The sequence below is a fragment of the Nostoc sp. PCC 9305 genome, from assembly GCF_963920915.1.
Lineage (GTDB): Bacteria > Cyanobacteriota > Cyanobacteriia > Cyanobacteriales > Nostocaceae > Nostoc.
In genome coordinates this window covers 57672-115342 of record NZ_CAWUDN010000008.1, presented here as the reverse complement: position 1 = coordinate 115342, position 57671 = coordinate 57672, and the positions used below count along the sequence as shown (strand labels likewise).

At 41.8% G+C, this 57671-nt stretch carries 53 protein-coding genes and 2 pseudogenes (1 of these 55 only partly in view); 26 read left to right on the top strand and 29 right to left on the bottom strand.

Going from position 1 to position 57671, the window contains the following annotated elements:
* Both ACM0OX_RS05255 and ACM0OX_RS05250 read left to right on the top strand, forming a co-directional pair.
* Positions 1-260 carry the 3' end of a proline--tRNA ligase gene (locus tag ACM0OX_RS05255; RefSeq protein WP_414513617.1) on the top strand. 1561 nt of this gene lie to the left of the window's left edge, so the window shows 260 of its 1821 coding nt (coding positions 1562-1821); its start codon lies off the left edge, out of view; its stop codon occupies positions 258-260.
* A gap of 268 nt (positions 261-528) precedes the next feature.
* Positions 529-1140: a GerMN domain-containing protein gene (locus ACM0OX_RS05250; protein ID WP_414513615.1), complete on the top strand. Its 612-nt coding sequence runs from the start codon at positions 529-531 to the stop codon at positions 1138-1140.
* A 64-nt stretch (positions 1141-1204) separates the two neighbouring features.
* Here ACM0OX_RS05250 and ACM0OX_RS05245 read toward each other — a convergent pair whose 3' ends face one another.
* The 3 genes from ACM0OX_RS05245 to efp form a co-directional block, all read right to left on the bottom strand.
* Positions 1205-1552 (bottom strand): ArsR/SmtB family transcription factor, encoded by a 348-nt coding sequence (locus tag ACM0OX_RS05245; protein ID WP_104909018.1) that lies wholly within the window; start codon positions 1550-1552, stop codon positions 1205-1207.
* A gap of 62 nt (positions 1553-1614) precedes the next feature.
* Positions 1615-2172, bottom strand: a complete 558-nt coding sequence (gene accB / locus ACM0OX_RS05240; protein WP_289794917.1) for an acetyl-CoA carboxylase biotin carboxyl carrier protein — start codon at positions 2170-2172, stop codon at positions 1615-1617.
* Positions 2173-2279: 107 nt separating this feature from the next.
* Entirely contained in the window at positions 2280-2837 is a 558-nt protein-coding gene (efp, locus tag ACM0OX_RS05235) for an elongation factor P (protein WP_194042039.1), read from the bottom strand.
* A gap of 211 nt (positions 2838-3048) precedes the next feature.
* Between efp and ACM0OX_RS05230 the strand changes: the two genes are divergently transcribed.
* Positions 3049-4155 carry a peptidylprolyl isomerase gene (locus ACM0OX_RS05230; RefSeq protein ID WP_414513612.1) on the top strand — a complete coding sequence of 369 codons (1107 nt, stop codon included), beginning with the start codon at positions 3049-3051 and terminating at the stop codon, positions 4153-4155.
* 45 nt (positions 4156-4200) lie between these two features.
* On the opposite strand, the gene ACM0OX_RS05225 is transcribed toward ACM0OX_RS05230, so the two are convergent.
* Positions 4201-4788 carry a Uma2 family endonuclease gene (locus ACM0OX_RS05225; protein ID WP_414513610.1) on the bottom strand — a complete coding sequence of 196 codons (588 nt, stop codon included), beginning with the start codon at positions 4786-4788 and terminating at the stop codon, positions 4201-4203.
* Between the two features lie 89 nt (positions 4789-4877).
* Between ACM0OX_RS05225 and thiL the strand changes: the two genes are divergently transcribed.
* A complete protein-coding gene (gene thiL, locus ACM0OX_RS05220) occupies positions 4878-5900 on the top strand; it encodes a thiamine-phosphate kinase (RefSeq protein WP_414513608.1) in 1023 nt (340 codons plus the stop codon).
* A 55-nt stretch (positions 5901-5955) separates the two neighbouring features.
* On the opposite strand, the gene ACM0OX_RS05215 is transcribed toward thiL, so the two are convergent.
* Entirely contained in the window at positions 5956-6969 is a 1014-nt protein-coding gene (locus tag ACM0OX_RS05215; protein WP_292718562.1) for a type I glyceraldehyde-3-phosphate dehydrogenase, read from the bottom strand.
* A 116-nt stretch (positions 6970-7085) separates the two neighbouring features.
* The gene (gene nadD, locus ACM0OX_RS05210; RefSeq protein WP_414513605.1) at positions 7086-7712 is read right to left on the bottom strand and encodes a nicotinate (nicotinamide) nucleotide adenylyltransferase; all 627 of its coding nucleotides are present in this window, start codon (positions 7710-7712) and stop codon (positions 7086-7088) included.
* A 403-nt stretch (positions 7713-8115) separates the two neighbouring features.
* Here nadD and murC point away from each other — a divergent pair, with 403 nt between their 5' ends.
* From murC to ACM0OX_RS05190, 4 genes are all read left to right on the top strand, one after another.
* A complete protein-coding gene (gene murC, locus ACM0OX_RS05205; protein WP_414513604.1) occupies positions 8116-9579 on the top strand; it encodes a UDP-N-acetylmuramate--L-alanine ligase in 1464 nt (487 codons plus the stop codon).
* Between the two features lie 124 nt (positions 9580-9703).
* Positions 9704-10705: a UDP-N-acetylmuramate dehydrogenase gene (gene murB, locus ACM0OX_RS05200; RefSeq protein WP_414513602.1), complete on the top strand. Its 1002-nt coding sequence runs from the start codon at positions 9704-9706 to the stop codon at positions 10703-10705.
* A 178-nt stretch (positions 10706-10883) separates the two neighbouring features.
* Positions 10884-11231, top strand: a complete 348-nt coding sequence (locus ACM0OX_RS05195; RefSeq protein WP_099100025.1) for a YbaB/EbfC family nucleoid-associated protein — start codon at positions 10884-10886, stop codon at positions 11229-11231.
* A 76-nt stretch (positions 11232-11307) separates the two neighbouring features.
* Positions 11308-11787, top strand: a complete 480-nt coding sequence (locus ACM0OX_RS05190; RefSeq protein ID WP_414513645.1) for a low molecular weight protein-tyrosine-phosphatase — start codon at positions 11308-11310, stop codon at positions 11785-11787.
* A gap of 101 nt (positions 11788-11888) precedes the next feature.
* Here the strand turns inward: ACM0OX_RS05190 and ACM0OX_RS05185 are convergent, their stop codons facing one another.
* Complete coding sequence (locus ACM0OX_RS05185; protein WP_194040237.1) at positions 11889-12572, bottom strand: response regulator transcription factor; 684 nt, start codon at positions 12570-12572, stop codon at positions 11889-11891.
* Between the two features lie 642 nt (positions 12573-13214).
* Between ACM0OX_RS05185 and smpB the strand changes: the two genes are divergently transcribed.
* Positions 13215-13682 carry an SsrA-binding protein SmpB gene (gene smpB / locus ACM0OX_RS05180; protein WP_094349892.1) on the top strand — a complete coding sequence of 156 codons (468 nt, stop codon included), beginning with the start codon at positions 13215-13217 and terminating at the stop codon, positions 13680-13682.
* Positions 13683-13865: 183 nt separating this feature from the next.
* Complete coding sequence (locus ACM0OX_RS05175; protein WP_414513599.1) at positions 13866-14150, top strand: WGxxGxxG family protein; 285 nt, start codon at positions 13866-13868, stop codon at positions 14148-14150.
* A 55-nt stretch (positions 14151-14205) separates the two neighbouring features.
* Here ACM0OX_RS05175 and ACM0OX_RS05170 read toward each other — a convergent pair whose 3' ends face one another.
* Complete coding sequence (locus ACM0OX_RS05170; protein ID WP_414513597.1) at positions 14206-15624, bottom strand: IctB family putative bicarbonate transporter; 1419 nt, start codon at positions 15622-15624, stop codon at positions 14206-14208.
* A 329-nt stretch (positions 15625-15953) separates the two neighbouring features.
* Positions 15954-17507: a histidine kinase dimerization/phospho-acceptor domain-containing protein gene (locus ACM0OX_RS05165; RefSeq protein ID WP_414513643.1), complete on the bottom strand. Its 1554-nt coding sequence runs from the start codon at positions 17505-17507 to the stop codon at positions 15954-15956.
* A gap of 729 nt (positions 17508-18236) precedes the next feature.
* Between ACM0OX_RS05165 and ACM0OX_RS05160 the strand changes: the two genes are divergently transcribed.
* The 5 genes from ACM0OX_RS05160 (at position 18237) to ACM0OX_RS05140 (ending at position 25454) form a co-directional block, all read left to right on the top strand.
* Entirely contained in the window at positions 18237-19430 is a 1194-nt protein-coding gene (locus ACM0OX_RS05160) for a DegT/DnrJ/EryC1/StrS family aminotransferase (protein ID WP_414513596.1), read from the top strand.
* Between the two features lie 125 nt (positions 19431-19555).
* Positions 19556-20449 (top strand): cyanoexosortase B, encoded by an 894-nt coding sequence (gene crtB / locus ACM0OX_RS05155; RefSeq protein ID WP_414513594.1) that lies wholly within the window; start codon positions 19556-19558, stop codon positions 20447-20449.
* Positions 20450-20713: 264 nt separating this feature from the next.
* Positions 20714-21436: a cyanoexosortase B system-associated protein gene (locus ACM0OX_RS05150; RefSeq protein WP_414513593.1), complete on the top strand. Its 723-nt coding sequence runs from the start codon at positions 20714-20716 to the stop codon at positions 21434-21436.
* Positions 21437-21669: 233 nt separating this feature from the next.
* The gene (locus ACM0OX_RS05145; RefSeq protein WP_414513592.1) at positions 21670-23028 is read left to right on the top strand and encodes a polysaccharide biosynthesis/export family protein; all 1359 of its coding nucleotides are present in this window, start codon (positions 21670-21672) and stop codon (positions 23026-23028) included.
* A gap of 251 nt (positions 23029-23279) precedes the next feature.
* Entirely contained in the window at positions 23280-25454 is a 2175-nt protein-coding gene (locus tag ACM0OX_RS05140) for a GumC family protein (protein WP_414513588.1), read from the top strand.
* A gap of 138 nt (positions 25455-25592) precedes the next feature.
* Here the strand turns inward: ACM0OX_RS05140 and ACM0OX_RS05135 are convergent, their stop codons facing one another.
* Positions 25593-26264, bottom strand: a complete 672-nt coding sequence (locus ACM0OX_RS05135) for a rhomboid family intramembrane serine protease (RefSeq protein ID WP_335179527.1) — start codon at positions 26262-26264, stop codon at positions 25593-25595.
* A gap of 126 nt (positions 26265-26390) precedes the next feature.
* Positions 26391-27110, bottom strand: a complete 720-nt coding sequence (locus ACM0OX_RS05130; protein WP_414513586.1) for a rhomboid family intramembrane serine protease — start codon at positions 27108-27110, stop codon at positions 26391-26393.
* Between the two features lie 251 nt (positions 27111-27361).
* Between ACM0OX_RS05130 and ACM0OX_RS05125 the strand changes: the two genes are divergently transcribed.
* Positions 27362-27976 (top strand): tetratricopeptide repeat protein, encoded by a 615-nt coding sequence (locus ACM0OX_RS05125; RefSeq protein ID WP_414513585.1) that lies wholly within the window; start codon positions 27362-27364, stop codon positions 27974-27976.
* 85 nt (positions 27977-28061) lie between these two features.
* Here the strand turns inward: ACM0OX_RS05125 and ACM0OX_RS05120 are convergent, their stop codons facing one another.
* From ACM0OX_RS05120 to ACM0OX_RS05110, 3 genes and pseudogenes are all read right to left on the bottom strand, one after another.
* Complete coding sequence (locus tag ACM0OX_RS05120) at positions 28062-28280, bottom strand: hypothetical protein (protein WP_414513583.1); 219 nt, start codon at positions 28278-28280, stop codon at positions 28062-28064.
* Positions 28281-28337: 57 nt separating this feature from the next.
* Positions 28338-28439: pseudogene (locus ACM0OX_RS05115) on the bottom strand (IS1 family transposase); the annotation flags it as partial.
* Between the two features lie 233 nt (positions 28440-28672).
* Positions 28673-29254 carry a Uma2 family endonuclease gene (locus ACM0OX_RS05110; protein WP_414513582.1) on the bottom strand — a complete coding sequence of 194 codons (582 nt, stop codon included), beginning with the start codon at positions 29252-29254 and terminating at the stop codon, positions 28673-28675.
* Positions 29255-29600: 346 nt separating this feature from the next.
* On the opposite strand from ACM0OX_RS05110, the gene ACM0OX_RS05105 reads away from it, so the two are divergent.
* From ACM0OX_RS05105 to ACM0OX_RS05095, 3 genes are all read left to right on the top strand, one after another.
* Entirely contained in the window at positions 29601-30113 is a 513-nt protein-coding gene (locus ACM0OX_RS05105) for a hypothetical protein (protein ID WP_414513580.1), read from the top strand.
* Between the two features lie 63 nt (positions 30114-30176).
* Positions 30177-30605, top strand: coding sequence for a hypothetical protein (locus tag ACM0OX_RS05100; protein ID WP_414513579.1), 429 nt, complete (start codon positions 30177-30179; stop codon positions 30603-30605).
* A gap of 36 nt (positions 30606-30641) precedes the next feature.
* Complete coding sequence (locus tag ACM0OX_RS05095) at positions 30642-32117, top strand: ATP-binding cassette domain-containing protein (protein ID WP_414513577.1); 1476 nt, start codon at positions 30642-30644, stop codon at positions 32115-32117.
* 89 nt (positions 32118-32206) lie between these two features.
* On the opposite strand, the gene ACM0OX_RS05090 is transcribed toward ACM0OX_RS05095, so the two are convergent.
* From ACM0OX_RS05090 to uvrB, 4 genes are all read right to left on the bottom strand, one after another.
* Positions 32207-32767: a Uma2 family endonuclease gene (locus ACM0OX_RS05090; protein WP_414513575.1), complete on the bottom strand. Its 561-nt coding sequence runs from the start codon at positions 32765-32767 to the stop codon at positions 32207-32209.
* A 97-nt stretch (positions 32768-32864) separates the two neighbouring features.
* Positions 32865-33134 carry a hypothetical protein gene (locus tag ACM0OX_RS05085; protein ID WP_414513574.1) on the bottom strand — a complete coding sequence of 90 codons (270 nt, stop codon included), beginning with the start codon at positions 33132-33134 and terminating at the stop codon, positions 32865-32867.
* Positions 33131-33361 carry a hypothetical protein gene (locus tag ACM0OX_RS05080; RefSeq protein ID WP_414513572.1) on the bottom strand — a complete coding sequence of 77 codons (231 nt, stop codon included), beginning with the start codon at positions 33359-33361 and terminating at the stop codon, positions 33131-33133. Before ACM0OX_RS05080 ends, ACM0OX_RS05085 begins: the two co-directional genes overlap by 4 nt.
* Before the next feature lie 103 nt (positions 33362-33464).
* Positions 33465-35462: an excinuclease ABC subunit UvrB gene (uvrB, locus tag ACM0OX_RS05075; RefSeq protein WP_414513571.1), complete on the bottom strand. Its 1998-nt coding sequence runs from the start codon at positions 35460-35462 to the stop codon at positions 33465-33467.
* A 254-nt stretch (positions 35463-35716) separates the two neighbouring features.
* On the opposite strand from uvrB, the gene ACM0OX_RS05070 reads away from it, so the two are divergent.
* The 3 genes from ACM0OX_RS05070 (at position 35717) to ACM0OX_RS05060 (ending at position 37815) form a co-directional block, all read left to right on the top strand.
* A complete protein-coding gene (locus ACM0OX_RS05070; RefSeq protein ID WP_414513569.1) occupies positions 35717-36181 on the top strand; it encodes a hypothetical protein in 465 nt (154 codons plus the stop codon).
* 349 nt (positions 36182-36530) lie between these two features.
* Positions 36531-36713 carry a CsbD family protein gene (locus ACM0OX_RS05065; RefSeq protein WP_069070399.1) on the top strand — a complete coding sequence of 61 codons (183 nt, stop codon included), beginning with the start codon at positions 36531-36533 and terminating at the stop codon, positions 36711-36713.
* A gap of 463 nt (positions 36714-37176) precedes the next feature.
* Positions 37177-37815 (top strand): histidine phosphatase family protein, encoded by a 639-nt coding sequence (locus ACM0OX_RS05060; protein WP_414513567.1) that lies wholly within the window; start codon positions 37177-37179, stop codon positions 37813-37815.
* A 40-nt stretch (positions 37816-37855) separates the two neighbouring features.
* Here ACM0OX_RS05060 and ACM0OX_RS05055 read toward each other — a convergent pair whose 3' ends face one another.
* Complete coding sequence (locus ACM0OX_RS05055; RefSeq protein ID WP_414513566.1) at positions 37856-39082, bottom strand: cytochrome P450; 1227 nt, start codon at positions 39080-39082, stop codon at positions 37856-37858.
* Between the two features lie 211 nt (positions 39083-39293).
* Here ACM0OX_RS05055 and ACM0OX_RS05050 point away from each other — a divergent pair, with 211 nt between their 5' ends.
* The gene (locus tag ACM0OX_RS05050; protein ID WP_414513564.1) at positions 39294-40421 is read left to right on the top strand and encodes a succinylglutamate desuccinylase/aspartoacylase family protein; all 1128 of its coding nucleotides are present in this window, start codon (positions 39294-39296) and stop codon (positions 40419-40421) included.
* Between the two features lie 80 nt (positions 40422-40501).
* Here the strand turns inward: ACM0OX_RS05050 and ACM0OX_RS05045 are convergent, their stop codons facing one another.
* Positions 40502-41584 (bottom strand): ATP-dependent 6-phosphofructokinase, encoded by a 1083-nt coding sequence (locus ACM0OX_RS05045; RefSeq protein WP_414513642.1) that lies wholly within the window; start codon positions 41582-41584, stop codon positions 40502-40504.
* Between the two features lie 429 nt (positions 41585-42013).
* On the opposite strand from ACM0OX_RS05045, the gene era reads away from it, so the two are divergent.
* Together era and ACM0OX_RS05035 are read left to right on the top strand one after the other, a co-directional pair.
* Positions 42014-42988, top strand: coding sequence for a GTPase Era (gene era, locus ACM0OX_RS05040; protein ID WP_414513562.1), 975 nt, complete (start codon positions 42014-42016; stop codon positions 42986-42988).
* A 289-nt stretch (positions 42989-43277) separates the two neighbouring features.
* Complete coding sequence (locus ACM0OX_RS05035; protein WP_292733041.1) at positions 43278-43955, top strand: response regulator; 678 nt, start codon at positions 43278-43280, stop codon at positions 43953-43955.
* Positions 43956-44664: 709 nt separating this feature from the next.
* Here the strand turns inward: ACM0OX_RS05035 and ACM0OX_RS05030 are convergent.
* The 5 genes and pseudogenes from ACM0OX_RS05030 to ACM0OX_RS05010 form a co-directional block, all read right to left on the bottom strand.
* Entirely contained in the window at positions 44665-45405 is a 741-nt protein-coding gene (locus ACM0OX_RS05030) for a DUF3891 family protein (RefSeq protein ID WP_414513640.1), read from the bottom strand.
* Positions 45406-45729: 324 nt separating this feature from the next.
* Positions 45730-46422, bottom strand: a complete 693-nt coding sequence (locus ACM0OX_RS05025) for a manganese catalase family protein (protein WP_414513560.1) — start codon at positions 46420-46422, stop codon at positions 45730-45732.
* Between the two features lie 165 nt (positions 46423-46587).
* A pseudogene (locus ACM0OX_RS05020) lies at positions 46588-46888 on the bottom strand (GlsB/YeaQ/YmgE family stress response membrane protein).
* A gap of 691 nt (positions 46889-47579) precedes the next feature.
* Positions 47580-48962, bottom strand: coding sequence for an oxygen-independent coproporphyrinogen III oxidase (hemN, locus tag ACM0OX_RS05015; protein ID WP_414513558.1), 1383 nt, complete (start codon positions 48960-48962; stop codon positions 47580-47582).
* A 172-nt stretch (positions 48963-49134) separates the two neighbouring features.
* Entirely contained in the window at positions 49135-49851 is a 717-nt protein-coding gene (locus tag ACM0OX_RS05010) for a heme oxygenase (biliverdin-producing) (protein WP_334843628.1), read from the bottom strand.
* Positions 49852-50641: 790 nt separating this feature from the next.
* Between ACM0OX_RS05010 and ACM0OX_RS05005 the strand changes: the two genes are divergently transcribed.
* The gene (locus tag ACM0OX_RS05005) at positions 50642-52876 is read left to right on the top strand and encodes a DUF1796 family putative cysteine peptidase (RefSeq protein WP_414513556.1); all 2235 of its coding nucleotides are present in this window, start codon (positions 50642-50644) and stop codon (positions 52874-52876) included.
* Positions 52877-52913: 37 nt separating this feature from the next.
* Here ACM0OX_RS05005 and ACM0OX_RS05000 read toward each other — a convergent pair whose 3' ends face one another.
* The 4 genes from ACM0OX_RS05000 to ACM0OX_RS04985 all read right to left on the bottom strand — a co-directional run bounded on the left by ACM0OX_RS05000 (position 52914) and on the right by ACM0OX_RS04985 (position 57466).
* Positions 52914-53174, bottom strand: coding sequence for a hypothetical protein (locus ACM0OX_RS05000; protein ID WP_414513555.1), 261 nt, complete (start codon positions 53172-53174; stop codon positions 52914-52916).
* Positions 53175-53242: 68 nt separating this feature from the next.
* Positions 53243-54721, bottom strand: a complete 1479-nt coding sequence (locus ACM0OX_RS04995) for an amidase (protein ID WP_414513553.1) — start codon at positions 54719-54721, stop codon at positions 53243-53245.
* A 112-nt stretch (positions 54722-54833) separates the two neighbouring features.
* A complete protein-coding gene (locus tag ACM0OX_RS04990; RefSeq protein ID WP_414513551.1) occupies positions 54834-56336 on the bottom strand; it encodes an acyl-CoA synthetase in 1503 nt (500 codons plus the stop codon).
* Between the two features lie 149 nt (positions 56337-56485).
* Positions 56486-57466, bottom strand: a complete 981-nt coding sequence (locus ACM0OX_RS04985; protein ID WP_414513550.1) for a magnesium transporter CorA family protein — start codon at positions 57464-57466, stop codon at positions 56486-56488.
* Positions 57467-57671 lie beyond the last annotated feature (205 nt).

Sequence of the window (57671 nt, the reverse complement as noted above, 5' to 3'; positions counted from 1 at the left end):
AAAAACTTTATACAGAACTCAATCAAGCGGGAATTGAAACTCTACTAGATGACCGCGACGAACGGGCGGGAGTCAAATTTAAAGATGCGGACTTGATTGGCATACCTTATCGAATTGTAACCGGACGCGCGATCGCTAATGGCAAAGTTGAAGTTGTAGAAAGAGCCACCCGCAAATCGCAAGAAATAGTCATTGATGAAGTGACAACAACACTCAAACAGTGGATTACAGAAGCAATAGGGCATAGAGACTTGGGATAAGGGAAGAGGTGACAGGTTATAGGGAATAATCTGTACCCTGTAACCTGTAACCTATTCCCTGCTTTACTCCCGACTCTCAAAAATTTACATAATTTGGCAGGTGACGGATTAGAAATAAAAATTCTAGAATGGATTAGGCACTTGCAGAATTAAAAGCCATCAAGTCTCCTCGAGATTGTGGGAAACTCTCTACTTATAAGTATCGTCTTTAACCAGGCTGCTCCTCACATAACTACCATATCAGCCCTCAGTTAGGAAGGTTTTGAACATGAAAGACCAACAAGGATCTAATCGTATTTCTTCAGGCGTAATTGCAGCCGTGTCAGCAGCGGTTGTAGCGGTGGGTGGCGGTGTAGCTTGGTTTACCACACAATCCAGCAATACTCCCACACCATCAAACCCTTCTGGCCGCATTGAACAGCCAGCACAGCCATCAACTAGGCAGCCAGCTAATGAGCAAACCCCCAACGTTTATTGGCTAAGATCAAACAACAAAAATCTTACTTTGGTTCCCCAGCCTATTAAAGTCGCTTCTATTCGACCCAACCAGCCTTTAGAAGCAGCTTTCCAAAGTTTGTTAGCAGGCCCAACAGAAGGGACAGATTCGACAACCATCCCTAAAGGAACCAAGCTATTGGGCCTGAAGACAGAAAATAATGAGGTTCACGTTAATTTATCTGAAGATTTTACCAGCGGTGGTGGTAGCACCTCAATGATGGGTCGTGTGGGACAAGTTGTTTACACTGCCACAACTTTAAATCCCAAAGCCAAAGTCTATATTGACGTGAACGGCAAACCGCTAGATGTTTTAGGCGGTGAGGGTGTAGAGTTACAACAACCGCTAACTCGCGAACAGTTTCAGAAAGATTATCCGCTTTAAAAAAGTTAGGAGTTAGAAGTTAGGAGTTTTAATTCATAACTCATAACTCATAACTTTCTTCAACTTACCGTTTGCTATTTAACACGCGAAAATTACGGGCTTGCTGCTCCAACCTTGTGGCGAGGCGATCGCAAACCCGATTACACAAATCAAAAATCATTTGATCTTCCACCCGGTAATAGGCGCAAGTTCCTTCACTGCGGCGGCTAAGGATACCTGCTTGCCACATTACCTTCAGGTGTTTTGACACATTTGCCTGAGAAGTCTGTGTTGCCTCTACCAACTCTTGCACGCATTTTTCTTCATCCCGTAATAAGTGTAGCAGCCGTAGGCGCATTGGCTCACTTAACAGGCTGAAGTATTCAGCTACTTGTTGCACCACTTCTGGTGGTAAAGGCAACGTTTGTTTCATCAGGGTTGACCCGCAAGAAAAGAAAATTTTAACAATGACTCACATCATATATACATTAATACTTAATCGGGGTTAATTCGCATCAAAGGTTGACCATATTCTACAGCGTCGCCATTTTGGAGGAGAATTTCCATCACCTGTCCAGAGACTTCGGCTTCGATTTCATTCATCAGCTTCATGGCTTCAATGATACAGACTGTTTGACCCTTGCGGACGCGATCGCCCACTTCCACAAATGCCGCTTCCCCAGGCGCAGGAGCGCGATAAAACGTTCCTACCATTGGGGAAGGCACTTCTACTAATCTTTGGTCAATGGTTGAGGGAGGATTTACTGATAACTGCATTTGTGTGCTAGTTCCAGTATTCTCAAACACGCGAGATGTGGACACCTCTGTTACCTGACTTCCGCTCATCTGGTTTCCCCCAGATGAACCCGATGTCAAGCCTGAACCTACCACACCGCCTAAAGTCCCTTGACCTAACGACAACATCTGATTGCTAATGCTCACAGCCTTACGGACTGTTAGCTCAAAATCATCGCTTTTGAGTATGACTTCTGCAATATCTGTTTGTGCGATAGTTGCCAGTAGTTGGCGGATTTCATTAAAGTCCAATGGCACAGTTTTTATTACCTCGACCTATCCGTAAATTAGCATTTTAAGTGTGCAGGGAATTAATCCCTATGTAGGGATTTAAATCGAGACTTGCATCTCCGTAGAGATGAAAGTTATTCCCTGCTGATATATTTATCTTCCTGGGTATCAACTTTGATGCGTTCTCCTTGAGAAATAAACAAAGGAACCATCACAACTGCACCAGTTTCTAGAGTTGCTGGTTTTGAGCCACCTGTGGCAGTGTCACCTTTTAAACCTGGATCTGTTTGGACAATTTCCAGAACAACAGACTTAGGTAACTCTACTCCCAAAACCTGTTCGCCCCACTTAATAACTTCAGCTTCCATACCTTCCTTCAGGTACTTGACGCGATCGCCAATTTGTTCGCGAGTCAATCTGCCTTCTTCGTAGGTTTCCATATCCATAAAGACAAACTCATCGCCTTCTTTATAGGTATGCTGCATCGTGCTTTTTTCTAGAGTGGCTTGTGGCACTGTTTCCCCTGCGCGGAACGTTTTTTCCATAACGCTCCCACTCTGGACATTTTTTAGCTTAGTTCGTACAAAGGCAGAACCCTTACCTGGCTTGACGTGTAGGAATTCAAGCACTCGCCATACAGACCCATCCAATACAATTGAAACACCGGGTCGAAAGTCGTTACTGGAGATCATGAAACTTTCAAATTTTGGAAGACAATCGGCATTTATTGTACCCTTCTAGGGTCGTCATTGGGCATTTATCATTAGTTAGTTGTCATTTGTCATTAGTCACTTGTACTGAGCGAAGTCGAAGTATTTGTCATTTATCCTCCGCCCTTAACGTGGGAAGATTATTGATGGGTTACGTCCAGTCAACAATTTAATGCTGCATTTGAGTTATCCCATGCTTAACTTATTAAAATCCTGGCTGAAGAACAGCCTAATGGCAATACTGCTGGTAACAATATTTTTAGGCATAACTACAGCTGGGTGGACTCCCTCCAGTAGCGCCGCACTGCCAGCCGGCAATGCAATTACCGACGGAAAGGCTTTGTTGCGGTATGCACTCCCGATAGATAACAAACCTGTACGGCAACTACAAGGCAGTTTAGAGGACATCTCTGCCCAACTGCGGGCGAATCGGCGTTGGGGTGCTATTTCCAAAGACATCAGCCAAGCATCCCGCATTCTCGATAAACCTTCCCAAATCTTAACAAGCGTTCCCGCAGAACGCCAACCCCAAGCCGAAGCTTGGATTACCGAGTTGAAATCCGGGGTGGGTAAATTACAGGAATTGGCGAACAGCAAAGATAAAGAACAAATTCTCCAAGAGAGAGGCAAACTTCTGAATCTTGTGACTCAGCTAGAAGAGTCAATGGTGAAACAATTCCCCTTTGAAGTACCTGCTGAGTACAGCAACCTGCCACAACTTAAAGGGCGTGCCACTGTAGAAATTAAAACCAACAAAGGCGATTTGTCTCTTGTCGTAGACGGTTACAGCGCCCCTGTGACTGCTGGTAATTTTGTAGATTTGGTACAGAGGGGTTTTTATAATGGCTTAGAATTTACCCGTTCTGAAGAATCTTACTTTCTCCAAACTGGAGATCCTGCTGGGAAAGATGTGGGTTTCATTGATCCAACAACGGGCAAATATCGTGCTATTCCCTTAGAAGTCTTAGTTCAAGGAGATAAAGCACCTACTTATGGCATTACTCTAGAAGAAGCTGGTCGTTACGTTGATATGCCAGTTCTACCTTTTTCTGCCTTTGGTGCAGTAGTGATGGCTCGTCCTGAAAGTGAAGTAAATGGTGGTTCATCACAATTTTTCTTCTTTTTGTTTGAACCAGAACTCACCCCTGCCGGACGCAACCTCTTGGATGGTCGTTATGCCGTTTTTGGCTATCTTACCGAAGGCAGAGAAGTTTTGGATAAACTGAAAGCTGGTGACAAAATCGAATCAGCAAAAGTGGTTCAGGGGATAGAAAATCTGGTTGAACCGCAAGCTGCATAAGAAGACACAGGGGACAGGAGAAGAATAATTCTTGTACAGACGCGATTAATCGCGTCTCCCCTGATTCAGATTTCCGGCGGTGAACACCCGATCGACTGCGATCGCTAATTCTGGAAAAGTCTGTGATACAATTTGCTCAGTGGCTGTAAAAACTGTTTCTTCGTAAAATCCATCTTCCAGTAGTAACACCGAAATTTTTGCTTTTAGTGAGTCTACAATCCAATATTCAGGAACCTCTAAGGCCGCATATTCTGAGCGTTTATAACGATAATCCCGTTTCACCGACTCTGGACTAACCACCTCGACAATTAGTAACGGTGGTGACTCAAATACTGCTGAAGCATTCAACAATTCTCTAGCTTGCTCCAGTGTCACTACACACAAATCAGTCAACCTAGATTTATTTCTACCTGTTCTCACCCCACTTTCTCGAAAACACAGCCAAGGTGAGCTACAACGTTTGATTTCTGCATCTAGTAATTGCTCAAGAAATTTGGCAATCAGAAAATGTTCAACAGTAGGTGGGTTCATTAGCTCTAGCTTGCCATCCACCAGTTCATAATGAAAATCGCTACCATCATCATAGGTTAAGTACTCCTCAAATGTGATGCTGGTTACTGGTGTTGTTACCATTCCAACTGACTCCTAGACGATACCCTTATCTTAAACAGTAAAGTAAATCATCAGTTTTCTTCGTAATTTTGCAACACGGAAAACCGATTGTGAACAGTGATTTATCTTCTCAACAGGTAAAAGACATTGGCGAACAAGGTCTTTTAGAAAGATTACAGCGTTTCTGTCCTCCAGAAATTATCGGCGATGATGCCGCAGTGCTTGAAACTGCACCAGGGAAATCTTTGGTAGTTACTACAGATGTACTGGTTGATGGCGTACATTTTAGCAACCTCACCACTTCCCCAGAAGATGCTGGTTGGCGAGCTGCTGCTGCCAATTTATCAGATTTAGCAGCAATGGGTGCTTCTCCATTGGGAATCACTGTCGGGTTGGGACTACCCTGTGAACTTAGGGTGAGTTGGGTAGAACGCTTGTACCAGGGAATGACAGAATGCCTGCAAAAATACAATACCCCGATTGTTGGGGGTGATGTCGTGCGATCGCCTGTTACTACTCTGGCAATTACCGCTTTTGGTCAAGTTAACCCTAGTCAAATTATCCGCCGTTCTGCTGCTGTTGTGGGAGATGCGATCGTCGTTACAGGCGTTCATGGAGCCTCCCACGCAGGCTTAGAACTGCTCTTACATCCCGAATTAGGGCAAAACCTCAACAACGAAGAAAAGACGGCTCTAATCCGCGCACACCAACGCCCACAACCACGATTAGATGTCTTACCAATCCTCTGGAAAATCTTAACTCCTAACTCCCAACTCTTCATTGCTGGTATGGATAGCAGCGATGGTTTGGCAGATGCGATTATCCAAATTTGCCGCGCCAGTGGCGTTGGCGCTGTTTTAGAACACAGACAAATTCCCGTACCAAAAACTTTTAATCATTGGTTGCCATCAGAGCAAGCGTTAAAATATGCTCTATATGGTGGCGAAGACTTTGAATTAGTACTGTGTTTACCACAAGAATTAGCATTAGCCTTAGTGCAACATCTTGGAGAAGGTGCTGCGATCGCAGGCAGGATTACAGCCGGATCGATAGTAATATTGCACGACGAGCAAAAAAAATTCCCTGACCAAGTTCTAAATCTTAGCCAGGGATTTCAACATTTTGGTCAATAGTCTGTTTGTGATTTTTCTAATGACTAATGACCAATGACCAATGACTAATAATAAATTATTGCCATTTTTCAGCTACCAATTCTGCCAAATCCAAGACTCGTTGGCTGTAACCCCACTCGTTGTCATACCACGCCATAACTTTTACTAAGTCATTACCCAAGACCAAAGTCAAATTGGCATCGACAATCGAAGAAGCATCACTACCTTGATAATCAGAGGATACCAATTCTAGTTCGCTGTAGTCCAAAATCCCTTTAAGTGGGCCTTCGGCAGCATCTTTGAGAGCTTGGTTAACTTCTTCAGTAATAGTACGCTTCTCAACCTGAACTACGAAATCTACCATTGAGACGTTCGGGGTTGGTACGCGTAAGGCAACACCATTTAGCTTGCCTTTGAGGTCTGGGATAACCAGCGCCACTGCTTTTGCTGCGCCAGTAGAAGTGGGTACAATGTTTATCGCTGCGGCCCTCGCCCGTCGCAAATCCCGGTGAGAAGCGTCTAGCAAGCGCTGATCGCCTGTATAGCTGTGGGTGGTGGTCATCGTACCTTTGATGATGCCGAACTTATCGTTCAACACCTTGGCGATTGGTGCCAAGCAGTTGGTAGTACAGCTAGCGTTACTGATAATGTGGTGTTTGTTGTGGTCATAGTCATGATGATTCACACCAACCACAAAAGTGCCATCCTCGTTTTTACCAGGAGCGGTAATCAGAACTTTCTTGGCTCCAGCATTTACGTGTTTGAGCGCTCCTTCTTTGCTAGTAAATACCCCGGTTGCTTCGATAATTAGGTCAATTCCCCAATCTTTCCAGGGCAAGTTTTCGGGGTTGCGATCGGATACGCACTTGATGGTCTTACCGTTGACGATGATAGAGTTATCGTCAGCACTAATCTCAGCACCTTTGATCTTGCCTAGCATTGAGTCATACTTCAGCAGGTGAGCATTGGTTCTAGGGTCTGAAGTGTCATTAATAGCGACAAGATCGATCCGACTATTCTCTCTACCCACCCAGCAACGCGCAAAGTTACGTCCAATCCGCCCGAAACCGTTGATTGCAACTCTAATCACAGTGTCTTGCCCTCTGTATTTATGCTTATATGTTGATATCGTTGACCCCAATCATATCGCAAAGGGGGGGGGCACTTTTAACCATAAAGTGTTAGATCAATAAAAAAACACATAATTTATTCAGATTTGTAAGAGTAGAGATTGTTGTTAGTGATATATGATCTGACCGATTCCGGGACTAAATAACGGATTGACTGGCCTTCGCGGCAAAATTTGCGAATTAGACTTGACGAAACTCCTACTAAAGGTATATTCAAGAGTTGCCAGTGAACGATCGCAGACTGCTCTTTGAGTTGTTGCTCCACTTGCTTGCAGATTAATTTGCTTTGAGTTATAGTCTCACCACCTAGCTGTCGGGGTGCGATTAACCAATCACACATTTGTGCTAATTCGTGTCCCCGGTACCAACCGGGTAAGGTTTGGAAAGTATCCAAGCCCACAATCCAGTACCAGTGAGTATTTGGGTAACAAGCAGATAAGTCAATCAGGGTGTTAATGGCATAAGAAATCCCAGAGCGATTAGTCTCCACTAGTGAGACAGTAAATGCTGGGTTATCTATTATTGCTAATTGCAGCATTTGCAGACGATGCTCAAACAAAGCTGCTTCTTTGTGAGGAGGATTTAGGGTTGGTACCCAAATTACCTTTTCAAGGGAGACTTGATGCAAAGCTGTCTCGGCTACGAGCATGTGTCCCCAATGAATTGGATCGAATGTGCCACCAAAAACTGCTAGTTGTTGCATCCAGATAAGCCTGGGTTTTATGCAATTGAAAAATAGTTTCATTACCAATGTACTATTGTACTCAATTCACGCCTAGACTTGATGCAATTTAAAATTAGTTTCACTAAACAATGTATTATGTAGCCAATTCCAGTAAGGTAGCCAAAAATATGTATTTGACATTACAAGAATTTCTTTCCCGATGCAGCCAAAATTTTCAGAATAATCTTAAGAACAGTTCAGAAATAGCAAAAACCTCTAACCAAGGTAAAATCATTCTCAACCAGGAAAACCAGAGCAGAAACATCATTTGGGCATCAAACATGAACATGATACAGGAGTAGTTACGGTAAAAATCAAATTCCTGTTATGATACGCGTGTCATTTGTGATTATGGTGTGGTGTGGTGTAAGAGGAGCAATAAATGACTAATTCTGTAGATTTTAGTGGTAGACCATTTCATTTCATTGGCATCGGTGGCATAGGTATGTCTGCTCTGGCATACGTTCTTGCAAAGCGTCAATTTCCAGTATCAGGTTCGGATCTTCGTCCTAACCACATTACGCACAAGTTGGAATCTATCGGCGCTCATATTTTTGGTAAACAAGAGGCCAGCAATCTCGAATTCTTTCACCCTCAGGTATTGGCTAATCCAGTAGTATTAAATTCACAAGAACAATTATCTGCTGATACTAAGTCAAAACTGCCTCAAGTCATTTGTTCAACAGCAATTAACACTAATAATTTAGAATACAAAGCAGCACTGGAATTAGGTTGTCCAGTTTTACATCGTTCAGATGTACTAGCAGCTTTAATTGCCGATTACTACAGCATTGCAGTGGCAGGAACACACGGCAAAACTACAACCAGTAGCATGATTGGCTATATGCTTCTGGAAGCAGGTCTAGACCCAACGATTTTGGTCGGTGGCGAAGTCAATGCATGGTCCGGTAATGCTCGATTGGGACAAAGCCAATATTTAGTAGCCGAAGCAGATGAATCAGATGGTTCTCTGGTAAAACACGCTCCCGAAATTGGGATCATCACCAATATTGAACTCGATCACCCTGACCATTACGATACATTAGAAGAAGTTATTGACATCTTCCAGACATTTGCGAAGGGTTGTAAAACGTTAATAGGTAGCATTGACTGTGCGACAGTGCGCGATCGCTTGCAACCCACAATCAGCTACAGCTTACACTCAGATACCGACGCTGATTACACCGTCACCAATATTGATTATCGTGCTGATGGTACCACGGCTTTGGTTTGGGAAAGAGGCAAAGCTTTGGGCGTGTTGACGTTGCGTTTGCTCAGTCGGCACAATCTCAGCAATGCCCTAGCCGCAGTGGCTGTTGGTCGCGTTTTGGGCTTAGAATTTGGAGCAATTGCCAAAGGTATCGCCACTTTTGAAGGAGCAAGACGACGCTTTGAGTTCCGAGGTGAAGTCAATGGCATTACCTTCATTGATGACTATGCTCACCACCCTAGCGAGATTCGTGTTACTCTCGCCGCAGCACGTTTACAGGCAAGACCGGGGCAAAGAGTGGTTGCCATCTTCCAACCCCATCGCTATAGCCGTACACTCACTTTTTTAGAAGAATTTGCCGAGTCTTTTACCCATGCTGATTTGGTGGTGCTGACTGATATTTACAGTGCAGGCGAACCTAATTTAGGGCAAATTAGTGGTGAACGTCTAACAGCGGAAATTGCTAAACAGCATTCGCAGGTAGTTTATCAACCAACTTTACCCGCAGTCTGTGAATACTTGCTAGAAACACTACGCCCAGGAGACTTGGCACTGTTTTTAGGGGCTGGAAATTTGAACCAGGTGATTCCTGAAATAATTACGACACTTTGTGAGCCGGCTAAAGCCACATCCTAAGTGGAGACTTTGCGAGGTTTTATTTCCGAGCAAAGCGCCCCTCTAGCAACGGTTTCATCTGTGAATTCGATTACCGTATCTTTGCGGTAAATTAATGTAAAAATTTTACCAAAACAAAGTAAAGATGACCATTTCCCAGGCAGCTGGAAAAGTCTGCACAGTTTCTGCTTTGAATACAAAGAAACAGCAAACAGCTAATTCAGTGGAGAGCGAAGTAATTTACTTACCCAGTACTGATTGTGCGATTAAGTCCCAGGCTTCTTTGTCAGCTTTTACTTCCTATAGAGTTGGGGGAGCAGCTGATTTATACGTTGCCCCCCGAAACTTAGAAGCACTGCAAGCAAGTCTTAAATACGCAAAAGAACGTAATTTAAAAGTGACAACACTGGGAGCAGGTTCTAACTTGCTGGTAAGCGATGGTGGTATATCAGGTTTAGTCATTGCTACTCGTCATCTCCGCTTCAACCACTTTGATCCCCAAACCGGTCAATTAACCGTTGCTGCTGGAGAATCAATTCCCAGCTTGGCATGGGCGGCAGCAGAATTAGGGTGGCAAGGATTGGAGTGGGCTGTTGGTATCCCCGGAACAGCAGGAGGTGCCGTGGTGATGAACGCAGGGGCACACAATAGCTGTATCGCAGATATGTTAGTTAGTGCCGAGGTACTTTCACCCGATGGGACGCTGGAAACTCTTACCCCGGAACAGTTAGGTTATAGCTACCGGACTTCATTATTGCAAGGTGGCGATCGCATAGTCACCCAAGCCACCCTACAACTAGCGCCAGGTGCAGACCCAGCAAAAGTTGTGGCAATTACCAAAGAACACAAAAAGCATCGGTTAAGCACTCAACCATACAACTTTCCCAGTTGTGGCAGTGTGTTTCGTAATCCCAAACCTTACAGTGCTGGCTGGTTAATTGAACAAACTGGTCTGAAAGGCTACCAAATTGGTGGAGCACAAGTAGCACTACTACATGCTAATTTTATCGTTAATCGTGGTGGAGCAAAAGCTAGTGATATCTTCTGTCTCATTCGCCACATCCAACATCAAGTACAAGAACGTTGGTCTATTAATTTAGAGCCAGAAGTCAAAATGCTCGGAGAGTTTCAAGGTGCTTGTGGATAAAGAATGGGGAATGGGGAATTAGGAGATGAGGTAAAAGAATTAATACCCAATGTCCAATACCCTACTCCCTACTCCCAACCTATAATGCATTAATTATTGGTAAAAAAAGAGTCAAATTACTTACCGCATCTATAATTGAATTTGATTTGTTATTCAACGCACACGCGTACAAATAATTATGACAGGAAAAGGACAGGGATTCGGCTTTGGCTTAGGAAAAATGAAAGAATTAGCCGAAGCTTTTAAGAAAGCGCAGCAAGTTCAAGAAGGCGCAAAGCGACTCCAAGAAGAATTGGAGCAAATGGAGATTCAAGGAGAATCTGGCGGTGGTCTGGTGAAGGTAATTGTCAGTGGGAACCAAGAACCCAAGCGAGTGGAAATTTCTCCAGATGCTTTAGCAGAAGGTGCAGAAGTACTTTCCGATCTCGTAACAGTGGCAATGAAAGAAGCTTACAACAAGTCCACAGCAACAATGCGGGAACGTATGGAAGAATTAACCAGTGGGTTGGAGTTACCTGGATTTTAGTCATTAGTCATTAGTCATTAGTCATTAGACAAAGGACAAATGACAAATGACTATTGACAAAGGACAAAGTATATCTATGCCTTACAAGTTGCTGTTTGTCTGCTTAGGTAACATCTGCCGATCGCCATCGGCAGAAAACGTCATGAATCATCTAATTGAGCAGGCTGGCTTGAGCGAACATATCCTCTGTGACTCTGCTGGTACATCTAGCTATCACGTTGGTAGTCCACCTGACAGACGCATGAGTGCTGCGGCTGCTACTAAGTTGGGAATTAAACTGCGTGGTCAAGCACGCCAGTTTCAAAAGTCAGACTTTCAAGACTTTGATTTGATTTTGGCTATGGATCGAGAAAATTATGAGAACATCCTCACTCTCGATGGAACTAAGCAATATCAGCACAAAGTTCGTTTGATGTGCGAATTTTGCTCTCGACACACTCTAAAGGAAGTTCCAGATCCCTATTATGGTGGTCAAGAGGGATTTAATCAGGTTATTGATTTACTGATCGATGCTTGTGAAGGTCTACTCACAAAAGTTAAAAGTGAAGAGTTATGAGTGAGGAGTTATGAGTTAGGAGTTAGGAGTTAGGAGTTAGGAGCTATGAGTTATGAGTTTGGAGTTTTAATTCCTCACTCCTCACTTTTAACTCCTAACTTTTATTCCACCAGACCATGCTTCATCGCATAACGGACTAATTCCGCGCGGTTGCTGGTTGAGGTTTTTCTCAATAAACTGCTGACGTACTTTTCCACGGTTCGAGGACTCAGGTGTAGCTGATGACCCATTTCGGCATTAGAAAGACCATGAGTTAATAACTCTAAGACTTCCTGTTCTCTGTGAGTTAGGGCTGAGTGCAGATGGGATTTCTGAATTTGAGTGGACAGAGAATTATGGGCGTCTCCTGCTTTTGTCAAGCCGGAAATGCCCAAACTGTCTTTATGAGAAAAACGATACTCTGATTGGATAATTTGCGATCGCTCCAAAAGATTGCGGATTGCTGCTGCTAACTCTTCCAGTTCAAAAGGCTTGGGTAAATATAAATCGCACCCTGACTGGTAGCCCAAAATTCTTTCTTGGGTCTTAATGCGTGCCGTTAATAAAATTACAGGCAATAAACGAAACACTGGTTGTTGACGCACTCGGCGCACCAGCTCATAGCCATTCATCCGTGGCATAACAATATCTGTGACAATCAAATCAGGATGATACTCATCCACCATAAATAAAGCCTCTTGACCGTCATTAGCCACAATCACTGAGTAGCCAGACAGTTCAAGATAGTCGCTAACAGACAGACGAGTGCCCAAATCATCATCCACTACAAGGATCGTCAAGGGCATGGATAATACACCCCTAGCATTTTTTTACTCAGAAATTTGCTTCTATGTATTCCGTTACTGAACACAGGCAATAATAGTGTTCTTATGTTTCATACTATGACAGGATTACCAGCTAATGACTGCTCTCAGGGTTTATTTATGAAGAAAATCTTAAATCATTAGGAAGGTTAACGAAGTGTAACCACCTTAGACTCCCTGTGCTTAGGAGGTATAGAGAGCTTTGTAATTTGTAACAACTCTTTAATCAAGGAGAGTAAATGTTCATTAGCGTCATACCAATTATTTGTCAGGATTTATGCAAAAAGGGAGTAAGGGCAATTCATCTAAACGCAAAGAAGCAAGTTACGCGGAGTCTTTCGTAGAGAAGCGGCTTCCCAAAGGGTATTGCCTTTACTTGATGTGTAAGTCCTATTTATGAAACTGCACAAAATCAGACTTGGTGAGACAAGTTTCTCAAGCACCTTGTTAGAAGTAATCGGTATCAACTAACTTAAAGTTGCCAGAAAAGCTAAATTGTGAACTTAGAAAAGCTAAATTAGTGATATACAGTTCACCATTTATAGCGGTTCTAAGATACACCCTATAATTTACAAGCCAATCCAAATAATTTTTTAGGTACATTTAAAGCACACAAAATTATCAATGAGCGACAAGAACGAAGGTTACAAAGTCATTTGCGACAACCGTCAAGCCCGTTATTTGTATGAAATTCTAGAAACTTACGAAGCTGGAATTGAGTTGACAGGAACAGAGGTGAAGTCGATTCGTGCGGGTAAAGTCAATCTCCAAGATGGCTATGCTTTGCTTCGCAATGGCGAAGCATGGTTGATCAATGTCCATATCTCGCCTTACAACGCTAGTGGACAATATTTTAATCATGAACCACGGCGTACACGCAAGCTTCTATTGCATCGTCAAGAACTCCGTAAGCTAATTGGCAAAGTCGAACAGCAGGGTTTAACTTTAATCCCTTTAAAAATGTATCTCAAACGAGGCTGGCTAAAAGTGAGTATAGCCCTTGGCAAAGGTAAAAAGCTCCACGATAAGCGAGAAGACCTGAAACGACGCCAAGACCAGCGTGACATTCAACGGGCAATGAAAAGTTATTGAGGATTCAGTGTTGCTAAACTACCACAGCAAGAATGAGAAACGGACTGCTGTGAAAACCATGTTGTATGTCTACAGCGTGAGTTATGAAAATGCCTAGTTTCTAGCCGCAGATTGATTTTGTTAAGGTTGAGACTCGATACAGTTGTGAGTAACTTCGGATAGCATCAGGAACTTTTACAACTTATGAAAAGTAATTTCATTACAGCCGTTGGCGCTGGCGTTCTCACCTTGAGTATGGGAATTTTACCTTTAACTCTATCTGCACAAGCTCAGACAACTAATGACACCGGAGCCACTACTACTGCTCCAACAACAACTACTACTGACGATCGCAATGATTTTGATTGGGGTTGGCTAGGATTGCTTGGTTTATTCGGTCTAGGCGGGTTGGCTGGCAAAAAGAACGATCGCGAATCTGTAGCTTATCGCGACCCTAATGCCCCAAGTGCCACTACCTACAGAGATTAGAAAATTCAAAAGTTGTCAGTTGTCCGGTAAGAAAACAACTGACAACTTATTTATGTTAATTTACTGCTGGACTTGAGTTAGTTGTATTTGTCTGGTTTTGAGCTAAAGGCGTCCAGTAGCTGGCAATTAAGGCAACGATGAGCCACCAGAGGGTATTGACTTCAGGACGATACCAGACAGTATCTACAGTACCGTGAGCTAGCATACCCAACAAAATAGCGATCGCTCCAATTAACCAAAATCCCTCTACACTTCTGATTTGTCGCAATCGTCGCACTTGCAAAAGTGCCGTATTAAATGTGACAATTAATAGCCAGAGAAAGCAGGCTAAACCAACAAAGCCAGTTTCTACAGTCACTTCAAACAATATCGAATAGGCGCTCAAAGCAGTGTAACGAGGGCGTTGGTAGAGGGGATAAACTTTATTAAAAGAGTTGTGACCAGGCCCAATGCCGAAAATCGGGCGATCGCGAATCATTTCAAAAACAGCATCCCACACATTTCGGCGAAAATTATTACTGCTATCCTTACGGTCGGCAAAAATACTAAACACTCGCAGCCGGACTGGCTCTACAAATATCACTGCTAGCACCAATACGCCGATCAATCCTCCTAAAACAATCGGTATTGACCAAGTACGCCAAAAACGAGGCATTTCCACGCTTTTCCAATAAACTAGCAATGCCATCACAGCTAAAACTGCCACCACTAGTCCAATCCAACCGCCACGACTAAAAGTCAGAATCAGGCAGGAACTATTGACAATTAGCATCGTTAATGCGAGAGCTTTTTTAGGCCAGCTTTGCCATGCAAAAATTGCCACTAAGCTAAAAATTACTGCTGGTAAGAGATATCCAGCCAATAAGTTGGGATTGCCTAAATAACTGTAGACTCTTGTAGTCTTAGACATAGGAGATTCTGGATCGACCCAAGTCGCCAGTGCTGTGGCTCCAAAAAACCATTGCCGCAACCCGTATACACTAACAATTAACGATACGTGCAGATAAAGGATGATAATCCAAGAACGGAGGCGAGGCGACCTTAATACCCTGGCACAAAGGGTAAATAGTAGCAAATACAAGGTCAAGGTTCCCAAGTCGTTAAGTGCCGCCTTTTTCACTGGTGATAATGCTGTTGCAACTGCGGCAACTCCCCAGTAGAGCAATACCAGCAAGTGAATGGGAGTGACTGACGAGACATTTGCTGGTGTTACTTCATCAGATATAGTCAACAACAACCAAAATCCGACACAAGCCACCAGCAAAAAACCCACCAATGTACTCGAAGCAAAAGGTGCTAGAGCATATATTAAGCTGAGTAAAGCCGCTGCGATCGCATCTCCCCATTGAAGCAAGACGCTAGTTTGCCGCCAAGAACTTAGCAGTCCCACCAGAGAGCGGTGTACATAACTGGTAGCAAGATATTCTTTGAGCGGTAAAGTTGATAGAGTAAATCGTTGCCAGACTAAATTCATAAAAAACATTGCGATCGATTAGCCTGCCGACGCAGAACTTGGAATCGATCATAATGCCTATAGCTATAAAAAGGTAATAACAGAAATTGCCCATCGCGTGATGGCGCTCTTATTCCTTGCCATCAGCCAATAGGAAGTTAAGAATAGTTCTTCATATACTTAGTACAGCTTGATGTAAAATAGTGGCGAATTGAGGGTTGAAATTTAAAGGCATAGGTAAGCGCGGAAGCACACAGAGAATTAATCAAATCTAGATAGAAAATACGTCTTTCCCAATCTCCATTACCCCTTATCCTCAGAGGGGGCCCCACCTTCCCCAATCCCCACGATTAGACATCGTTAATTGCTTGTGAGGAAGTCGCTAGTTGCAGTGGCAAAGAAAGCACATAACGATATCCTGATTCTGGTGAACCTTGAATCAAAATATGTCCACCATGTAATTCTGCCAGTTGACAGCTTAGTAATAGACCTAAGCTTTCACGAGAAAGACTTCCATGTGATTTAGCTAAATTTATACCTGAACTAGTAGCAAAGAAATTTGAGTGGGAATCACTCAAGTTTTTGGAATTTTCCACTGCTACTGATGAAGTATCTAGTTGTTCTTGTCTTTCTGTATGAGTATTGTAAGTTGCTACTTCACCTGTAAGCTCTAGCAGCGACAAAGAATTGAGACGGAAATAAGGATCGACCTCTGTTATGCCATCCCCTAACCAGGGATGGGAAACCCAAATAGTAATGTTGAGCGTATCTTCTTTATAAGAAACATGAATGCGAACAATGCTACCTGTAGCCGAAAGTTGAATCACACTGAAAACCAGATGATAAAGCATTTGCCGCACCTTGTCTTTATCTAAAGGCCAAATGCGATTGCGTCCTGGTTCTATAGACAGGCGAATATCTTGCTCGCGACGATTAGCTACTTCTTCTAGGGTATTGATAGCTTGTTGGCATAGCATTTCAATATCCACGGGAGCTAGATTTAGTACAGTTGAGTTTTCATCCATCGCTCCTAGTTCGGTAATTTCGTTTACTAGGGAAAGTAAGTACCGACCACTGTGTTGGATAATTTCTAAATATTCTCTCTGTTTAGTCGTCAAAGGCCCATAAATCTCACGTCCTAAAACACTAGCCATACCGAGTACAGATGTTAAGGGCGTGCGTAACTCCTGAGTTAGCTGACTCAAAAGTTCTAGCTTCAGTTGCTTAGTAGAAACAGAGTCGCTATCTTGAGTGGATGCAGTGATTTTAATCTCAGTGTTACGTTCTTCATTCAGTGAAAATATCGGAACGTTCTTGGCAGCGCTTGATTCGAGTTTCCCTTGCAAGAGTCGGTTACGTTCAAATTCACTCATGCTCCAACGAGCAATGATTTGTAAAAACTCAATGTCTCGGGTTGTAAAATTGCGCGGGACTAAATCCATCACCGCTAATGCACCTAAACAATGTCCCTCAGCATCAATTAAAGGCGCTCCTAAGTAAGCACGAATACCATAATCTTGCACTAACTTGCTGCCAGCAAGTACTGGATCGGTAAGTTTATGCGTATCATTAATGACAAATACTTGAAAGCTGTCTACTACCTGAGTGCAAAATGATTCCCGGCGTAGTAGTTGCCGGCTTTGTGCCAAATGATTCATTAGTCCTAGTCTAGATAAGCCTATCGCCGATTTGAACCAATGGCGTTCTTGATCCACAAATCCCAATATCGAAATTGGTGCTTCCAAAAAGTGGGCAGCAGTCTGTGTGGCTTCTTCAAAAACCGGAATCGTTTCTGGTTGCCGCAAACCTAAATCGGACAAAGCTTTGAGGCGTTGCTGTTCTCTTGATTCATGAGAATCCCAACCATCCTTTAGGGCAAATAATTTGTTTTCAGGCTCTATCATTGCCACTGCTACCTTAATAATTTCTCTATCGTGTAATTGATCCAAGTCCTATTTCTAGGTTATCAATTGCTATTTTTAAGCATTCCCTAATTTTGCCTCTGACAAACAAATTTAGGGCAAAATTTTTTTCTCCCTTCCATTAAGCCAAAATGTGGTGTCTGCTAGTTACTAGTTACTGGTGCTGAATGTTCTTTATTTAGCACTGGTGTAGTCTTTCTTGCTTGAGATTTTGCAATCAGACTGCGTTAGATTTGGATTCAGCCAGGGTAAGCTAATGCTAAGGATACAATACAAAGGGGCTGTCATTCTTTATGTATATAAGGGAAAATTTTTACTGGAACATTCAAAGTAAATTTACCTAAAATAATAGACATTAGTGTAATTAAATATAGACATTTTACTGATAACAGTTAGTACCCAAAGATGATAATCCTAGTGCAGGATGACCTAAATAGGCCAACCATATCCCTACGGATTAGCAAGCTATCAAATTATTGAAAAGCCCACTTTATGAACTTTTTGAATTTTGAGAGAAGTTGGAGTGGCGGCTTCAGAGAAGTCTGATGGCAACTTCGGTTGCTCAAATTAAGAGGGCGTGATTTTGAATTAACCATAACCGCCTAAATAGTCGATCTAAGCCTTTACAATCTATGACAATTTCATGCCGAAAATTGTACAAGGTTTTCTATTTTTTCCATGTGAGGAAACATTTTTTGAGGACGACTGGTAATGAATAAAATGACTATTAGAGTTCCTTTTGTAGACTTGAAGTTACAACATGAACCAATTCAAACGCAATTGCAAGATGCAATCCAATCTGTATTGGAACGGGGAGATTTTATTTTAGGGCAAGCACTTTCAGATTTTGAAGCAGCATTTGCGGCAGTATCTGGTGCAGCTTATGGAGTTGGTGTGGCATCAGGAACAGATGCGATCGCTCTGGGATTACAAGCGTGTAATATTGGTGCTGGCGATGAAGTAATTTTACCCGCAAATACTTTTATCGCCACCTTAATCGGGGTGCTACGTGCTGGCGCCAAGCCAATTTTGGTAGATTGCGATCGCCAAACTGCTTTAATTGATTTAAGAGAAGCAGCAAAGGCAATTACGCCTCAGACTAAAGCAATTATCCCCGTGCATCTCTATGGTCAGATGGTATCACCACGCGATCTAGTGAACTTTGCCGATACTTACAAACTCCTAATTTTTGAAGATGCCGCCCAAGCACATCTGGCCCAAAGAGACGGATATTACGCTGGTTCAGTAGGAATAGCAGCAGCTTTTAGTTTCTATCCCAGCAAAAATTTGGGAGCATTTGGGGATGGGGGAATGCTGCTGACACGAGATGCAGATGTAGCCCAGAAGATGGTGCGCTTGCGAAATTATGGTGCATCGCAAAAGTATTTTCATACTGAACCAGGTACGAATAGCCGCTTGGATACTTTACAAGCAGCAATTTTGCACAAAAAACTCCCATATTTGCCGCAGTGGAATCGCGATCGCCTGACTATTGCCCAGCAGTATGATAGTGAACTAGCACCCTTAGCAACTGCTGGGATTATTCCTATAGAAAATCAAAGCGATACAGGACACGTTTATCATCTTTATGTGATTAAAGTTGATGATTCTTGCCCAATAGAACGCCAGCAACTCCAGGAAAAACTCACAGCGGCGGGAATTCAAACTGGCATTCACTACCCAATTCCTTGTCATCTCCAGCCAGCATTCACCAACTTAGGCTATCAACCAGGAGATTTTCCCCAAGCAGAGAAGTTGTCAAAGCAAATATTATCATTACCGATGTATCCTGGTTTGAGTAGTAGCCAAGTTAAAGAAGTTGTAGCAGCGATCGCCAATGCAGTGTCAAAAAATTATCAGGTAGATAATCTATCTCCTGCTGACCTTGGCAGCGTGGTAGCCTGAAGTTAATTCATACTTAATGTACATCTAAAAATTAGACATTTGTCATTTGTGCTTTATCTAAAACTAATGACCAATGACTAATGACCAATGACTAATGACCAAAAGTTTTTGAATTACTTAAAATCATGGCACTCCAGCAACAGGTTAAAAATATAAACGCATCAGGCTTGTTAAATCTAGCTATTTTAGGCGTTTTGCTGCTGCTTTATGCTCCGATATTGCTACACTGGTTGGATGGTTGGCTGCATAAAAATATCAGTACAGAACACGAATATTTCAGCCACGGAATTATTGGTCTACCATTTGCGGCTTATCTGGGCTGGATGAACCGGAAAAAGTGGAGACGTTTGCCAGATACCATCAATCCTTTAGGCGCTGTTTTATTGTTATTAGGGGCAATTTTTTATCTTAGCGGTGTTACAGAGTGGGTTAACCTTTCCTTGCCCGTTATATTAATCGGATTATGCTTGTGGTTTAAAGGAATAGCAGGTTTGCGATTACAAGGATTCCCTCTACTACTAGTATTTTTAGCAACCCCAACAGCATTACCCTATCTAATCGCTCCCTATACCATGCCTCTCCAAAGCTTCATCGCTGGCACAGCAGGTTTCATACTGAATCAATTTGGGATGGAAGTAACTGTAGATGAGATCAATCTTTACGTGGGAGGACGGATTGTAGAAGTTGCTCCCTATTGTGCAGGGCTGAAAATGTTATTTACGACTCTCTACGTGGGCTTGATGCTGCTTTATTGGACAGATGCTTTGTCTTCACGGCGGACAACTATATCGTTTTTATCTCTGGCTGCGATCGTTAGTATTATTGCCAATATCATTCGTAATACTTTACTGACTTTCTTTCACGGCACGGGTCAAGAAGCATCTTTTAAATGGCTGCATGAGGGGTGGGGTGGTGATGTCTACTCTGCTTGTATGCTGGTGTCACTAGTACCCTTACTGAATTGGATTAATAACTATTTTTCAGCATCTCTAGAAACTGAGCAAGAGGCAGAAAGTTAGAGGCATTGGGGATTAGGCAGAGAAGCAAAGAGGCAGCACTTCTCTACGAGAGACTGCGCGTAGCTTGCTTCCACAAAGTGGTACGGCTACGCTCTGTTACCGAGGAGCAGAGGAGAAAATTTTCTGCAACTTCTCCCCTGTTCTCCATTCTTCACTCTCAACTCCCTTAATTTTTCATCACTTATACGTAAGTCCTAAATATTACTGAACTCACAATGTGATTTTATAAAGTAAGATTCTGCCTAAGTATTGCAAATTTTACTGATGATTTCCTTCTCTAAATTTTTCAAGGAAAACCAATTGACTCAGGTAGCAGCACTTTTGTTATTGCTACTGCTGCTAGCAATGGCAGGGGTTCCTGGATATCTGACAGGACACTGGCAATGGAAACAGCCGCCCCCTGTTCCTACCCTCCACGAATTAAAACAGATCCGCAAGACTGGGTTAACCCTTCCTGGTTGGCAAACCATTGAACAAGCAGAACAGCAAATTGGCGAACATAATTGGTCTTTGCAGGTAGTTAAAAAAGAAGGTTCCGAATCCCAAGCAATCCTGCTTTTGTTGCCGCAAAATGGGCCTATGGATCAACCAGAGGTAGAGTGGACAGATGTTAACGGTTGGGGAAGATCGCGCTGGGGAAAGTGGGATATAGCTCAATCTCGGTCTGCGGAATTTACTGTGAAACCATCTGCAAAGTTGGCTTCTAATGTCGAAAATAAAGTAGAAGCTAGGTTTTTTCGTGCCTCCACACCACAGCAAACCTTCGCTGTTTTGCAATGGTATGCGATGCCAGACGGCGGAAATCCATCACCTTTTCACTGGTTCTTGGCAGATCAACTGGCACAGTGGCGCAAGCAACGCACTCCTTGGGTTGGCGTGAGCATTCTGATTCCAATGGAACCTTTGGGGCAGGTAGAAACATCTTGGCCTTTAGCCCAGTCTATTGGGGAAACAGTTCAAGCTGTATTAATGGCAGGCCCTTTGTAGAGTCTGTTATTGATGCCCTTATGCAGAGATTTATCAAGAGTATGTCTATAAATTGTGTTCAGGCTGAAACTCACCTAAAATGATGTTAACAACATGAAGTTAGAAATTAAATTTAGCAAAATTATTCTCTTTCTCTTGGTAAATACTTCTAGATAAAAGAGACATTGAAGGCATTTTTAGAGTAAAATAACCACTCGGCGCGACTAATTTCTATATCAATATTTTCTACACCGATGTTCATAGATCCCAGTTATTATATGCGTGGATTCAGCGCCCTGTGTTTTGTCAGTCTTCAAGTAGGAGTTTTCTTAACAACACCTATCCAACTTGTTGTTGCCCAGCCTTTTCCATCTCAAGGACAATCACCAGGGAAATTCCCCTCACCTGTGCCAGTTAATGAAGTTGCACCTCTAGGTGCAAATGAAGAAATTTCCCCGCAACTCAGCCGCTACCTTTTGGGGCCAGGAGATGCAATTGGTGTTGTGCTTCAGCGTCCTCCTGGGCCATACCGTTTAGGCATAGGAGATGGAATTAGCGTTTCGGTTCAGCGCTTTCCAGATTTGAGCTTTCAAGCTTTAATCAACCCAGAAGGTAATATTGCGGTGCCGTTATTGGGAACAGTTTCTTTACAAGGTTTAACTTTGGAAGAAGCTCAAGAAAAAATTCGCTTGGGTTTAAATCGTTATGTAGTCGATCCAATAATAGTTTTAGCCTTAGTAACGCAGCGTCAAGACCTCAGTTTTCAAGCTGTAATTAGTCCAGAAGGCAACATTATTGTGCCACAAGTGGGAACCGTGTCATTAAAAGGTTTAACCTTGGAAGAAGCTCAAGAAAAAATTCGTTTGGGCTTGAGTCGCTTTTTTCCAGATCCAGTCGTGGTAGTATCCTTGGCAGGAACGCGACCAGTTCAAGTTACCATTAGCGGAGAAATATTTCGACCAGGAATTTATCCAATTAGTTCACCAACGCCCCGCGTTGCTGATGCTTTGCTAATATCTGGTGGTTCAACGTTGAATGCAGACCTGCGACAAGTGCAAGTACGCCGAAAGTTAATCGATGGTTCTGTGATTTCACAAACTATTGACTTATACGCAGCACTGCAAAATGGCGGTTCAATCCCGAATTTACGCTTACAAGACGGAGATGCGATACTCGTACCCCGTCGTGAAGTTGGAAATGAGGATAGTTATGACCGCAATTTAGTAGCACGTTCATCCTTGGCCACACCACAGATTAGAGTCCGAGTTTTAAACTACGCTGCGGGTGGTCTTTCCATTCAAGCACTGCCTAACGGCAGTACATTTGTAGATGCTTTGGGAGGTGTAAATCTAGACACTGCTAATCTGAGAGATATCGCTCTGGTTCGCTTTGATTCGGAACGAGGAAAAGCTGTTACCCAAAAACTTGATGCTAAAAAAGCTCTAGGCGGTGATGCATCGCAAAATGTAGCACTTCAAGATAATGATGTTATTGTTGTTGGTCGGAACCTCATTGGTAGAATTACTAATTTCTTGACCACCATTACCCAACCTTTCTTCAATGTTCAATCCTTTCTCCGGTTTTTTGACAACATCGGTGGTGGATCGAATTAGTAACATTAAAAGAAAGATACAACCTCGAAATAGTTTGGAGTGTAGGAAGCCACATCTCTAACTGATATTTGAATTTATTAATGGAAAAATCTTAAAGATATCAACCGATATATACAGTAGGAAGTTGATAGCATACTTGTATCAAAGCCACTATCTTTAGTTTGGTGCTTCCTAAATTTTGAATTTTGTTAGCGCAGCGTTAGCGAGTCTGCGAGCGTCATATTTAAATTTTGAATTGGAGCGAAGCGACCATGACCCCACCAATTGTTAAACGCTATCTTATTGCTTTTGATAAATATAAGTGGATTGGATTAGCTAGTTTTGGTTTAGTTGTCGCTGGATCGACTGTGGTAGCTATGCAACCAGAACCACCTACTAGCTATATAGCATCTGGGGCACTTACTTATAGTGGGCCACCAGTTTCTTTCTCTGCAACTGGTAATGAAATCCAACAGCAAGGAAAGGAACTAAATGAGGAAGTTTTACTATCAAACCAGATAATTGCAGGTGTGGCGGAGAAAGTCGGTGTCAAACCAAAACAACTCGGTGCAAGTCTTGCTCTTGCTCTACCTAAAAAAAATGCTAAGAGTGGAGAATTAGAATCTTCTACCTTTGAACTTAAATATGTAGATAGTGACGCCAAACGAGGCATACAGGTATTGACGGAATTGATGCAAGCAATGATCAAGTTGAGTAGTGACATCAATACTGGGCGCTTACAAGCAATTATTCAAAAGATTAACGATCGCACACCACAAGCTAAACGGGAATTGCAAATTGCTGAAAAGAAGTTGGAACAGTACGATCGCGTCGAGCGAACAGCAATATTAGCAGCAGAGAATGGCAGCTTGTTAAGCGCCATTACTGCCAGCCAAAATCTCCAACGGCAAATTCAATTAACTATTTCTGGGGTTGATGGTCAAGCTCGCAGTTTACAAAATAAGTTAGGCTTAACAGTCGGACAAGCTTATGTTTCTTCTGCTTTGAGTGCCGATCCAATTATTGGTAACTTACGAGCGCAAATTTATCAAAGTGAATCGCAAATCGCTGTACTCAGAAAAGATTTGCGGCCGGAACATCCAACGATGGTGCAGTTAATGCGTCAGAAACAAGCTGCTGAGGAATTACTACAACAACGTGCTGCTGAAGTTTTAGGTGGTGGTGGAACGGCGGCTCCGCTTCAGGGTAGCGTTGCAGGTATTCGCACTCAAAGCAGCTTAGATCCAACACGCCAGCAATTGGCAAACCAAATGGTGTCTTTACAAACCCAACGGGAGACACTGCAACAACAACTAGCTCAAGAAATCCAACTAGAAGCGCGACTCCGGCGAGAGTATGCTCTAATACCCAATAAGCAATTAGAGCGATCGCGTTTAGAACAGGAGGTTGGACTCAAAAAAGCCATCTATGACCAAATGCAGGTGAAGCTAACCGATGCGAAAACCGCAGAGGCAGAAACTACTAGCAGCCTCAGCATTGCCAGACGCCCCGCAGTCACTGTCGATCCCAAACCTCCGAAGAGTGTGCCTATTACCCTTGCTGTGGGTGGTTTCTTGGGTGTATTGATTGGTGGCGGGGTGATATTTTTGTTGGGAGCGCTGGAAGGGACTTTCAAAACCAGAGAGGATATTCGCGAGAGCCTCAAGCAACGAGAAGTGGCACTGTTGGGAGAATTGCCTTTAATGCCAGTTGATGATTTGGAGCCAGATGCTGTACCGGTAGTATTTTCCCAAGATTCTCCTTATTTAGAATTTTATGAGAAATTCCGTAGTAATATGCGCCGCATTGGTGGTAAAAACTTAAAGGTAGTATTGATTACTAGCACCAGTAGCCTAGAGGGTAAAACGGCAAGTGCTTATAATTTGGGTGTTGCTTCCGCCCGTGCTGGTAAAAGAACCTTGATTATCGAAACAGATTTGCGATCGCCTTCCCGTTGTACATCGTTAAAAGTAATTCCTGACCCTGAAGCCACTATCGAACCCCTACGTTATTACGCTAATTTGAGTGAATGTATTCGTTTAGTTCCTGATGTTGAAAATTTATACATTCTTCCTAGCCCTGGCCCAGTACGGCAATCCGCTGCTATTCTTGAATCCAGCGAAATGCGGCGGCTGATAGAAGATGTCCGCGAACGTTTTGATTTAGTAATTTTAGATACTAGTCCCCTCAGCATATCCAATGACCCTTTGTTAATTCAACCCTACAGCGATGGGATCGTACTAGTGGCGCGACCAAACTATACGCAAGAGAATATGCTAGGTGAAGCTATAGATCAATTGGTTGAATCTGAACTGGGGTTATTGGGAGCAATTATCAATGGTGCTGATATCATCGTTTCTGCACCTGAAGAAGTTCCAAAATCATCAGCATTTACATCTGAGGTAGAACAGTCAGAAGAAGTTTCAGCGAGTGCCAACAAAAACTAATAGTTTCAAATGTGTAAACTTTAACCCAGACGATCGCATTCGCCTTGGCGTTCGCTTTAGCGTCTCTGAAAGAGAATCGTCTCGCAGAGAATTGAAAGGTAGCAATTTTTGTGCTACGAGTTTCAGGAAATGCTGTATTCAGTCGCGCCGAAACAAGCCAAATAAGGGAGCAAGAATTACCCCAAATATAAAACCACCGATGTGCGCCCAATATGCAACCCCACCAGTTTCGACGCTCATGTTAGCGGCTGTTTGCAGGGTAGCAAGACCAGAAATTACATTTTGCACAATGAAAAGTCCAATTATTACTAGTGCTGGCACTCTGATTGTGGTGATGAAAAACCCCAAAAATATTAAAGTCATGACTTGAGCGTGGGGAAAGCGGATAATGTACGCACCCAAAATCCCAGAAATTGCACCACTTGCCCCTAAGGAAGGAATCTCAGAATTCATCCCAATAAACCATTGGCACAAGGCAGCTAAAGCACCACACGCCAAATAAAAAATCAGATATTTGGCATGACCTAAACGATCTTCAATATTGTTGCCAAAAACCCAGAGAAACACCATATTTGAGATTAAGTGCCACCAACCGCCGTGTAAGAATTGCGACGTAAATAACGTTATCCACTCTCCATTCAAATTGGTGGTTAACTCTTGAGGTACTACCGCATACTCACTTAAAAACTGACTCAATTGTGCATGTGACAGGCTCACCTCGTGAATAAAAACTAAAACATTCATGCCAATTAACCCATAGGTGAAATACGGGGTAATTCGCGTCGGATTTTCATCGTAGAGGGGAAACACAGGTGTTTTTCCTAAATTATTGATTAACTGCAATATAGCTTGTAAGGCTAGCAGTTGCGAAGGTTAAGCAATTTCACCTATTAAATCAATCAGCATAATTGAGGGTAAGTACGATATTATGAAAAATTACTTGTACCAAGATTCTTCCTGGGATTTATCGCTAAATAAACCTAACAGTGGGCCGAGAATTGCCCCAAAGATAAACCCGCCTGCATGGGCCCAGTAGGCAATACCGCCGCCTTCCATGCCGATGTTGGTACGTGTTTCGAGGCTAGCAAGTCCGTAGAAGGCTTGTTCGAGAAACCAGAATCCTAAAAAGAAATATGCGGGGACACGGAAAGTTGGGAAGAAAAACCCTAAAGGTACAATACCAAGGACTTCGGCGTTGGGAAAGCGGAGAATATATGCACCCATAACACCTGCGATCGCACCACTTGCACCCAAAGAAGGAATGCTAGAATCTTGAGCGAAGAACCACTGAGTCAAGGATGCCAAAACACCGCAAGATAAATAAAACAGTAAATATTTGGCATGGCCTAACTTATCTTCAACGTTGTTGCCAAAAATCCAGAGAAACAACATATTGCCAGCTAAGTGCAAGAAACCACCGTGCAGGAATTGGGAAGTAATCAAAGTTGCCCATTCTGGAACTGGTTGATGTACAGAGATGCCGCCAAAGCTTAAGGTGAGTTCTCGTGGAACTACAGCCGCAAGGTGTAAAAATCCATTTAATGCTTGTGGGGGAAGACTTGCTTCATAAAGAAAAGCGAGGACATTGACAGCAATTAGCCCATAAGTAACATAAGGCGTGATTGTTGTCGGATTATTATCTCTAATGGGAACCACGAGCGTTTTTTCCTGATTTTAAGACAGCAATTCTACAATACGGAATTTTGTAAGTAGTTTCTTCTACCTCGTGGATGGATCTAAGTTTCATATTTGAGATTTATTGTAGGACTTACCTTGAAACAATAAGCATCATGCCATAATTTTCCAGTTAGAGAAGAAAGGAGTTTGACTATAGTGTTATTTTGTTCATCTAAGATGTTCTATAGGATGATATCTGCTAGTTAATTCTAATATAGGCTTGGTTACTCATGTTTTTTTCAAATTCTCTGGAAAATCAACTCCAGCGCTGGAACGAAACCATTCGCAATCAGCCGAAAAATCCTAATGCTTACATTCGTCGAGGTATGGTTAACTTTCAACTGGCCAAAATTGATGAATCTATTCAAGATTTCGACGCAGCAGAGCTATTGGATGTCCGTATTAAACCCTATCTCTGGCAACGGGGATTATCGTATTATTATGCAGAAAGATTTGCTGAGGGCGCTGAACAATTTGAAATAGATTTGACTGTAAATGCTCAAGATGTAGAAGAAACAGTATGGCGATATCTCTGCATAGCTCGTTCGTTAGGTGTTGAAGAGGCGCGTCATTCTTTACTAACTGTGAAAAATGACCCTCGACGTATTATGCAGCGCGTATATGAGTTGTATGCAGGTAATTGTACACCAGAGGATGTTTTAACCGTTGGTGAATCAGAAGGGATAAAGGGAAATTTTTACAGTCATCTTTACTTGGGATTATATTACGAAGCTCAAAATAATCTTGATTTAGCTCAGGAGTATATAGTGAAAGCTGCTGATAATTACAAAATTGATGATTATACGTGGTATTTAGCGCAGGTACATAAGAAATTGCGAGGATGAAGTTTGATTTGCTCAATAGTAAATAAATTAAGCTTTATAGAAATGGAAAGGTACAAAACCTTTAATAAAAAGGTTGTTTATCTAATTAAAAGCTTGCTTTTAGTGTATCCAAATGTACTGTTTTTTTATCGGACTTGAATTTTTTTCCAATATGTCCTGTTATCTTTTCCTCTCCTATTTCTTGAATTCTGGGGAACTCCAAAACCTCTGTAAGACCAATGGATAAACAATCAATAAAGTGATTTCTATCTCTGCCAAGATAAAAACCATGAACAAAAATAATAGCTTCTCGTTGGGATGCCATCTGCGATGCAACTCATAGTAACAAAAGACTGCGATCAATGAATTGGCGTTAGCGAAGCGGGGCGGAACGCACGTCGCAATCACAGCAAATGTGGTTCTGCTTACCTCTTTTCTTTCCGTTCTTACGGATATGGGACGACCCACAACGCGGACATTCCATCCAGTTTCACCTCAATTCATACCGCCATTATGCAACGCCAATCGCTTTTGTAAGTGATTATACTTGTTAGAAGTGTGAAATCAGTTTGTAGCAAAAATTAGGCGATCGCTTCTCATAAAAAACTTTCCGATTGTGCCTCAACAGATAACCTTCGCTACTCAACTCCAAATGAATTGTTAGCTGTCTTATAGTGACAGATGTAGCATTCTTCGACGAATGTTTTATCTATTATGTCAATTTTCCGTGGCTTCAGTTTCAAACTGCACTTGTCTGTACAAATTAGCGATCGCAATTTCCACATCTACAGATTCCAGCCGCAATATATCGCCCAAATTATACTCCGAAAGCACCCATTTTCCCTGTTCGTTGCGCCGAAACACTTCTACAATCGGTTGAGCTACTTGTACTAGGACATATTCTTGCAAAGTTGGAGATTGGCGATATTTAGCAAACTTTTTCCCCCTATCGGCTGCTTCTGTTGAAGGTGATAGAACTTCGATAATTAAACAGGGAAATTGTACTAATTGTGGATCAGTGTCTCGCTCATCGCAAGTTACTACCACATCTGGATAAAAATACTTTTGCCCCGGTTCTACCTGTACCTTTACATCTACAATGTACACTTCGCAGGTGCGATCGGCTAGGGCATCATCTAGAAGCTTCGAGAAATTCAGAGAAATCCGATTATGGTTGCGTGTAGCACCACTCATCATCACAACTTCGCCATCCCAATACTCGTAACGTTCTTCTTGGGTGGGTTCCCAAACCAGATATTCTTCTGCACTCATCAAAATGTTGTCGGGTAAAGCAACCATCGGTGTGATCTCTTAATCATTCACTTAATCTAGGATAGCGAAAAAGACGTTCTTTTTATTGCTACCCTGACTAAGCAGTAATATTTCAGGATTTTATCTGGGAGATACTTGCGATCGCTACTATGCAAAATCGTTTATCTTTAAATCTGATTTTGCATCTGAAACTGTTACTTCGATAGATTTTTCGGGAAATCTACAAATATGGCTCTTTAGATTTATCAGTCCAATTAGGAAGAGGAAGATATAAGAAACTAGAGAGATAAAGGAGGTGAGAGAGATATGCGATCGCATATTTCAGTAGAGCAGGTAAATAACGCACTTTAAGCAAAACATCGCAAATTAAATCATGCAAATTCTCACAAACTTTCCCAGTTTAATCGATCGATGGCTCCGCTATCAATTCCAAACAATCTTAGTTGTATGTTTTTTACTTTGGACAGCACTTCTAGTTATAGAAACTTTGCAGATTCAACATTCTTGTCATCCCATGATTCACTGGTCTGGTACTCTCCCGGCAGAGTGCCAACCTAAACTGCTGCAATTTAATTCTAGTTCATCTAAAAAACCTGAAACTCGGCGCGATCGCTCTCAAGAACAAAAACAAATAGCAAAGAGCGATCGTAGTCCATCACCTAAACCCTCGTCCACTCCTCAACGTCAAATACCTAGCATATCTCCACCACCTCAATCACCAGAGAGAGAAGATGTTCTCAAAATAGCAAAAGAGCATCCAGACATCACAGGCGGTGTTATTGGAATTGGAGTTGCAAGTCTTATGGCTGTTATTGGCGGTGTTCCCCTAGCTGTCGCCGTCGGAATTGGTGCAGTAGTATGGCTTGCAATTAAAACAGTGCTTTAGCAAAACTATCTTAATTTCCAACTTTGTCGAATATTTCACGAAATAAAGGAGTAATCAACCAAAATGCAACCTTCTAACAACCCTCAACAATCTCCCGATCTTGTGCAATCGTCCTCCAATAACCCGCAGGTCGTTCCAGGTTCAGATGGACAAATACAATCTCATCCCAATTCTATAGAAACTCCAGCCGTTTCCTTAAAAATTCTCGGTTCAGGATTTTCATTACACCTGAATAAATGGGTTGTTTTAGGAGTTTTAGGAGTTGCAATACTTGCCACATTCTTTCTGATAACGAAAGGAAGTGAATTTTGCTTATTCAGCACTTGTATACCACCAATTGATTCCAGCAACTCACTTGCGATGAACTTTTGGGGATTTGCAGGAGGAACAGCAGCACTGGTAATTTTAACCACTTTTTTCGGTGTTTCGTTAATGCCTGCTGTTGCCGCTTCCTTTGCGGTTTGGTTTCTAATGCAAATGACACTCAATTAACTCTAAATCTTATCTATATTTTCTCTCAAACAAGCTATGAACATTATTGAACTCAAGCACGTTTCCAAAGTAGTTCCCGAAGGATTCCAGCAAAAATCTATCTTACAGGATATTAATCTGATTGTGAAACGAGGCGAATTCATCTGGTTGCGCGGGGAAAATGGGGCTGGCAAGACTACTCTATTGAATCTGGTTTTAGGGTTACTCAAACCCAGTAGTGGAGAAGTTGAGTTAATGGGACTTTCACCACAGAGTGCTAACTCAAAAATCAATGTTGGAGTAGTTTTACAAGATGTACAGGTTCCAACAAATGTTAAGGTAAAAGAACTTGTTGAAATATTGAAAAGCTACTACCCTAATCCACTTTCAACTGACGAAATATTGAGCAAGGTTAATTTTAAAGGTAGAGAAAGTGATTGGGCAAATAAGTTAAATGGCGGACATAGACAGCGACTTTATTTTGCCCTTGCTCTAGCAGGTAATCCCAAACTACTCGTCCTTGATGAACCAACCAGAGATTTAGATGAACAGGGATATGAAGAATTTTGGCAGGAAATCAAACTCTGCCGTCAACGAGGAGTCACTATTATAATGGTGACAAATAATCAATCCGACTGGGACAAATTAAATACTTTAGCAACTCGCTTTGTTACTGTCCATAAAATTACTGAAAGTCCCCCTGAAGGACAGCTAAGTGAGGAGCTAATAAATTTAGAAGATAACGCTTTATTAGATCAGCTTGAAAATACTAGACAAACTGAGAATTTACCTGAAACCTCTTCTCAAAATATCCAACGCATTTTTCAACAACAGTTCTGGTTTGAAATCCGTCAACTACTTCGCACTCCAGTCTTTTTAATTGCAACACTCGCACTGGTGGGATTCGTCCCGTTGTTAAAATTGCAAGGATTGAAAGGAGAACAGGCAACAGAAACGGTCGTTTACCTGTCTGGCATCATACTTTTTACGATTGTCATCGACCGACTGGGTAAACGAATTGCAGTTGAGCGAGCGGAAAAATGGCTGAAGCTTTTGAGAGCCACACCTTTACCACCAGCAGTATATATGGCGGCTAAGATTGCCACCTCGCTTCTCATTTGTACTGTGAGCCTTTTATTAATCTTCGGATTAGGAAGCTGGCAACTTGAGATGAGAATGGATTTGACTCAAGGGTTAGCTCTGATATTAAGCCTAATTTTAGGAATTATCCCGTTTGCGATTCTCGGTCTTGCATTGGGGTACTTGCTGAACCCCAAAAGTGCTGATTCTATTCTTAGCCTATCGCTAATTGTTATTCCTGTTGCTTGCGGTTCAATTCCACTTCCAGTACCGCAAATCTTCCAAGATTTTATTGCGTTCTCGCCGTTCTACCACTTTCGGCAGTTAATTTTATCGGCGGTTAACTTGAACCACGATAACCACCTAATTTTACATTTACTTTGGCTACTTTGGGCTTGTGGTGCTTTTGGTTTATTGGCGGCTTGGTCTTATCAGCGCGATCGCACCGTTTAGTAGCTTCAACAGGATTAGCACAAGAGATAAGGTGCATCGATGTATTCCATAAAGATATTCCTCTGCACTTATCAAAATGCGATCGCCTCCTAGACTTTTCGCAATAATTCCCGAATAGCGATCGCACAATCACCAAAAGCTAAAGGTGAAATTGTCACATCCTCTGCAAGTATGCTCTCACTGTGATAGCCGTCTGGACTAGGGAGACGATACATATACAACTTGCGTCCATTCACATCTAAAATCCAGTACTCAATAATCCCTGACTTAGAGTATGCGATCGCTTTTACTTCTCGATCGTATTTGAGACTGGAATCAGCTATTTCAATCAGTAAAAATACTTCGGAAGCATTGGGATGGTGATCCTCATAATCTAATGGATTCAGCTTCACCACTGAAATATCTGGTTCTGGTTCCGAATAATCATCAAGTTGCACTGGTGACTGGATTCTTAATAAAACTTTGTCCCCCAAATGTTGACGTAATAACCTTTCTGTGCGGGTAATTGCTGATTCGTGAGCAGTACCTTTTGCTGACATTCTGATGATTTGTCCCGCGATTAATTCTAAGCGTTCTTCAGGATGAAAAATCCCCATTTCCGCCATTTGGTGATATTCTTGAACACTAATTAGGCGAATATTGGTAAACATAAGATTCACCTTAACGTCCTAGCATTTTATCCCGCAGATGTTTAATGCGATGTCTACGACGGGCTACGCCTACGTGCTAAAGGTTAGGCTGCTGGTGCTACAACCTCTGAAGCAACTCATCATACTCTGCATGTGCGCCAATCCAGAACCAGTAAATGTGATCGTTCTGCAACAAGCCAAGAACGCGGTAGTCTAAACTAACACGAGCCGAATATATTGGTTGGCGCTGGCTAACTCGTTTGAACTGAAGACTATTGTGATAAGGATCTGAACGCCAAAGAGCATAGGCTTTGACCGCTTGTTCTTGAACTGATGCAGGAAGCTCATCAAGTTTCTTGCGAAATACCTTCGTAACACTTGACTTCATTGCTCAGAAGGAAAAACGTCAGCTAGAGGAGTGATGTCGCCAGCAGCAATTTCCTGTCTTACCATATCAGCTAGACTATCCCACTGAGCATCTGTTGTAGATTCAAACTGAGTCTTCCATCTTTGCTCATCCTCTATCTCAGCAAGGAGACGAGCAGCGATCGCATTCTGTTCGGCAACAGGTAGAGTTTTCAGTTGCGCGATCGCCCGCTCAAGTAACTCAGTCATGGCTACCACACTCTCAAAACGTAAATGGCATCTTATCCATTATCGCTTCTTGTTAGCAAGTTGAACGCTAATTAGGTGAATATTCATGAGCATAAGATTCACCTTAACGTCCTAGCATTTTATCTCGCAGATGTTTAATGCGATCGCGCAATTTCCCCGCCTCTTCAAATTCCAGTTTCTTTGCTGCCTCTTTCATCTGCGCTTCTAACAGAGTAATCAACCCTGGAATCTGTTCTAATGGCAGTTCATCCAGATGTTCATCTACAACTTTCAAGTCAGTTGCATTCAACCGCCGAGATACATCTAAAAAAGCCAAAATTGCATTACTTGATTTTTTCACAATTGGTTGCGGTGTAATTCCATGCAGTCGATTATGTGCTGTTTGAATCCCACGCCGCCTATCTGTTTCATCAATAGCTTTAATCATGCTACCTGTCATGTTATCGGCATACAAAATCGCTTGTCCCTGGACGTGACGCGCGGCTCTACCAATAGTTTGAATTAAGGAACGCTCGGTTCGTAAAAAACCTTCTTTATCTGCATCCATAATTGCTACTAAGGAAACTTCGGGTAAATCCAAACCTTCCCGCAGCAAGTTCACACCAACTAATACATCAAATTTCCCCTCGCGCAAGTTCTGCAAAATCTCAATGCGCTCAATAGAAGTAATCTCGGAATGTAAATACCGTACCCTGATACCGTGGTCTTGCAAATACTCGGTTAAATCTTCCGCCATCCGCTTGGTTAATGTGGTAATTAACACTCGCTCATGGCGATCGGCTCTATCTTTAATTTCACCTAACAAATCATCAATTTGTCCTTCTGTAGGACGCACAGAAATTTCTGGATCGACTACCCCAGTTGGCCGAATCACTTGCTCAATTACATGGTCTTCAGAAACTTCTATTTCCCAATTTCCGGGAGTTGCTGAAACAAAAATGCACTGATTCACTTTTTGCCAGAATTCTTCTGCTTTTAAAGGACGGTTATCAGCAGCGCTAGGAAGCCGAAATCCATGTTCAATTAAAACTTTTTTTCTCGCTTGATCGCCGTTATACATCCCGCGAATTTGGGGTACAGTAACGTGAGATTCATCAATAATTAATAGCCAATCTTTAGGAAAATAATCAATTAAACATTCTGGTGGATCTCCAGCTTGTCTTCCTGCTAAGTGACGCGAATAGTTCTCGACACCGTTGCAGTAACCTACTTCACGTAGCATTTCCAAATCATAGCGTGTACGCTGATCTATGCGTTGCGCTTCTAATAATTTACCAGCTTGTTCTAAGTCTAATTTTTGCTGTTTTAACTCGGCTGCAATATCATGACAAGCTACTTCTAACCGTTCTTCTGGGGTGACAAAGTGACGTGCAGGGTAGATATTTACCGCTTCCAAACTTTTGAGAATTTCACCTGTCACTGGATCGATATAGCGAATTGCGTCAATTTCATCACCAAAGAATTCTACGCGAATAATGCGGTCTTCATAGGCTGGGCCAATTTCTAAGACATCACCCCGGACGCGAAATTTTCCCCGACCCATTTCTATGTCGTTGCGGCTATATTGAACATTTGCCAAATCCCGTAAAATTTGGCGTTGATTAACTTCCATACCTATCTGAAGGGGGATGGCAGCTTTCAGATATTCTGCTGGCATTCCCAAACCGTAGATACAGCTGATGGAAGCAACAACAATGACATCACGGCGTTCAAACAGCGATCGCGTCGCTGAATGCCGCAACATATCTATTTCATCATTAATTGCTGCCGTTTTCTCAATATAAGTATCGGTGACGGGAATATACGCTTCTGGTTGATAATAGTCGTAGTAGCTGACAAAGTACTCGACTGCGTTGTTGGGGAAAAAATCCCGCAACTCGTTACAAAGCTGTGCAGCCAGGGTTTTGTTATGCGCCAGAACTAAAGTTGGCTTGCCAATTTTCTCAATAACTGCTGCTACTGAAAATGTCTTACCAGTTCCAGTGGCTCCTAGTAAAGTTTGGTAACGATTGCCTGATTGGATACTAGCAGAAAGTTTAGCGATCGCTTGTGGTTGATCGCCTGTGGGACTAAAGGGAGCTTGAAGACAAAATTCTGTCATACAGTTTTGCTGTAAATACCCTATCTCATAGTGACGATTCCGCCCTGTATCCATTGTAGCTGGCTTCTTAGACTAAAATAAATAGTAATAATTGTTTACGAAAATTATTAATTCAAGTTTACTTATGTATCAGTTTTAAAGATACTTATATCTATGTGAGGTTTTTTAAGGTTAAACTCTAAAGTATATGGGAAAAAATTTCATCTTTCCTTAATTATTGTAAAATTCAATTAACAAACCAGAGGTGTTCGTTTATGACTATTAGCAGCGCTGGCAAAGCAATCAGTTCTCGGCAAAAGCCTGCCAAGTCTCCAGGGGAAACCACAGAGGGAGTTGAAAATCAACAAGATCAGAGCTTGAATGCAGATAAAGTTGAGGAAGTTAATGAACTGCCAGTAGGAGCTTCTGGAACACTCGCCATTTCTGGAATTCGTCCCATAGGCGCTAGTGACTTAGAAGTTGCTGAACACCTCTCAATTGCTGGGGTGCGTCCCGTTAGCACCAGTACGTTAGAAGTAGTTGAAACCTATAACTCAATGGGTATTCGTCCAATTGGCGCTAACACATTCCAAGTCGTTGAAAGTATAAATCTCTCTGGGATTCGTCCAATTGCCTCAAGTTCATTGGTAATTTCTGATAGTTATTCCACCTTCGGGAACCGTCCTATAGCACCAAATGAGATTGACAATTCTGAAACACTGATGGGTTTTCTAGATTAAACAAAAAACATTTCCATAACTTTATTAACCCAGTTTCGTATAGAAACTGGTTTTTTTATTTAAACAGTTAAAAGCAGAGATTACCATATTTACATTTATTCTATGTCTTTTAGCATAGGTAACTAAACTATTCGTACTTTCTTTTACATTCAACCAATAGCCAGAATGCTTACTACAACTAACTTTCTTAATTACGAATTACGAATTACGAATTACAAATTATTTAATATGTCTTGTGGTGGAAGGCTTTAGCAAAAACTTTAAGTTACTGTGTAAAGGTAATAACAAAGAGTTTCAAAGTTAGTTTATAGCTTTGAAATGAGTTTTTAATTGAATCAGGAGTATCAAAATGAGCATAGAAGATCGCGCAAAGGCTGCTGCTAAAAATGTTGAAGGTAAAGCCCAAGAAGCTTTAGGAAATATCACTGGAGATCCGGAAGATAAAGCCAAAGGTAAAGCAAAGCAAGCTGAAAGTGAAGTACGTCACGGAATTGAAGACGTAAAAGATAATGTCAAGAAAAACATTGACTAATAATTCATAATTTTTTTGCAGAAAATCTAGGGATATAAATGGGGTGGATTCCATTTTTGCAGAAAAATGTGAATTGTTAAAGAACCAAGCTAAACTCTGTTGATATCCTCTGAGCAGGGGTTAGACAATAGAGTATCAGCTTGATTGGCAGAAATTTTGTAGAGACGTAATTAATCACGTCTCTACACTTTTCAATAAATTTTATTTATTAATTTAATTTAAAACTTAAATATAACTAAACTATATTAATTATTTCACTCAGCACATAAATCTAACTGAATGACTGCTGACGATATTAGCAGAGTAGCGTAATATCTCAGACGGGCGTAGCTGTGATAACTTTGTTCAATCTGAAGATTATTCCAAACATCATTAAATTGTAGTACTATAGCACGGGCATTAACTATCTTCAGCTACATCTGATTGTTAGCGCTCTTAAATTCACAATCGATGAGAATATACCGTGAGCCTAACTCTTTATTTCCTCCGTCACGGACAGACAGAATGCAGCCGCAATAATTCCTTTTGCGGTTCTATAAACTCAGAACTCACTCCAGAAGGGTTGGAGATGGCAAAGGCTTTTGCTGACGCATATAGTTCTATGGATTGGACAGCAATATTTTGTAGTCCAATGCAGCGAACTGTATTGACAGCAAAACCTTTGTATGAAGCAATAGGGATAGAACCACAATTTAGGGATGGTTTGAAGGAAATCAACTATGGTTTGTGGGAAGGAAAAACTCCAGAAGTAATTACGCGTGAATATCACGATGATTATATTCGCTGGTCAGCAGATCCGGCTTGGAATGCTCCCACTGGTGGAGAAATGGCTGTTACAATTGCTTATCGCGCCTTGCAGGTAATTGAAGAAATCAAGCAAAATTACAGCAGTGGCAATGTTTTAGTTGTGTCGCACAAGGCAACTATTAGAATTCTTCTGTGTAGTTTTCTGGGGGTTGATGTGGGACGCTTCCGTTTTCGTTTGGGATGTCCTGTTGCTTCGGTCAGTATTGTAGAATTTACCTCACATGGGACGCTGTTAAAGGTTCTGGCAGACCGTGGTCATTTGGATGAGCGTTTGCGAAATTTACCAGGAACGTGAGGAGTCACTTACATTACATTACTCTCACTAGGGGATCATTTTAGGGATTAAAAGCTACAGGCATTGATTTCATACCTCGCAAGGATGGATTTTGATGCCATTCAATTCGATCTGTATCCAGGCGGAGATTACTCAGGCGGCGCACAATGGTATTGATGGCAATTTGTGCTTCAAGTCTGCCAAGAGATGCACCGAGGCAAAAGTGGGTTCCTTTTCCAAATGCCAAGTGTGGGTTTTCAGGGCGTGTAATGTCTAATTTATCGGGGTCTAAAAATTGCTCAGGGTCACGGTTGGCAGCACCAATTACCAGAAATAGGCGTTGCCCTTGGCTAATTTGTTTGCCATCAATTTCGAGATCGGTAACTGCTATGCGGGCCTGACGTTGTACTGGGCTGTCATAGCGCAAAAACTCTTCTACAGTAGTCGTAATTAGCGAGGGGTCATCCTTTAACTTTTGCGTTTGACTAGGATTTTTGAGCAAAGCAAGTAAGCCGTTAGCAATCAAGTTGGTCGTAGTTTCATGACCCGCAAAAGTTAAGAAAACGCAATTGGATAAAATTTCGTCGTCATTGAGAGAATTTCCCTTTTCTTGTGCAAAGATGAGGCTACTCATGAGATCATCTTGGGGATTATGACGACGTTCTTCAAGGATGTGGCGAAAATATTCGGTCATTTCGATAATACTTTGTTGAGCGCTGGTCAAAATTTCTGGCTTCATACGGAACATACCAAAAAATCTTGCCAAATCGTCAGACCATTTCTTAAACTGTTCCCAGTCTTCGGACTTTGCACCCAGCATTTGGGCGATGACGATCGCGGGCATTGGGTAAGCTAAATCATGAATAATATTCATGTTACCCCCCTCATAGAGACTATCAATTAGTTCGTCTACTAGCGTCTGAATTCGCTCTGCCATGCTGCTAATGATACTAGGAGTGAATGCCTTGTTAAACAACGCACGCAGACGCGTGTGTTCTGGGGGGTCGCAAAATAGAATCCATTTTGATAGAGTTTCCAGAAGGGGAAGTATATTCTGTTGCTCTGATTCTGGTATTTTACTAATAGGCGGACGCTTGGCCGAAATCCGTTTGTCTTGCATAGCTGCGGCAACATCTTTATAGCGCATTAGATACCAGCCCCCAAAAAAATCACTCCAGTAAACAGGATCTTCTAATAAAATACGGCGGTAGGTAGGATAGGGATTGGCTAGTACTTCTGGGGCAGATAGATTGTATCGGTCTTGTTCTAGATTACTGAGTGACGACATGAGTTAGAAGCGATTAAGGATATAACTCAATAATTCTATATCTGGTAGCATCCCCGATCAAAAGCAAGATTCAGGTTGCTTCGTCTGTACTGCGACACACTAGCTCAAATAATTGCAACTGCTTCCCTTACGAAAATACTTGGTATGATTTGGATTTATGTGGATTTTGATTTATTACAGATTCAGTCATAATTTACTCAAATAAATTTTTATGCAGCCAGTTATTGAAACAATTTTATTACGTCAAATGGCTTCGGGCGATCGCCTCTACTTACAACTATACAAATTCATCGGCGCTCAACCTGGTAAAAAGGTTTACATTCAATCTAATCTGCATGGTGCAGAAATTGCTGGTAATGCCGTTATTCACCAGCTAATTGAGTTTTTATTAAAAATAAATGATGCAGATTTAACTGGAGAAATCTGGTTAGTTCCCGTTTGTAATCCAATGGGGACAAATGAACGCGCTCATCATTTCTCCCCTGGACGATATTGCATTTACGAAGCCAAAGACTGGAATCGCATCTTTTGGGACTATGAGAAAGAAGCTGATGATTTAGTAGCTTTTACTAAATCTCAACTTCATAGTGATCTAAAGGTCATTCGACAAAATTATCTAACTATAATTAAGCAACAATTCGCAAAAACTTTAGAAAAAGTTAATTCTTCCAGTGGTGTTCCTTACACTGAGCTTTTTGCCTACAAGCTACAAAATCTCAGTTTAGATGCAGATTACTTAATTGATTTACATAGTTCTACCAATCAAGCATTAGACTACGTTTATTACTTCCGAAATCGAGAAGAGAGTGCAAAATACTTCCTACTCGATTTCGGAATATTGCTTGATAAATATGATGGTGATGCTTTTGATGAAGCTTTTATCAAACCTTGGTTAGCACTGGAAGCTTGTTTTAAAGAGTTTGGTAGAGAAATCAAGTTTGATGTGGAAGCTTGGACGCTAGAATTAGGAACAGGAATGCAAATGAACCCTGATTCAGTTGCTAAAGGTGTACGGGGTGTGAAAAGTTATTTAGCACAAAAAGGTGTACTGCAAATGCCTGATTTATCAGGTGACACAAAAACTCATGAAATGAGTTTTGCATCTAGCAGCAACCGGAAAAAATATTATGCGATCGCAGGTGGTATGATTCAATTCAGAATAGAATTAGGCACTTCAGTAAAAGCTGGAGACAAACTCTATCAAATTCTCAGTTTTAATAAAGAAGGTCAACTACCTACTGTAATTGATGTCTGCGCTCAACATGATGGCTTAGTTTATGATGTCGCAACCAATCAAGCTGTGAATGAAGGCGAGTTTGTATTGGGAATTGTTAGTTAGTCATTTGTCATTTGTCATTGGGAGTTTAGAGTTTTTTAACTCCTCACTCCTCACTTCTCACTCCTCACTCAGCACTCAATTCAGTCTCCCAAATAAATACTCATACCACGAGCAGTTTTAACTAAAGTACCATTGGGATCGACGGCACTATATTGAGCGATCGCTTCTGTAATTGGTACACTTAATACTTGGCGATTTTGCCATGTCACCATGCGATCGTATTTAGCTTCGGCAATTAGATTAACTGCTGCTACGCCAAAGGCTGTTGCAACTAATCTATCCAGTGGTGAAGCAGTTCCACCCCGTTGAATGTGTCCTAAAACTGTGACTCGCGTTTCTACACCGATGTGCTGAATAATTTCATCGGCTAAATATTCGCCAATCCCACCGTATCGAGATTGACCTAAGCGATTGGTAATCGTCACATTTTCGCCATCTTGGGTACGAACGGCTTCAGAAACAATAATCAAACAATAGTTTTTGCCTTTTTCTTGGCGTTCTTTGATTTTGTGGCAAATATGCTCAACTGTATAAGGGATTTCGGGAATTAAAATTACATTTGCTCCCCCCGCAATTCCCGCCGCTATGGCTATGTGTCCGGCATCACGACCCATTACTTCCAAAATCATGACTCGGCTATGACTTGCAGCGGTAAAATGTAACCGATCTAGTGCTTCTGTGGCAATATTTACTGCTGTATCAAAACCGATGGCGTGTTCCGTAACGCCAATATCGTTATCAATGGTTTTGGGAATACCGACTAGATTAATACCGCCTTGTTGAGCGAGGCGACGCAAAATTGCCAAGCTACCATCGCCACCGATACCAATCAAAGCGTCTAAACCTAGTTCATGATAACCTGCAATAATTTCTTCAGAGCGATCGCATAAACTTCCATCCGCCATCGGAAAGGCAAAAGGGTCGCCTTTATTGGTTGTCCCTAACATTGTGCCACCCGCAGTTAACAACGAGTCAACTTGATCGACTTCTAGCTTAGTGAATTGTGGCGGACGCGCCATTAATCCTAGAGTCGCTTGACGGATTCCCAAAACTTCCCAACCGTAAGTATTTACAGCACAATTTACTACAGCCCTAATCACAGCATTTAAGCCAGAACAATCACCTCCACTCGTCAGAATTCCTATGCGTTTGGGTTCTCCCACGTTTTTTATTGACATTTCGATCCAAATGTATATATTAATTAGTCGATGAAACTTAAGCCAAAGTTAGTATTAGATTAAACTTAAGCAAAAGTCTTCCCTATTAATGCCAAAGTAATTTTATGTTTCTTTTGTATCTAAAAACAAAATAAAGTCTAAAAATTCAGCAACCCTTGAGCCAGAAGTTAGAATTTATGTGGGTTTGGTACGATCGCCGGTGAAATGAGGTAAACTTGGAGTTTAATTTTTTTAATATTCTGATTACTGAATTCTGACTCCTGAATAGTATAAGTAAGGTTATCTCAGCTGTAAAATATAAGTGTAGAACCAGTAGTAGATTAAACCTCGGCAAAAGCAATCCCTAAAAATGCCAGGGTAATTTTATGCCTATTTTGTGTCTAAGAAAAAACCAAGTTATCCCAGCTAGAAAATATGAGGGTGGAGCCAAAGGTGACTAGTATTGAAAATTACAACTTCTCTTTTCCAGGAGAAGTCACAATCCCACAGGCTCCTCCTGAGTTTAAATCAGGTTTTATCGGCATTGTTGGTCGCCCAAATGTCGGTAAATCTACTTTGATGAATCAGTTAGTAGGACAAAAAATTGCCATTACCTCACCAGTAGCGCAAACTACACGTAACCGTTTGCGCGGTGTATTAACTACACCAGAAGCGCAGTTAATATTTGTAGATACGCCAGGAATTCATAAGCCCCATCATCAATTGGGCGAAGTATTGGTGCAAAATGCCAAAATTGCTATTGAATCGGTAGATGTAGTGTTATTTGTGGTAGATGGAGCCGTGGCTTGCGGATCGGGCGATCGCTATATTGCCGAATTGCTCAGTCGCAGTAAAACACCAGTGATTTTGGGTGTGAACAAAACCGACCAACAACCGGCTGATTCGCAGTTTCTAGATGATAGTTACGCTCAAATGGCCCAGTCTCATGAATGGGAAATCGTGAAATTTTCTGCCAAGACTAGTACAGGATTACCAGAACTTCAAGAATTATTAATTGAACATTTAGAAATTGGGCCATTATATTATCCTCCAGACTTGGTAACTGACCAGCCAGAACGCTTTATTATGGGTGAATTAATCCGAGAACAAATTTTATTATTGACTCGTGAAGAAGTACCCCATTCAGTTGCGATCGCCATTGATTTAGTAGAAGAAACTCCCAGCATTACCCGTGTACTTGCTACCATCAACGTCGAGCGTGATTCCCAAAAAGGCATACTCATTGGCAAAGGTGGAGCAATGCTCAAAGCAATTGGTAGTGAAGCCCGCGAACAAATTCAAAAATTAATCGCTGGCAAAGTTTATCTAGAATTGTTTGTGAAAGTCCAGCCAAAATGGCGACAGTCGCGGATTAGTTTAGCAGAGTTAGGCTATCGCGTGGAAGAATAAAATTCAGTTAGGAGTTAGGAGTTAGGAATTAAAGAGTTATGAATAACTCCTGACTTCCTGCTTTGTTTATGATTGGTAGGTTTTTCAGATTAGATCAATTTCTTGAGTTTGAGAACCAACATAATTGTCTGAAGCCCTAAATCTCAGTTTAATAATTGAAAAGTTCCTCAATTATTTTTTGGAAACCTAAATACTTAACCTTGAAAGCTATTCTCAATCCTTAACTCCCAACTCCCAACTCCTAACTCTTAACTCCTAACTCCTAACTCCCAACTCTTAATTCATAAAAATGTCTTTAGATACTCGCTATCCCTTAAATTTACCCGTCAATGCTCCGCCCTTGCGCGTGTTAATTGTCGAAGACGATCCGATGATGCAATTGGGATTAGAGCAATCGTTAATGGCTCATCCTCAGTTAGAGATTGTTGGACAAGCTGAAGATGGTTATTTGGGAGTTCAAGCTGCACTGCAACTGAAACCTGATTTGGTGGTTATGGATATTGGGTTGCCGCGATTGGATGGCATTGCCGCAACACAGCAAATTAAAGCGGCGCTACCAGCAACTCATGTAGTGATGCTGACATCTCATCAAACGGAGACAGAAATAATTGCGGCACTGTCTAGCGGTGCAGATGCCTATTGTATCAAAGGTGCAAGTGTGGAACGACTGTTAAGTGCGATCGCAGCCGCAGTTGATGGTGCAGCCTATCTCGATCCCCAAATTGCGCGGCGAGTGATTGATAATCTCAAACCGCCTTCACCCACCACCAACAATGCCAATTTATCTGGGCGTGAGTTAGAAGTGTTAAAGCTGATGGTAGACGGGTTGAGTAACCCAGAGATTGCCGAAAAACTCTATCTTAGTCCCAACACCATCAAAACTCATGTCCGGGGAATTATGAATAAATTAGCAGTGGACGATCGCGTGCAAGCAGCAGTTGTGGCACTGCGTTCTGGATTGGTTTAGAAAACAAATGCAACCCAATCCCTAATCCCCAGTCCCTTTTACTCCTATTTACAAGTAGAGGCGTACATATATATGTACGCCTCTATAGCTGAATAATTTGTTGCCAAGATGTTTGAAAATAGTCTACCTCAATGCATTTGAGTTAAAAGAGTTTGAGAATTGATTAGGGTCTATATTAGCCGGAAATAACAAAATTTCCTTGCCTTCTAAACTTGCTTTTTGGTGAAGCAAAATTGCCTTTTCCAAAGAACAATATTTAATTGGAACCCATCTGTCGCTATAAAAGTAGACAGTTACTCGGCTCATTGCATACTCTTTCAACGGCAGTGGAAGAGACCAGGACGAGTCCAGAGTTTGAACCTTACCTGTTGAGTCCATGCTTTGAACCTCAGTTATTAAGTATATTTACTTTCACTGATTGGAATGATTTAGAGGAACTATCATAAGTAATAACAATCTGTCTTAAAACTACATCTTTAGATAAAAGTTAGAATCATTAAAACCGATCTAACGACCTTGGCGCTAAATGCGATCGCTACTTCTTGTGTCTTTGCAGCTTGGGTTATATGCACACCATGAACCCCTGCCATAGTCGTTACTAGAAATCGCCATTGCAAAAATATAAGTAGGGATTTGATAGAAGAGTGCGATCGCCTAACCTAGTTTTCTGACAGCTATTTTCAGTTAAATAGCTGTAAGCTTTGTGTATCTAACTCTTAACGAATGTCCACTCTAGTACTTTGATTGGGGCTTCTTGTAGTGCTTTAGTTAATTCGTTGCTGCTCTGAAATTTCACCTGGGAGAGGTCGCAAGCTTCGATGTTGACCGTAAATTTTTCGTCTTGAAAGGGCCAGGGTTTGACAACAACCAACTTATCGCTGCGCTGCATGATGTCATAGCGCTCACCTTCAGGGCCCTTGCTAATTTCTAAAAACCGTTCATCGTCAGGTAGTTCTTGCTGACATAAAATGAGAGAAAGGCGATCGCACCATTGCATAAATGCATAGGCTGCATCAACTTCCTCCTTTTTGATGCCCAATTCTTTGCGCCAACGTTGCTGATTTTGAAGTTGCTCGTCTAAAAGTTTGTCTAATTTTAAAGACTTACCCCGCCTTGACTCATTTAAACGGCTGATGTGCATAGAAATTAAGAGAGCTACCCATCGTCCACGGTAAAGGGCATTTTTTGCCAAATTAGCCAATTTATCGACACCTGCATCTACATTGTCATTTGATGAGAGCATGAAGTCCTTTGGCGCACCCGCTTCAGTTAGAGTATCTTCTTCCCACTCTTTTTCTAGATCATCGTGATGAGAAATTGCAGCTATAGTTTCATATAACCTTACTGGAGCATCTTTACGTCGCCATTGTCCTGCTAGTTCAGCTGCTAATAAAGCATGGGCACGATGATAAATGACTTCCCAACCATTTGGCGTAGCGTTGACAATCACAAGTGAATCTCCTAATTCTGAGTTTTGATTTTGAGTTGAATTAATTTCTGAAGTCAGAAATATCGCAGTAGAAATTAAAGCAAGGGCGCAACTTCTTGTGCCCCGACAACAGGCGCGGCTAAAATACATGAAAATTGCTGTAAATAAAAATCCCGACCTCTTAGAAAAGTCGGGATTTTTTTTGCTCACTAAATGTAGCTAAACAGCCCAACATTTTATAAACAAGGTAGGCTATTTGCCTACCATATTATTGGGAGTTGTTCAGAATCTGCCAAAAACTCTTTCACTCAAAATAAATCTATATTCTGACTGCAACCTATGCAATTAAGAGTGGCTTTCTAGCGGATTAGCAACGTATTTGAATGTTGGCTCAGAATTCCAAGGGCCACGCTCATCTTGACCATTTCCGTTTGTAGATAGGTTGTAGTAAAGAGCAACAGTTTCATCTGGCTTGATATTACCAAAGAATGGATCTGTCAACTTACCTAGTGAATCAAGAGCTTTCATAAACATCTGAGTATGAGAAATTTCTCGTGTTAACAGATGGACTAAAGTCTCTTGGGTTCCTTGGTCGGTTGCCAACTTAATCAACTCTTCGTAAGTCTGACGAGCGCCAGCTTCGGCTGCAACGTTAGCTCTTAAATCACGTACTACATCTCCACCCTCATTCAAGTAACTTGCAGTCCAAGCATTACCTTGACTATCTAGAAAATGAGGCCCAATTCCTCGAACTGCAAAAAGAGTACTCTTGTAAGCCTCGGTTTGATCTACATTTTTAGTATGAGCCTCAATGAGTTTACCAACCATTTCTAAATGGCTGAATTCCTCGATCGCAATATCTTGGAGCATATCTTTAATGCCAGCATTTTCGACATGGAATGATTGAACCCAATACTGAAGTGCTGCACTAAGTTCTCCAGTAGCTCCGCCAAACTGCTCTAAAAGCAACTGAGCAAAACGAGGGTTTGGTTCACTAACGTTAACTGCGTGAATAGGCTCTTTTTTGTGAAAAAACATAGATTTACACTTCCCAAAATTTGGTGTTACAGAATGAATCAACTTATCTTTTAGTCTTTTTCCAGATAGAGCTAATTTGATGTTTTATAGCTTCTTAAACTGGTGAACTAGAAGACTGAATAAAATACGGTAGTTATCTCAGGGTTGATAACTGCCAATCAGCGGTTATACATTGCTGCTTCTTCTGATTAATCCCCACAGATAAATGGCAACAATTGCACCAAGCACAGCCACTAAAATACCAGGAAGAGTTAAACCAGCGCCAGCCGCAGTAATTTGCAGAGTTCCTGTTCTTAACAAGGTAAATAAACTTCCACCGACGAAAGCACCAATGATACCCAAAATCATTGTGGAGAGAATTCCGCCGCCTTGATAACCAGGATAAATAGCTTTAGCGTAGGCGTAGCCTGCCGTTAGGCATCGCACCTGCCAAAAGTCCTAAAACTATCCAAGCAATAATACTCATAACCGCCTCAACAATCTCACTCACTTAATATCTAAGTTATCAACTCTAATTCCAAATTCTTTCTACCAGATGGGGTAAATGCTAAATCCAAAAGTTATACAAAATAATTTATATCCAGATTGTATAGATTGGATTAGAATTGGCATATTTTACATCTTAATATCAATCAACAGTTTTGGTATATTTAAGTCACAAGTTATTATAAATATATAATCACAGACATAATTTTTATCCGCAAAACTAAATGTTAATTTACTCGTCAACATCTTCTCTTTTATCTCTACCCTAAGGCATAAAGTTTGTATCTAACTTTTTGGGGATGTATTAAAAATATTTGTTCATAGAATTATTGAGAACTTTCGTTCGTTATAGTTCATCATTAATTATCTATATAAATAATTAACCAAGCTTTTTGTACATTTTTTATTTAACAACTTTATTTTAATTTCCCGATGCTTTGGGGAGGGGAAGTTTTGGCTTTAGACAAAACTGGAGTGGAGTGACGCGGATAGTGATTATAAGCCAATGAACTCAATACCATATGGTCATTGCCGTGCCCCTATACCCCGCGACATAATATTGTACCGCATCTGAATGAGAACCGCTATATAGTCTTAAGAATATCCCCTCAACTTTTATTTTTAAATTAGATTGAGGAGATAATATGTGGTAAAGATTTGCAAAAGCGATATCAAATAGCGCGGGAGAATTTTGTCTCTCGCGTTCTTGTGTGAGTATCAAATATGACGGCAATATTTCTTACTAGTAATCTACCGATGTCTGTAATCTGGATCTGATTTTTTGATAAACTGACTAGACCATCAGCTTCTAGTGGTTTTAACGCCTCTAGCTCCTCAGAGAAATATTCATCAAAACTGATATGATATTTGTTTTCAATATCTTGCTTATGAAGCTGAAAATGAGACATAATACCCATAATCACATCCCGTCTAATAATGTCATTCTGAGTGAGTTTGATACCTTTACTAATAGGTAAACTACCTGCTGCCAATGTCTGATAATAATCCTTTAACTCCTTGTGGTTTTGAGCATAAGCATCTTCTAACATACTGATGGATGTGGCTCCAAAACCAAATAATTCTGTTTCGGCGTGGGTAGTGTAGCCCTGAAAATTGCGTTTGAGAGTACCATTACGTTGAGCGATCGCTAGTTCGTCATTAGTTTTAGCAAAGTGATCCATGCCAATAAATAGATATTGGTTATTCGTCAATTCTTCAATGGTCATTTTCAGAATCTCTAACTTTTCCTCTGCTGGAGGTAGAGCCTCTTGAGAAATATTTTTTTGTGTCGGTTTGAGCCACGGCACATAAGCAAAGTTAAAGACAACAATTCGGTCAGGATCTAATTCAATCGTCTTTTTCAGCGTTTCTTGAAATGTCTCACGGGTTTGATAAGGTAAACCATAAATTAAGTCTACGTTCACACTTTCAAACTTAGCTTCTTTGATCCAACTCATGACATCAAATAGCATTTCTTCTGGCTGGACACGATTGACAGCTACTTGAACTTGGCGATTAAAATCCTGAATGCCAAAACTAATGCGGTTAAATCCAATCTGTCTTAGAAAGAAAATATAGTTTTTATCGATATAGCGGGGATTAATCTCAATTGAGATTTCTGCTTGGGGATCGATGTTGAAATAGCGATTGATGTTTTTCCATAAAAATTCTACTTGGTGACGCTCCAAGTAATTAGGAGTACCACCTCCCCAATGGATTTGCAACACTTTTCTATCAGAATCGATTAAAGCTGCGGTGTTTTTAATGTCTTGAACCAAAGACTCCACATAGGGTTTCGCAATATTCTTGTTGTTGGAAATTACTGTATTACAACCGCAGAAGTAGCAAGCACTTTGGCAAAAAGGGATATGGAAATACAAAGAAAGAGGGGTTTTGCGTTGATTTGATGCGGCGATCGCGGCCTTAAAATCAGTTTCAGTGAATGTTTCGCTTAACTCTGTAGCAGGCGGGTAACTGGTATATCTAGGTGCGCGAGTGTCGTACTTTTGAATCAGATCCAGATCGAACTTGACACCAGGTAATAGAAAAACCATTGAGTTGCTTTCCAATGAATGAAGGGAGTAGGTAGAGACGTGATTAATGGGGAGCGGGGGAGCGGGGGAGCAGGGGAGCAGGGGAGCGGGGGAGCAGGGGAGCAGAGGAGAAGTTACAGTAAGTTTTTCCCCTCTGCCTCTTGTGCCCAATGACAAATGACAAATGACAAAATTAATTAGCCGCAGCTACTTCAGTGCTACCTGAATTCTGAGAACGAGTGAGGCTATTAAAGAGAACTTGACCGAGTGCTTTAATTAAACTTCCCTCTAATTCTTGAGCCATCTTTAAATTGAACCCAAAGGCATTATTGGCTTCTGCAACAATCCGTTCTGCTGTTATATCATCAACGGGTAATGCATTTAATGCCTGACGATACTTATCCTTAAATGCCTTTTTGTCAGGAATTTGCTCAAAGTTATAAAAGGATGTGCCTTCATACCCAGAAAGCTTCAGGGCTGACTGAGCAACTTTTTGTAGCATTTGACCCCCAGAAAGATCGCCCATGTAGCGAGTGTAGGCATGACCTAGCAATAAAGCCGGTTCACTAGCAGAAATTTCCCGAATGCGGTCAATGTAGCTCTGGGCAGCAGGTGAGGGTGTAACTTGCTCTCTCCAATTATCCCCATAATAGAACACCATGTCTTTTTCGAGCGAGGATTGGCGATTAAGTTCAGGAAAGTAAACCGCACTAATCACAGGATGCTTTACATGGCTCTCTAATGCCGCTTCTAGTTCGCTGTAGACGTAATACAAGTTGCTTAAGAATTTAGCGAAGCAGTCTCTATCCACAACTCCTTGCAAAAAACATTTCATGAATGCCACATTTTCCGCTGATGTGTGGGCTTGTTGAGTTCCAGAGCGGAGTTTGATGGCTAGATTGCTACTCATTGTTGCTTCCTTCATGTTCAAGCGCAAGGTTTTGGGCAGTCACCGACTCACGATGCCTACCACGACCAGCTAAAAAATTGTTATTCTAGGTTTAGAAAGGATCTGCATCACTCTATCCACAACTGCCGATGCAAATCCCAGCTATTTTTATTTCTCCTAAGATTATTTAACTATTCATTCATATATAGCTATTAAGATATTCATATTTATTTATGTTTTTCTGATGCTGATATTCAGGCACATCCTAGTTGACTAGTAACAAAAATGGTTGTGAGATAGGCATTTAAACTCTTCTGAAAGGATGGGCGATCGGCGTTGAACTCGTGACTTATGGTCGTAAGTGTGCAGCTTGCAGAAATAAAACTTGGGCGTTGCATATTTGCGGGATGATTTTGCTAGTTTTCTGGGATGGGCATCTTGCCCGTCCCTTGTATTTCAGGGCGCTCGTGTCGCCCACGCTACAAGAATCATCCCTTGATTCAGCAACGTATTTTAGTGCTATTAAAGGAAAAATTTAACTTAATCTTATCCTTGTTTTGATTTGTTCTTAGTTGTACTAAAACTTTTAATACAATATATTCTATTTAATTAGTAGTAAATCTTCTATAAAAATCTAATTTAATTTTTGAAAAGCTTGCCTGCTGTAGCTTTGAGTGATGTAACCCAGAAATTCAGTATACTTAAGAAGATTAATACCGGATTCTTAAGAGTTCTATGTGATATTCTCAAAACAGATTTAAGGATTCAGCTGACCGTTTGGTATGGCCCTCACTAAATCAGGATAAACTCTATGTATAGATTCCAGATCAGTGCATACACTCAAACGGGCGAATCCATTGGTCTGGTGGGTTCTACTCCAGAGTTGGGTTTGTGGGATATTAGTAAATGTGTTCATCTGCGTACAAGTGGCGATCGCTATCCTTTATGGTGGACAAATATTGACATTCAAGAGTCAGGCGAGCGCCAGAAAGTTGAATATAAGTATGTGCGTCTCGATGCAAACGGTAACGCAACATGGGAGAGCTTACTAGATACAAACCGCTGGATTCCCATTGATTCTAACAATGACGCCGACACAATTATTGTGGATGATGGCGGATTCGGTTATTTACAACCTTATCCCTTCGGATATATTGAGAACCCTGCTGTCAGAATACCCCTAGATGAAGAGACTGAAGGTTTAAAAATCGTAGTCATTGGCAGTTCCGTCGCATTAGGTCATAGAGCTTGGTTTTTGAAAGGTTGGGTCTGGCTGTTGGCACAGGCTTTACAGCAAAAATATGGTCATAAACTCGTGAATGTGTCGGAGGTGGGGGCGAATGTCAGCAGAACGATCGCTCGATTCCCCTGGTTTGTCACCCCAGAAAAACCAGATATTGTGATTATTGCCCTATCTCTGGGTAACGAAGGGTTAGCTTACTGTTCCCCTCACGAACGGCGGGCGGTACAACGGCGGTTTGAAAGTGGCTTGCAGCAACTTGTGAAAATGACGCGCGACATCGGAGCAATCCCGATTTTAGGCGGAGTCTATCCCAACGGTGATTATTCCCTGGAACATTACTCGCTGATTCGAGACACACACAAACGAATGCTCAGTTGGGGCGTGACTGTATTGGATTGGTTGGCAGCTGTAGATGATGGACAAGGACGATGGAAAGCGGGGACATCCTTCGATCCGGCTCACCCGAATACAGTCGGTCATAGCCTTATGTATCAGCAGATCGACCACCATTTATTCGATATCGACAAAGACGGATTAGCAAAAGAAAAACAACGCTTCCAGCAACCGAATGAATTTCCTATCTACTTTGATAATGGGGGCTTTCATATCTCTGTGTGTATGAAAGAGAAGCGTTTACGGATCGTTAATTCATCGCAAAACAGCTACACGATCGCTCCCTATTGGCAAGAACTACAAACTGCACTGCAAAGTAAGGCTGGATTGATATCAGGTATTTACATTGCAAAGAATACCCAGCCGGGGACGCTCCCTTTCTTGGCTGTAGAGGATGGCGCGATCGCAACTACAATAAACATCCCCCCAAATACCGATCTAGAATATAGCCCCGCCTTCAATCTCTTTTCGCCGAACAACGTTTTATTCGATGACGGGCATTTGGGGATTTTGCAAGCGGATGAACGCCACCTCTGGATAATCAACGAATCAGACAACGAGTACAACATTCAGCCGATGTGGACGGAGGTTTGTAACGCACTTAAAGCTATGCCATCGGGTGTTTATGAAGATCCGCTTTATCCCGATGTCCCTTTTCGCACGATGATGATTGGTAAGGATGGGCTAGAAAGTCGGGTGAAAGCACCGCCTAAGTCTGCGGTGTTTTTTCAATACAAATGTGAGTTATCGGATATCAGCCGTGTGGCGATTCTTCCCCTTGGCGATCGCTGTGCTGTCCGCATGATGTTATATAAGATGGAGTATGATGGCCCCGCCTTTCCCTTCGATCTCACACGCACGACTAATATTGCAGATGTTGCGGATGCGATCGAACACGGTTTTGATGATATGTGGAACCCTGCTTTTCTGCACTACAGTCCTGATGCAGGCAGAATTTACCATAGTAAGTGGTCGGGTTTATCCTTTGCCCATGAAGTTGAGGAGACAGACGACCCCACGAACGATATGTTTCCCGTCCATGAACGGATGCGCGTTCGTTACACAGCACGCTCTAAAAGGTTTTGGTATGCACTGCGGCATTGCGACAAAGTGCTTTTTGTTCGCACAGGAATTAGCGATCGCGGTGGTGTAATTGATCTGGTCAAGAAGCTAGAAAAACAATGCCAGGGGAAGCCATTTCATTTGTTGCTTCTTTCTCCCCAAAGCGGCGATCAGTTTTTAGACCTTCCCAATGTGCTGCATTACAATGTCGAGTTTAATCCCGATCGCATGTATGACGATTTGGGACACTGGATGTACTGCACAGAGGTGATGCGAGGAATTCTGGAATCCCTTGGTGTGTCCAGCAAAAACCTTTTTTGGTGTCCGCCCAAAATACCGAAGGGGTGAGAAACTGGGTAGAGGCGATGCCTACGGCTGGCTACGCCTACGCATTTGTCATTTCGGCGAACTCATTTGCTATTTTGGCGAACTCATTTGTTATTTTGGCGTTCGCATTTGTTATTTTGGCGTTCGCATTTGCTATTTTGGCGACTGGGTTTTTGAGTGGCTGTGAAATGATCTGCCGACTACTTACAGCTTGCTTTTGTCGCAAATCATCACAAATTGCTTGTAAATCATAGTTGAAAGCCTTTGCATGTTCTTCTCGAATTCTATAAATCTCTTCAAGAATTTCATCTTTCCACATATCTACTCTCCCATTATTTCGTAGGGTGTACAAAGGGTATAACGGTGAAGTTTAATTGCTGCTATTCCTCAATAGCCTAATGGATGGCGGAAATCACCAACCACTTTGTCAAGTTCTTGAGCGATCGCTAGCAATTCCATTTCGCGCCATCGCTTGCCAATAATTTGTATTCCAATCGGTAAGCCATTGTGAGTTTGCGCTATGGGAATCACCACCGCAGGATGACCACTCAAATTAAATGGCATTGTGTAAGCACCGTTTGCTACCGCATGAGGATAGGATTTGCCCTCAATATCAATGGCGCTCCAAGCCGGACAATGGGTAAATGCAGGGGTTGCTGTTACAGGAGTGAGCCATACATCCCACGCTTCTAAAGCTTCATCCATTTGGGAAATGAAGCGATCGCGCTCGGTGAGTGTCTCGAAATACCCTTTTAAGCTGGGATTCAAAATTTCTGGCAGAAAGCTGCTGAAATTCCCCAATTTTCGGAGTTTTTTGTCGCCTTGAGTTGCTGTGCGAAAGAGTAACTCTAAGCTGCGCAGCACATTATAGCGATCCTTGGGTTGGGCGTAGTTGTTGATATATGCTTCCATTCGCCCGCAGAGGTTCCATACTGTCGATAAATTAAAGTCTTTGGGAAGCCAGCGTTCAACATAAGTACCTGCTTGAGCGAGTTTTTGCACGACTGTTTGTATTGCGCCTCGAATTTCCGCAGCAACGGGAACCTCCACCCATTCATCAATCCAAGCAATTTTAAGATCCTGGAAAGACTTGCCTGATGGAGTATCAAGGGGAATCGGTGGCACATCTGGGCGACGCAAATCCGCACCAGCGATGAGTGAGAAACAAAGGCGAATATCTTCGAGCGATCGCGCAAAACAGCCAATAGTCAACATTTGTCGCAAGCATAGTGGCATTCCCGGTACTTCAGGGATACTTCCGGCGGTGGAAATACGGCGATCTGTTGGCTTTAAGCCATACACGCCGCAGAAAGTTGCAGGCTGGCGCACTGAACCTGCAATATCGTTGCCTATATCTAATGCTGAAAGTCCGGCTGCAACAGCAGCAGCACTACCTCCAGAACTGCCACCTGCTGTATAGTCAAGATTCCAGGGATTATTTACCCGTGGAAACAGAGAATTTGTACTTTGATAATCACCAGCCAGTTCTGCCATATTCGTTTTTCCCAAGATAACGGCTCCTGCTGCCCGCAGCCTTGCGACAACGGTGGCATCCTGTTGAGGAATGTAGTCTTTGAGAGGAATGTAACCTGCTGTGGTACGTAGTCCTACTGTTTCAAAAATATCTTTGATCGTGATTGGGACACCGTGTAGAGCGCCCCAGTGTTCTCCTCTAGCTAGAGCTTCATCTGCAAGTTTTGCTCTAGCACGAGCATTGTCTTCATCTAAGGTGCAAATTGCATTCAGCTTTGAGTTGTGTTTAGAAATCTGCGCCAAGTAAGCATCGAATACTTCGACAGCAGAGACTTGGCGATCGCGAATCATCTGAGCAAGTTGATGAGCGGGTAGAAAAACTAAGTCACTCATAGGTCGATTTCACCCCATTTGTCAGATTTTAAGGCTCGATCGAGTTAATTATATTTATTAAGGGGTTATAAGTTTTCAAATTCTGAGTATAAGTGGGTGTTAGCGATCGCTATCAGCAAAATAGCTCAACCACCGTCGGCTTAGTCACTTTCCCCATCGCGTTGCGCGGTAATTCTTCAACTATCAGAATTTGGGTTGGCACTTTATAAACCGCCAATCGCTCTTTTGCCCAACTCCTGAAAGCTTGTAATGTTAAAGGTTGTGAGCCTTGCAATACTAACGCAGCACACACCCGTTCGCCCCATTCTAAATCGGCAACCCCAACCACTGCACATTCCTGAATATCTGGATGGGTTCTTAGCACTTCTTCAATTTCTAAAGCTGAAACTTTATACCCTCCGGTTTTGATGATATCCACACTCATTCGTCCCAGAATTCGGTAGTTGTCATTCTCAATTACGGCAGTGTCTCCAGTACGGAACCAGCCATCTTGGAAGGCTTTGGCGGTTGCTTCAGGGTTTTGCCAATATTCTAGAAACACTCCAGGGCCTTTAACTTGGATCTCTCCTGGTGTTCCGGGTGGAACTAACTCTCCGTTCTCATCTACTAATCTCACTTCAACTTGAGGTAAAGGTTTCCCCACATATCCAGACAACCGCTCACCGTGTAAAGGGTTTGATAACGCCATACCGATTTCAGTCATACCATAGCGCTCAAGCAGAAAATGGCCGCTGATAGTCTGCCACTTTTCTAAAACTTGAACTGGCAACGCTGCCGAGCCAGAAATCATCAGGCGCATTTTAGCACAGCCTTCTGACATGATTTGTTGGCGTTCCTTAGAGGCTGTTTCCCAAGCAGTAATTAGCTTTACATAAATTGTTGGTACTGCCATAAATAGAGTTAAGTCACCGTCACAAATTCGCTTCCAAACGGTTTCGGCATCAAACTTGCTCAATATATGGCATTCTGCCCCAGCCCATAAAGCACAAGTCAGTACGTTAATAATTCCATGAATATGATGTAGTGGCAGGATATGTAAAATGCGATCGCTAGATGTCCATTCCCAAGCGGTATTTAAGCTAGTCACTTGCGCTTGAATATTTTGATGGGTTGTAACTACACCCTTGGGTTTACCAGTTGTACCACTGGTGTAGAGAATTAAGGCGCGTCTTGTGATATTTATTTCTGGGAGGCGACTAATATTATGTGGAAGCGTTTCTGAGGTGAGGATAAATCTCAAATTGTGTTCTTGGGCTAGCGATGCCTGCGGCGGTAAACTACGCAGTATATCCTCAAAATTAGGATGAGCAATAATAATCGATGCTCCAGAATTAGTAATTACATATTCTAATTCTGGGCGTGGATGGGAAACACACAGAGGTACAGCTATGCCACCAGCCCGCCAAATTCCCCATTGAGTGGCGACATACTCAAACCCAGGCGGAATGAGAAAGGCAACTCGCTGCTCTTGTAAATCTTCTGTATTTTGAAGAAGACTTGTTGCTATTTGACTGGAAGTGTGTAGCAAATCCCGATAGGTAAATGCTCTGTCCGTTGTCACAATTGCTATTTTTTCGTTATGTTCTTCAGCACTAATAATCAATGGTAAATTCACGTTTTTTTGCCGATTTAGGGTTGATTTAGTCTACTTACTGAAAATATATATAGAATAGTAATTCTATTTGATTTGCTTTCCACTGACAGTTTCAGATCCCCGACTTCTTGAAGAAGTCGGGGATCTTTTTATTAGTAACTTGATAGATACTACAACCAACGTTGTTTTTTAGCATAAACAATACTGCCAATCACAATTAATCCCATCATACAGATCACCACAGGATAAGCCCAAGGCTGTTCTAATTCCGGCATATATTTGAAGTTCATACCATAGAAACCAGACATAAAAGTGATTGGTAAAAATATTGTCGAGAGGATAGTTAGGCGATTAATTCGTTCGCCTGTTTTACTAGCAATATTATCGCGTTGAATTTCCATTAATTCTGACATCCAGGCTCTTATAGCTTGGTATTCTTGCCAGAGCTTATCAACGTGATGAACCAATTCTTGATTGAATAGTTCTTTTACTGGCTGGCTAATCCATTGGAAATCTTCATTATCCATAATAGCCATAAGTAACTTGATGCTTTGAAAATTACGGCGTCCAGAACGAGTAGATTGCCTCATTGTGGCAATTTTTTGGTACGTTGACTCATCACCAGAATTGTCTAAAACTTCATCTTCTAAATCATCAAGTTTTCTTGAAATATAGGTAAATACCGTTTCGTAATTATTTAAAATATCTTTAAATATGAGATAAAAAAGATAGTCAATTCCCAATTTTTGAATATCTAGAGTTCGCTTTTGGAGATTATTAGCTAAAATAGTTAAAATTTTTAGTTCAGCGATTTCAAAAGTTATGATAAAATTATTTCCAACTACAATATTGCCACGCACCACCTCAAACTCATTATTTTTTATTTGAGAACTTAGGATTTCATAACTGTCAAATAAACAATCTTCTATATCTTCATCAATTCCTACAGGGGAATGGTTGAAAATCATATTAACACGAGATGGATTGAGTCCAAAATGCTTGATAATTCTGGCTGTTCCAGTGCGATCGCGGAAGTGAATACAACGCAACCAAATATTGTGAGAACCATCAATTCTTTTCAGTACCGTATCGACATCTCTGTGGGTGAAGATTTCCAGGTTATCTGGATGAAAAGTAAGGAGAATTAGCATATAGCAATCCTAATTGAGTCGTAATAAAATACTGTGACTCATGGTAATTAATCAGGACTTTAGTCCTTGTTTTATAAGCACTTTAGTGCTTACTACAAACCATCAAAACTAGCTTGATAAAGTAATAGTCGTAAATTTGTAAAGTAAAACACATTTAAATAGCACAATCACTCTCTAAGAGTTTTGACTGTTGATAGTCAACACT

Bases quoted from the DNA above. Each gene is read 5' to 3' on its own strand.
- uvrB (WP_414513571.1), bottom strand. From the start codon at position 35,462: ATGACAGAATTTTGTCTTCAAGCTCCCTTTAGTCCCACAGGCGATCAA.
- ACM0OX_RS05225 (WP_414513610.1), bottom strand. From the start codon at position 4,788: ATGGTAACAACACCAGTAACCAGCATCACATTTGAGGAGTACTTAACC.
- ACM0OX_RS05095 (WP_414513577.1), top strand. From the start codon at position 30,642: ATGAACATTATTGAACTCAAGCACGTTTCCAAAGTAGTTCCCGAAGGA.
- ACM0OX_RS05230 (WP_414513612.1), top strand. From the start codon at position 3,049: ATGCTTAACTTATTAAAATCCTGGCTGAAGAACAGCCTAATGGCAATA.
- murC (WP_414513604.1), top strand. From the start codon at position 8,116: ATGACTAATTCTGTAGATTTTAGTGGTAGACCATTTCATTTCATTGGC.
- ACM0OX_RS05160 (WP_414513596.1), top strand. From the start codon at position 18,237: ATGAATAAAATGACTATTAGAGTTCCTTTTGTAGACTTGAAGTTACAA.
- ACM0OX_RS05110 (WP_414513582.1), bottom strand. From the start codon at position 29,254: ATGGTTGCTTTACCCGACAACATTTTGATGAGTGCAGAAGAATATCTG.
- ACM0OX_RS05065 (WP_069070399.1), top strand. From the start codon at position 36,531: ATGAGCATAGAAGATCGCGCAAAGGCTGCTGCTAAAAATGTTGAAGGT.
- ACM0OX_RS05100 (WP_414513579.1), top strand. From the start codon at position 30,177: ATGCAACCTTCTAACAACCCTCAACAATCTCCCGATCTTGTGCAATCG.
- ACM0OX_RS05105 (WP_414513580.1), top strand. From the start codon at position 29,601: ATGCAAATTCTCACAAACTTTCCCAGTTTAATCGATCGATGGCTCCGC.
- ACM0OX_RS05010 (WP_334843628.1), bottom strand. From the start codon at position 49,851: ATGAGTAGCAATCTAGCCATCAAACTCCGCTCTGGAACTCAACAAGCC.
- ACM0OX_RS05070 (WP_414513569.1), top strand. From the start codon at position 35,717: ATGACTATTAGCAGCGCTGGCAAAGCAATCAGTTCTCGGCAAAAGCCT.
- ACM0OX_RS05145 (WP_414513592.1), top strand. From the start codon at position 21,670: ATGTTCATAGATCCCAGTTATTATATGCGTGGATTCAGCGCCCTGTGT.
- ACM0OX_RS05175 (WP_414513599.1), top strand. From the start codon at position 13,866: ATGAAAAGTAATTTCATTACAGCCGTTGGCGCTGGCGTTCTCACCTTG.
- ACM0OX_RS05150 (WP_414513593.1), top strand. From the start codon at position 20,714: ATGATTTCCTTCTCTAAATTTTTCAAGGAAAACCAATTGACTCAGGTA.
- ACM0OX_RS05190 (WP_414513645.1), top strand. From the start codon at position 11,308: ATGCCTTACAAGTTGCTGTTTGTCTGCTTAGGTAACATCTGCCGATCG.
- ACM0OX_RS05140 (WP_414513588.1), top strand. From the start codon at position 23,280: ATGACCCCACCAATTGTTAAACGCTATCTTATTGCTTTTGATAAATAT.
- ACM0OX_RS05055 (WP_414513566.1), bottom strand. From the start codon at position 39,082: ATGTCGTCACTCAGTAATCTAGAACAAGACCGATACAATCTATCTGCC.
- nadD (WP_414513605.1), bottom strand. From the start codon at position 7,712: ATGCAACAACTAGCAGTTTTTGGTGGCACATTCGATCCAATTCATTGG.
- ACM0OX_RS05050 (WP_414513564.1), top strand. From the start codon at position 39,294: ATGCAGCCAGTTATTGAAACAATTTTATTACGTCAAATGGCTTCGGGC.
- ACM0OX_RS05250 (WP_414513615.1), top strand. From the start codon at position 529: ATGAAAGACCAACAAGGATCTAATCGTATTTCTTCAGGCGTAATTGCA.
- ACM0OX_RS05090 (WP_414513575.1), bottom strand. From the start codon at position 32,767: ATGTTTACCAATATTCGCCTAATTAGTGTTCAAGAATATCACCAAATG.
- smpB (WP_094349892.1), top strand. From the start codon at position 13,215: ATGAGCGACAAGAACGAAGGTTACAAAGTCATTTGCGACAACCGTCAA.
- ACM0OX_RS05165 (WP_414513643.1), bottom strand. From the start codon at position 17,507: ATGATAGAGCCTGAAAACAAATTATTTGCCCTAAAGGATGGTTGGGAT.
- ACM0OX_RS05025 (WP_414513560.1), bottom strand. From the start codon at position 46,422: ATGTTTTTTCACAAAAAAGAGCCTATTCACGCAGTTAACGTTAGTGAA.
- hemN (WP_414513558.1), bottom strand. From the start codon at position 48,962: ATGGTTTTTCTATTACCTGGTGTCAAGTTCGATCTGGATCTGATTCAA.
- ACM0OX_RS05125 (WP_414513585.1), top strand. From the start codon at position 27,362: ATGTTTTTTTCAAATTCTCTGGAAAATCAACTCCAGCGCTGGAACGAA.
- ACM0OX_RS05245 (WP_104909018.1), bottom strand. From the start codon at position 1,552: ATGAAACAAACGTTGCCTTTACCACCAGAAGTGGTGCAACAAGTAGCT.
- ACM0OX_RS05170 (WP_414513597.1), bottom strand. From the start codon at position 15,624: ATGAATTTAGTCTGGCAACGATTTACTCTATCAACTTTACCGCTCAAA.
- ACM0OX_RS05120 (WP_414513583.1), bottom strand. From the start codon at position 28,280: ATGGCATCCCAACGAGAAGCTATTATTTTTGTTCATGGTTTTTATCTT.
- ACM0OX_RS05000 (WP_414513555.1), bottom strand. From the start codon at position 53,174: ATGTGGAAAGATGAAATTCTTGAAGAGATTTATAGAATTCGAGAAGAA.
- crtB (WP_414513594.1), top strand. From the start codon at position 19,556: ATGGCACTCCAGCAACAGGTTAAAAATATAAACGCATCAGGCTTGTTA.
- murB (WP_414513602.1), top strand. From the start codon at position 9,704: ATGACCATTTCCCAGGCAGCTGGAAAAGTCTGCACAGTTTCTGCTTTG.
- ACM0OX_RS05085 (WP_414513574.1), bottom strand. From the start codon at position 33,134: ATGAAGTCAAGTGTTACGAAGGTATTTCGCAAGAAACTTGATGAGCTT.
- era (WP_414513562.1), top strand. From the start codon at position 42,014: ATGAGGGTGGAGCCAAAGGTGACTAGTATTGAAAATTACAACTTCTCT.
- ACM0OX_RS05080 (WP_414513572.1), bottom strand. From the start codon at position 33,361: ATGACTGAGTTACTTGAGCGGGCGATCGCGCAACTGAAAACTCTACCT.
- efp (WP_194042039.1), bottom strand. From the start codon at position 2,837: ATGATCTCCAGTAACGACTTTCGACCCGGTGTTTCAATTGTATTGGAT.
- ACM0OX_RS05005 (WP_414513556.1), top strand. From the start codon at position 50,642: ATGTATAGATTCCAGATCAGTGCATACACTCAAACGGGCGAATCCATT.
- ACM0OX_RS05185 (WP_194040237.1), bottom strand. From the start codon at position 12,572: ATGCCCTTGACGATCCTTGTAGTGGATGATGATTTGGGCACTCGTCTG.
- ACM0OX_RS04985 (WP_414513550.1), bottom strand. From the start codon at position 57,466: ATGCTAATTCTCCTTACTTTTCATCCAGATAACCTGGAAATCTTCACC.
- ACM0OX_RS05195 (WP_099100025.1), top strand. From the start codon at position 10,884: ATGACAGGAAAAGGACAGGGATTCGGCTTTGGCTTAGGAAAAATGAAA.
- ACM0OX_RS04995 (WP_414513553.1), bottom strand. From the start codon at position 54,721: ATGAGTGACTTAGTTTTTCTACCCGCTCATCAACTTGCTCAGATGATT.
- ACM0OX_RS05035 (WP_292733041.1), top strand. From the start codon at position 43,278: ATGTCTTTAGATACTCGCTATCCCTTAAATTTACCCGTCAATGCTCCG.